48 protein-coding genes and 2 pseudogenes (1 of these 50 running past the window's edge) are annotated in these 57,671 nt (G+C 72.5%); 27 read left to right on the forward strand and 23 right to left on the reverse strand.

The window, feature by feature from the left end:
- The 4 genes from JL475_RS41210 to JL475_RS16880 form a co-directional block, all read left to right on the forward strand.
- Positions 1-717: cellulose binding domain-containing protein (locus tag JL475_RS41210; RefSeq protein WP_202278538.1), on the forward strand; the 717-nt coding region annotated here is incomplete at its 5' end.
- A 373-nt stretch (positions 718-1,090) separates the two neighbouring features.
- The gene (gene rsgA, locus JL475_RS16870) at positions 1,091-2,197 is read left to right on the forward strand and encodes a ribosome small subunit-dependent GTPase A (protein WP_237407383.1); all 1,107 of its coding nucleotides are present in this window, start codon (positions 1,091-1,093) and stop codon (positions 2,195-2,197) included.
- A gap of 87 nt (positions 2,198-2,284) precedes the next feature.
- On the forward strand, positions 2,285-3,691 hold the full coding sequence (locus JL475_RS16875; RefSeq protein WP_202278623.1) for a DNA-3-methyladenine glycosylase 2 family protein: 1,407 nt from the start codon (positions 2,285-2,287) through the stop codon (positions 3,689-3,691).
- A 65-nt stretch (positions 3,692-3,756) separates the two neighbouring features.
- Complete coding sequence (locus JL475_RS16880) at positions 3,757-4,287, forward strand: methylated-DNA--[protein]-cysteine S-methyltransferase (protein WP_307825077.1); 531 nt, start codon at positions 3,757-3,759, stop codon at positions 4,285-4,287.
- Between the two features lie 25 nt (positions 4,288-4,312).
- On the opposite strand, the gene JL475_RS16885 is transcribed toward JL475_RS16880, so the two are convergent.
- Positions 4,313-4,795, reverse strand: a complete 483-nt coding sequence (locus tag JL475_RS16885; protein WP_202278541.1) for a DUF456 domain-containing protein — start codon at positions 4,793-4,795, stop codon at positions 4,313-4,315.
- A gap of 178 nt (positions 4,796-4,973) precedes the next feature.
- On the opposite strand from JL475_RS16885, the gene JL475_RS16890 reads away from it, so the two are divergent.
- Together JL475_RS16890 and JL475_RS16895 are read left to right on the forward strand one after the other, a co-directional pair.
- Positions 4,974-6,194 (forward strand): protein phosphatase 2C domain-containing protein, encoded by a 1,221-nt coding sequence (locus JL475_RS16890; RefSeq protein WP_202278542.1) that lies wholly within the window; start codon positions 4,974-4,976, stop codon positions 6,192-6,194.
- Positions 6,195-6,287: 93 nt separating this feature from the next.
- Positions 6,288-8,030: a pyruvate dehydrogenase gene (locus JL475_RS16895; protein ID WP_202278543.1), complete on the forward strand. Its 1,743-nt coding sequence runs from the start codon at positions 6,288-6,290 to the stop codon at positions 8,028-8,030.
- A 6-nt stretch (positions 8,031-8,036) separates the two neighbouring features.
- Here the strand turns inward: JL475_RS16895 and JL475_RS16900 are convergent, their stop codons facing one another.
- Complete coding sequence (locus JL475_RS16900; RefSeq protein ID WP_307825067.1) at positions 8,037-9,437, reverse strand: helix-turn-helix transcriptional regulator; 1,401 nt, start codon at positions 9,435-9,437, stop codon at positions 8,037-8,039.
- A 236-nt stretch (positions 9,438-9,673) separates the two neighbouring features.
- On the opposite strand from JL475_RS16900, the gene JL475_RS16905 reads away from it, so the two are divergent.
- Complete coding sequence (locus tag JL475_RS16905; RefSeq protein WP_202278544.1) at positions 9,674-10,294, forward strand: hypothetical protein; 621 nt, start codon at positions 9,674-9,676, stop codon at positions 10,292-10,294.
- Between the two features lie 270 nt (positions 10,295-10,564).
- Positions 10,565-10,987, forward strand: a complete 423-nt coding sequence (locus JL475_RS16910) for an ATP-binding protein (protein ID WP_307825068.1) — start codon at positions 10,565-10,567, stop codon at positions 10,985-10,987.
- A gap of 11 nt (positions 10,988-10,998) precedes the next feature.
- Here the strand turns inward: JL475_RS16910 and JL475_RS16915 are convergent, their stop codons facing one another.
- Positions 10,999-12,042 carry a DUF2637 domain-containing protein gene (locus JL475_RS16915; RefSeq protein ID WP_202278546.1) on the reverse strand — a complete coding sequence of 348 codons (1,044 nt, stop codon included), beginning with the start codon at positions 12,040-12,042 and terminating at the stop codon, positions 10,999-11,001.
- A gap of 248 nt (positions 12,043-12,290) precedes the next feature.
- Positions 12,291-13,145: a (2Fe-2S)-binding protein gene (locus tag JL475_RS16920; RefSeq protein ID WP_202278547.1), complete on the reverse strand. Its 855-nt coding sequence runs from the start codon at positions 13,143-13,145 to the stop codon at positions 12,291-12,293.
- Between the two features lie 191 nt (positions 13,146-13,336).
- On the opposite strand from JL475_RS16920, the gene JL475_RS16925 reads away from it, so the two are divergent.
- On the forward strand, positions 13,337-14,194 hold the full coding sequence (locus JL475_RS16925; RefSeq protein ID WP_202278548.1) for a GntR family transcriptional regulator: 858 nt from the start codon (positions 13,337-13,339) through the stop codon (positions 14,192-14,194).
- A gap of 16 nt (positions 14,195-14,210) precedes the next feature.
- On the opposite strand, the gene JL475_RS16930 is transcribed toward JL475_RS16925, so the two are convergent.
- Both JL475_RS16930 and JL475_RS16935 read right to left on the reverse strand, forming a co-directional pair.
- Complete coding sequence (locus tag JL475_RS16930; protein WP_202278549.1) at positions 14,211-14,978, reverse strand: hypothetical protein; 768 nt, start codon at positions 14,976-14,978, stop codon at positions 14,211-14,213.
- 239 nt (positions 14,979-15,217) lie between these two features.
- Positions 15,218-16,942 (reverse strand): PucR family transcriptional regulator ligand-binding domain-containing protein, encoded by a 1,725-nt coding sequence (locus tag JL475_RS16935; RefSeq protein WP_202278550.1) that lies wholly within the window; start codon positions 16,940-16,942, stop codon positions 15,218-15,220.
- Between the two features lie 485 nt (positions 16,943-17,427).
- Between JL475_RS16935 and JL475_RS16940 the strand changes: the two genes are divergently transcribed.
- The 4 genes from JL475_RS16940 to JL475_RS16955 all read left to right on the forward strand — a co-directional run bounded on the left by JL475_RS16940 (position 17,428) and on the right by JL475_RS16955 (position 22,585).
- Entirely contained in the window at positions 17,428-18,318 is an 891-nt protein-coding gene (locus JL475_RS16940; RefSeq protein ID WP_202278551.1) for a xanthine dehydrogenase family protein subunit M, read from the forward strand.
- Positions 18,318-18,920, forward strand: coding sequence for a (2Fe-2S)-binding protein (locus JL475_RS16945; protein ID WP_202278552.1), 603 nt, complete (start codon positions 18,318-18,320; stop codon positions 18,918-18,920). Before JL475_RS16940 ends, JL475_RS16945 begins: the two co-directional genes overlap by 1 nt.
- A complete protein-coding gene (gene pucD / locus JL475_RS16950; RefSeq protein ID WP_202278553.1) occupies positions 18,917-21,340 on the forward strand; it encodes a xanthine dehydrogenase subunit D in 2,424 nt (807 codons plus the stop codon). Before JL475_RS16945 ends, pucD begins: the two co-directional genes overlap by 4 nt.
- Before the next feature lie 72 nt (positions 21,341-21,412).
- Positions 21,413-22,585 carry an XdhC family protein gene (locus JL475_RS16955; protein WP_202278554.1) on the forward strand — a complete coding sequence of 391 codons (1,173 nt, stop codon included), beginning with the start codon at positions 21,413-21,415 and terminating at the stop codon, positions 22,583-22,585.
- Between the two features lie 42 nt (positions 22,586-22,627).
- On the opposite strand, the gene JL475_RS16960 is transcribed toward JL475_RS16955, so the two are convergent.
- The 4 genes and pseudogenes from JL475_RS16960 to JL475_RS40035 form a co-directional block, all read right to left on the reverse strand.
- On the reverse strand, positions 22,628-23,068 hold the full coding sequence (locus tag JL475_RS16960; protein WP_109378924.1) for an Immediate-early protein 2: 441 nt from the start codon (positions 23,066-23,068) through the stop codon (positions 22,628-22,630).
- 628 nt (positions 23,069-23,696) lie between these two features.
- Entirely contained in the window at positions 23,697-24,488 is a 792-nt protein-coding gene (locus JL475_RS16965; protein ID WP_202278555.1) for a trypsin-like serine protease, read from the reverse strand.
- A gap of 204 nt (positions 24,489-24,692) precedes the next feature.
- Positions 24,693-27,569, reverse strand: coding sequence for a LuxR family transcriptional regulator (locus tag JL475_RS16970; protein WP_202278556.1), 2,877 nt, complete (start codon positions 27,567-27,569; stop codon positions 24,693-24,695).
- 172 nt (positions 27,570-27,741) lie between these two features.
- Positions 27,742-27,905: pseudogene (locus JL475_RS40035) on the reverse strand (helix-turn-helix transcriptional regulator); the annotation flags it as partial.
- Between the two features lie 198 nt (positions 27,906-28,103).
- On the opposite strand from JL475_RS40035, the gene JL475_RS16975 reads away from it, so the two are divergent.
- From JL475_RS16975 to JL475_RS41215, 5 genes are all read left to right on the forward strand, one after another.
- Complete coding sequence (locus JL475_RS16975) at positions 28,104-28,688, forward strand: IS607 family transposase (RefSeq protein ID WP_202278557.1); 585 nt, start codon at positions 28,104-28,106, stop codon at positions 28,686-28,688.
- Entirely contained in the window at positions 28,681-30,324 is a 1,644-nt protein-coding gene (locus JL475_RS16980; protein ID WP_202278558.1) for a transposase, read from the forward strand. Before JL475_RS16975 ends, JL475_RS16980 begins: the two co-directional genes overlap by 8 nt.
- A gap of 78 nt (positions 30,325-30,402) precedes the next feature.
- Positions 30,403-32,073, forward strand: a complete 1,671-nt coding sequence (locus JL475_RS16985) for an AMP-binding protein (RefSeq protein ID WP_202278559.1) — start codon at positions 30,403-30,405, stop codon at positions 32,071-32,073.
- A 592-nt stretch (positions 32,074-32,665) separates the two neighbouring features.
- Positions 32,666-33,199 carry a hypothetical protein gene (locus JL475_RS16990; RefSeq protein WP_202278560.1) on the forward strand — a complete coding sequence of 178 codons (534 nt, stop codon included), beginning with the start codon at positions 32,666-32,668 and terminating at the stop codon, positions 33,197-33,199.
- Positions 33,199-33,324, forward strand: a complete 126-nt coding sequence (locus tag JL475_RS41215; RefSeq protein ID WP_272932936.1) for a hypothetical protein — start codon at positions 33,199-33,201, stop codon at positions 33,322-33,324. Before JL475_RS16990 ends, JL475_RS41215 begins: the two co-directional genes overlap by 1 nt.
- A gap of 73 nt (positions 33,325-33,397) precedes the next feature.
- Here the strand turns inward: JL475_RS41215 and JL475_RS16995 are convergent, their stop codons facing one another.
- Positions 33,398-33,964: a GNAT family N-acetyltransferase gene (locus tag JL475_RS16995; RefSeq protein WP_202278561.1), complete on the reverse strand. Its 567-nt coding sequence runs from the start codon at positions 33,962-33,964 to the stop codon at positions 33,398-33,400.
- A 56-nt stretch (positions 33,965-34,020) separates the two neighbouring features.
- On the reverse strand, positions 34,021-34,767 hold the full coding sequence (locus tag JL475_RS17000; RefSeq protein WP_202278562.1) for a hypothetical protein: 747 nt from the start codon (positions 34,765-34,767) through the stop codon (positions 34,021-34,023).
- A 263-nt stretch (positions 34,768-35,030) separates the two neighbouring features.
- Between JL475_RS17000 and gcl the strand changes: the two genes are divergently transcribed.
- Positions 35,031-36,815, forward strand: coding sequence for a glyoxylate carboligase (gene gcl, locus JL475_RS17005; protein ID WP_202278563.1), 1,785 nt, complete (start codon positions 35,031-35,033; stop codon positions 36,813-36,815).
- A 207-nt stretch (positions 36,816-37,022) separates the two neighbouring features.
- Here gcl and JL475_RS17010 read toward each other — a convergent pair whose 3' ends face one another.
- From JL475_RS17010 to JL475_RS17030, 5 genes and pseudogenes are all read right to left on the reverse strand, one after another.
- Entirely contained in the window at positions 37,023-37,259 is a 237-nt protein-coding gene (locus JL475_RS17010; protein WP_109378915.1) for a hypothetical protein, read from the reverse strand.
- Positions 37,260-37,569: 310 nt separating this feature from the next.
- Positions 37,570-38,463: a 2-hydroxy-3-oxopropionate reductase gene (locus tag JL475_RS17015; protein ID WP_202278564.1), complete on the reverse strand. Its 894-nt coding sequence runs from the start codon at positions 38,461-38,463 to the stop codon at positions 37,570-37,572.
- Positions 38,464-38,510: 47 nt separating this feature from the next.
- On the reverse strand, positions 38,511-39,368 hold the full coding sequence (locus JL475_RS17020) for a TIM barrel protein (RefSeq protein ID WP_202278565.1): 858 nt from the start codon (positions 39,366-39,368) through the stop codon (positions 38,511-38,513).
- Positions 39,369-39,556: 188 nt separating this feature from the next.
- Positions 39,557-40,545, reverse strand: a pseudogene (locus JL475_RS17025) (NAD(P)-dependent alcohol dehydrogenase).
- Between the two features lie 203 nt (positions 40,546-40,748).
- Positions 40,749-41,450 (reverse strand): TetR/AcrR family transcriptional regulator C-terminal domain-containing protein, encoded by a 702-nt coding sequence (locus JL475_RS17030; protein WP_202278566.1) that lies wholly within the window; start codon positions 41,448-41,450, stop codon positions 40,749-40,751.
- A 203-nt stretch (positions 41,451-41,653) separates the two neighbouring features.
- Here JL475_RS17030 and ctaD point away from each other — a divergent pair, with 203 nt between their 5' ends.
- The 3 genes from ctaD (at position 41,654) to JL475_RS17045 (ending at position 44,368) form a co-directional block, all read left to right on the forward strand.
- Complete coding sequence (gene ctaD, locus JL475_RS17035; RefSeq protein ID WP_237407370.1) at positions 41,654-43,474, forward strand: cytochrome c oxidase subunit I; 1,821 nt, start codon at positions 41,654-41,656, stop codon at positions 43,472-43,474.
- A gap of 3 nt (positions 43,475-43,477) precedes the next feature.
- A complete protein-coding gene (locus JL475_RS40040) occupies positions 43,478-43,825 on the forward strand; it encodes a hypothetical protein (protein WP_307825069.1) in 348 nt (115 codons plus the stop codon).
- Between the two features lie 159 nt (positions 43,826-43,984).
- Positions 43,985-44,368: a DUF6269 family protein gene (locus JL475_RS17045; RefSeq protein WP_202278567.1), complete on the forward strand. Its 384-nt coding sequence runs from the start codon at positions 43,985-43,987 to the stop codon at positions 44,366-44,368.
- A 10-nt stretch (positions 44,369-44,378) separates the two neighbouring features.
- Here the strand turns inward: JL475_RS17045 and JL475_RS17050 are convergent, their stop codons facing one another.
- Complete coding sequence (locus tag JL475_RS17050) at positions 44,379-46,277, reverse strand: BTAD domain-containing putative transcriptional regulator (RefSeq protein WP_307825070.1); 1,899 nt, start codon at positions 46,275-46,277, stop codon at positions 44,379-44,381.
- Between the two features lie 147 nt (positions 46,278-46,424).
- On the reverse strand, positions 46,425-47,450 hold the full coding sequence (locus JL475_RS17055) for a polyprenyl synthetase family protein (protein WP_202278569.1): 1,026 nt from the start codon (positions 47,448-47,450) through the stop codon (positions 46,425-46,427).
- Positions 47,451-47,812: 362 nt separating this feature from the next.
- Here JL475_RS17055 and JL475_RS17060 point away from each other — a divergent pair, with 362 nt between their 5' ends.
- The 3 genes from JL475_RS17060 to JL475_RS40050 all read left to right on the forward strand — a co-directional run bounded on the left by JL475_RS17060 (position 47,813) and on the right by JL475_RS40050 (position 51,378).
- Positions 47,813-49,963, forward strand: a complete 2,151-nt coding sequence (locus JL475_RS17060) for an MMPL family transporter (protein ID WP_202278570.1) — start codon at positions 47,813-47,815, stop codon at positions 49,961-49,963.
- 64 nt (positions 49,964-50,027) lie between these two features.
- Positions 50,028-50,315 (forward strand): hypothetical protein, encoded by a 288-nt coding sequence (locus tag JL475_RS40045; protein WP_237407372.1) that lies wholly within the window; start codon positions 50,028-50,030, stop codon positions 50,313-50,315.
- A gap of 109 nt (positions 50,316-50,424) precedes the next feature.
- Positions 50,425-51,378, forward strand: coding sequence for an AarF/ABC1/UbiB kinase family protein (locus tag JL475_RS40050; RefSeq protein ID WP_237407374.1), 954 nt, complete (start codon positions 50,425-50,427; stop codon positions 51,376-51,378).
- Between the two features lie 287 nt (positions 51,379-51,665).
- Here the strand turns inward: JL475_RS40050 and JL475_RS17070 are convergent, their stop codons facing one another.
- The 4 genes from JL475_RS17070 to JL475_RS17085 all read right to left on the reverse strand — a co-directional run bounded on the left by JL475_RS17070 (position 51,666) and on the right by JL475_RS17085 (position 55,447).
- Positions 51,666-52,433: a thioesterase II family protein gene (locus JL475_RS17070; protein ID WP_202278626.1), complete on the reverse strand. Its 768-nt coding sequence runs from the start codon at positions 52,431-52,433 to the stop codon at positions 51,666-51,668.
- A gap of 49 nt (positions 52,434-52,482) precedes the next feature.
- The gene (locus tag JL475_RS17075; protein WP_202278571.1) at positions 52,483-53,418 is read right to left on the reverse strand and encodes an ACP S-malonyltransferase; all 936 of its coding nucleotides are present in this window, start codon (positions 53,416-53,418) and stop codon (positions 52,483-52,485) included.
- 264 nt (positions 53,419-53,682) lie between these two features.
- Positions 53,683-54,678 carry a response regulator transcription factor gene (locus JL475_RS17080; protein ID WP_237407377.1) on the reverse strand — a complete coding sequence of 332 codons (996 nt, stop codon included), beginning with the start codon at positions 54,676-54,678 and terminating at the stop codon, positions 53,683-53,685.
- Entirely contained in the window at positions 54,671-55,447 is a 777-nt protein-coding gene (locus JL475_RS17085; RefSeq protein ID WP_237407379.1) for a LuxR C-terminal-related transcriptional regulator, read from the reverse strand. The genes JL475_RS17080 and JL475_RS17085 overlap by 8 nt, the downstream gene beginning before the upstream one ends.
- Positions 55,448-56,426: 979 nt before the next feature.
- Between JL475_RS17085 and JL475_RS40055 the strand changes: the two genes are divergently transcribed.
- On the forward strand, positions 56,427-56,879 hold the full coding sequence (locus tag JL475_RS40055) for a 4'-phosphopantetheinyl transferase superfamily protein (RefSeq protein ID WP_307825072.1): 453 nt from the start codon (positions 56,427-56,429) through the stop codon (positions 56,877-56,879).
- A 756-nt stretch (positions 56,880-57,635) separates the two neighbouring features.
- Positions 57,636-57,671, forward strand: the start of a protein-coding gene (locus JL475_RS17095) for a hypothetical protein (protein ID WP_202278572.1). The gene runs 216 nt beyond the window's last position; the window shows 36 of its 252 coding nt (coding positions 1-36); its start codon is at positions 57,636-57,638; the stop codon falls past the right edge of the window.

Consider the following 57,671-nt stretch of genomic DNA (forward strand, 5'->3'; position numbering starts at 1 on the left):
CAGGCGCGGCTCGGCCCCGGCCGCCCCGACGGCCCCGACGCGGGCGGCGACCCGGCCGACGGAGCCGGCCGGGCACGCGCCACCCGCAACGGGCTGCTGGTCGCCGCCGTCCTGGTGTCCGGCCTCGCCCTCGCCGTCTCCCTGATGCCGTTCGGCGGCACGGACGCCGACAGCGCGATCCGCACCGGCGCCGAGCCCGGACCGGTGGCCGATCCGGGCCCGTACCCGCCCGCGGTCCCCGCCCCCACCGCCTCCGCCTCCGGCTCTGCCTCCCCCGGCACCCCGCAGCCGCCCTCCGAAGGCGCCCCGGGCCCGGCGAAACCCGACCCCGACCCCGAACCCCAGGGCAGCACCACCGCCACCGCCCCCACCGCGCCCAGGACCACCGCGCCCAGCAGGCCGGCCGTCTGCCACGCCGCGTACGACCTGGTCAACCAGTGGCCCGTCGGCTTCCAGGCCACCGTCACCGTCACCACGACGGAGCCCCTCGACTCCTGGCGCGTGGCCTTCACCTTCGAGGACGGTCAGCGCGTCACCCAGATGTGGGACGCCGAGGTCAGCCAGAACGGGCCCCGCGTCACCGCCACCGCCGCCGACTACAACAGGACCGCCCCCGCCGGCGGGAAGCTCGCCTTCGGCTTCATCGCCTCCTGGAACGGCACGAACTCCCCGCCCTCCGACATCACCCTCAACGGCCACTCCTGCACGACCATGTGACGCGGCCCGGCCCGAAACCCCCGGGCGTCCGGGGCGCCCGTCAAATCGGTGGCGCCCCGGGCCTGCGGTCTCCTACAGTGAGGGCCGCAGCACACGAGCGGCGCGCGCATGCGCCGTGGTCCGCTGCCGCCGGATCGAGTGAGGGACGGGAGGTGTGACCGATGGCTGTCTTTGCGATGGGCGCTGCCCGCATCCAGGAATCCATCCGTTTCATCTCCGTGGCCACCGGCTGACCTCACCTTTCCGTTCCGCGCGTCTTCGCGCGGCCGCCGGGGCCACCCTCGCGAAGGGTCACCCCTTGAGTTCCACCTCTTCTTTCCCCACCTCCGCCACCACCTCTCCCGTCTCCCTCCCCGCGTCGCGGTCCTCCGCGCTGGCCGCCTACGGCTGGGACGGGACGTGGGCCGACGCGTTCGCCCCGTACGAGGCCGAAGGGCTGCTGGCCGGGCGCGTGGTGCGGGTCGACCGCGGTCAGTGCGACGTGGTCACCGCAGACGGGACCGTACGGGCCGACACCGCGTTCGTCACCCCGCGCGACCCCCTGCGGGTCGTGTGCACCGGGGACTGGGTCGCCGTCGAACCGGAGGGCGGCACCCCGCGCTACGTACGGGCCTACCTGCCACGGCGTACCGCCTTCGTGCGCTCCGCCTCCTCCGAGCGGTCCGAGGGGCAGATCCTCGCCGCCAACGTCGACCACGCCGTCATCGCCGTCTCGCTCGCCGGCGAGCTGGACCTGGCGCGGATCGAACGGTTCCTCGCCCTCGCCTGGGAGTCCGGGGCGCAGCCGGTGGTCGTGCTCACCAAGGCCGACCTCGTGCCGGACGCGGTGACCCGGGCCCATCTGGTCCAGGACGTGGAGACCACCGCGCCCGGTGTCCCGGTGCTAGCCGTCAGCGCGCGGGACGCTGGGGGTACCTCCCTGCTCGAGCGAAGCCGAGAGCTTGGGGGAGGCCTGGACGTCCTCGCCGCGGTCGTCTCCGGCGGTACGTCGGTACTGATCGGCGTGTCGGGCGCGGGCAAGTCCACCCTCGCCAACGTGCTCCTCGGCGAGGACGTGATGGACGTCCAGGCGGCCCGGGAGGTCGACGGCAAGGGCCGCCACACCACCACCACCCGCAACCTGCTCGCCCTGCCCGGCGGGGGAGTCCTCATCGACACCCCGGGCCTGCGGGGCGTCGGGCTCTGGGACGCCGGCAGCGGCGTCAGCCAGGTGTTCTCCGAGATCGAGGAGCTCGCCGGGGGCTGCCGTTTCCACGACTGCGCGCACGAGAGCGAACCGGGGTGCGCGGTCCTCGAGGCCATCGAGGCGGGCGCCCTGCCGGAACGCCGCCTCGAGAGCTACCGCAAACTGCTGCGGGAGAACCAGCGCATCGTCGCCAAGACCGACGCGCGGCTGCGCGCGGAGATCCGCAAGGAGTGGAAGCGGAAGGGGGCGGTGGGCAAGGCGGCGATGGAGGCGAAGCGGGGCCGCCTGCGCTGACCCGTCGGCGCCCCCTCGCCCCCCGGCACCTCCCTGTCCGATTTCCGCCAGCCGGCCTCCCCCGGCCGGCGGAGACTGGACGGTGTGATGGACGAGGACAGCAGGTACGAGGCGGTGCGCAGCCGGGACGGCCGGTTCGACGGCGCGTTCTTCTTCGCCGTCGGGACGACCGGGATCTACTGCCGTCCCAGCTGCCCCGCCGTCACACCGAAACGACGCAACGTGCGGTTCTTCGCGACCGCCGCCGCCGCGCAGGGCGCCGGATTCCGGGCCTGCCGGCGGTGCCGTCCGGACGCCGTCCCCGGCTCCGCCGAGTGGAACGTGCGCGCCGACGTGGTGGGCCGGGCCATGCGGCTGATCGCCGACGGCGTGGTCGACCGCGAGGGCGTCGCGGGACTGGCCGCCCGGCTCGGCTACAGCGCCCGCCAGGTGCAGCGCCAGCTCACCGGCGAACTGGGCGCCGGGCCCGTCGCCCTCGCCCGCGCGCAGCGCGCGCACACCGCGCGCGTGCTGCTGCAGACCACCGGACTCCCGATCACCGAGATCGCCTTCGCCGCCGGGTTCGCCAGCGTGCGGCAGTTCAACGACACCGTCCGCTCCGTGTACGCCATGCCCCCCACCGCACTGCGCGCCGCCGCACCCGGCGGCGGCCGGGCCGCCACCCGCCGTACGGCCGCCCCCACGGCGGGCATCCCCGTGCGGCTCGCCCACCGCGGCCCGTACCAGCCCCGCCCCGTCTTCGACCTGCTGGAACGCGAGGCCGTCCCGGGCGTCGAGGAGATCACCGGAACCCCGGGCGCCCGCACCTACCGGCGCACCCTGCGCCTCCCGTACGGCATCGGCGTCACCGCCGTCGACGAACGTCCCGGGACCACGCGCCCCGGCTCCGCCGCCCGCCTTGGCGGCTGGCTCGACGCCCGTGTCCACCTGACCGACCTCCGGGACCTGACCACTGCCGTACAGCGGCTGCGCCGCCTCTTCGACCTGGACGCGGACCCGTACGCCGTGGACGAACGGCTCGGCGCCGACGCGCGGCTCGCCCCGCTGGTCGCCGCCCGGCCCGGACTGCGCTCGCCGGGCACCGCCGACCCGGAGGAACCCGCGGTACGGGCCCTGGTGGGCCGAGAGGAGGCCGCGCGGCTGGTCCAGCGGTACGGCAAGAGGCTCGACGCCCCCTGCGACGGCCTCACCCACCTCTTCCCCGAACCGGCCGTCCTCGCCGAGGCCGAACCCGGCGGCACCCTGGGTGCGCTCACCGCCGCCCTCGCGGACGGCACCGTACGCCTCGACCCCGGCGCCGACCGGGACGACACAGCGGACGCCCTGCGCGCCGTTCCCGGCCTGGACGCCCGTACCATCGCCGAGATCCGCACCCGTGCCCTCGGCGACCCGGACGTGGCCCCGCCCGGTCCGGATCTGCCCGACAGCTGGCGCCCCTGGCGCTCATACGCACTGAACCACCTGCGCGCGGCAGGGGAGTTGGAGTACCGATGACCGTGACGACCACGCCGACCACGCCGACCACGCCGAACACGACGACCACGCCGAACACGACGACCGTGACGAACACGACAGCCACGCCGACCACGACGACGAGCACCCCGCACCCGTACTGGACGAGCGTGCGGAGCCCGCTCGGGCCGTTGCTCCTCACCGCCGGACCGGACGGGGAGCTGACCTCGCTCTCCGTGCCCGGCCAGAAGGGCGGTCGCGATGTGCCGGAAGGCGGGCGGCAGGACCCGGGGCCGTTCCGCGCGGCGGAGGAACAGCTCGCCGCGTACTTCGCCGGTGAGCTGAGGGATTTCCGGCTGCCCCTGCACACCGCCGGCACCCCCTTCCGGGAGAAGGTCTGGGCCGCGCTCGACGACGTCCCCTACGGGACGACCGTGTCGTACGGCGAGATCGCCGCCCGGATCGGTGCCTCCCGGGCCGCCGTACGGGCCGTGGGCGGCGCGATCGGCGCCAACCCGTTGCTGATCGTGCGCCCCTGCCATCGGGTGATCGGCGCCGACGGGTCGCTGACCGGATACGCGGGCGGCCTGGACCGCAAGGTGCGACTGCTCACCCACGAAGGGGTCCTTCGCCCGTAGCCGGGGGCCGTTCTGTCCGGGGTTCTCAGCCCCAGATCACCGCGCCGAGCCAGGCCGCCATGATCAACTGGCAGGTGAACAGTTCGGTCAGCAGGCTCCAGCCGCCCGCGCGCATCGCCGTACGCGTCGCCGTGACCGCTTCGCCGTGGCCGCCCAGGCGGATCCGCTCGCCGGCGTAGATCCCGGCCACGAAGCCCGGGACGGAGCCCAGCACGGGCACCAGGACGAAGCCGAGGAACGACCCCGCGCCGGCGTACGCCGGCACCCGCCCCTCGATCCCGCCGGCCCGTAGCCGGCGGGGCGGCAGCGTCCAGCGGACCACCCGGGAGAGGAGCAGGGCGACGGTCGACCCGACGAGCACCCACCACGCCACGGGGCGCGGGTCCTTCAGGGCCCACCAGAGGATCCCGGCCCACACCAGCCACGACCCCGGCACCCCGGGCAGCAGTACTCCGCACAGGCCGAGCAGGATCACCAGTCCGGCCAGCAGGAGGTCCCACGCTCCCATCTGTCCAGAGTGCCGGAGGACGGCAAGGGGCGCAGACCAGGTGCGCCGGACCCGCACCGACCACTCCTGTGGAACGGTCGTTCCCTGCGGCGGGTGGCGTGCCGTCGCCGCCCGGCACCGGGGACGGATTTCCTGATGCCCCGTTTCCATCGGGCCCTCGCGGTGGAGAATTGAGGGTATGAGTGAGCAGGGGGGCGGGTCCGCCGGTCACCAGGACGACTGGTGGGGGCAGTTGTACGGCGCCGACGCCGACGACACGGGCTCCGCGTCCGCGGCCGACTCCCTCGACGACCGCTTCGACTCGGCGGCCGGCACGGTGAACGAGAGGCCGACCGCGCCCGCCGCCGAGGCCACGCCCACCCTCGCCGATGTCCCCGCCGACCCCCGTGCACAGCGTCCCGTCCGCCCCGCCCGCCCCGCCGAAGCGCCGCCGGTGCCGTGCGGCCATGTGGGCCCCCGGCCGCCCACCTACGCCGCCGAACCCATCGCACTGCCCGCCGCCGACCCCCACGAACTGGACGACCTGGTCCCGGACACCGTGCTGGACGGCGCCCGGTACGGGGCCTGCACCCTGCGGGCCGCGTCCGTACGGGGCGACTCCGCGCGCCACCGTGGCGAACCGCGGCGGGACGCCCTGCTGACCGCCCGGTTCGGCAGCGGGGACCGGGCACTGGTGCTGGTGGCGGTCGCGACCGGCGCACGCGCCACCCCCGGCGCACACCGCGCGGCCGCCGAGGCCTGCCGGTGGATGGGCAAGGCGGTGGGCCTCAGCCATTCCCGTCTCGCCGAGGACATCAGGGCCGCCCGGCGCGGCGAACTCAAGTCCGGACTGCACCGCCTCACCGACCGCACCCTCGGCAGGCTCCGCGCGGGCGCCGCCGAGCAGGGTCTCGAACCCGAGGCGTACGGGGCCACCCTGCGCTGCCTCCTGCTGCCCGCCGACCCCGCATGCCGTACCCGGGTGTTCTTCGGCGTCGGCCCCGGCGGCCTGTTCCGGCTGCGGGACGGCGCGTGGCAGGACATCGAACCGGAGGCCGCCGAGGCCAGGGGAGGGGCCGTGATGGGCTTCGGCTCGCCACCGTCCGAGACCCCCGAGGGCGACCGGCTCACCATGGACCTCGGCATCCCGACGCCCCCGAGCCCGTACGAGCCCGCCCCCGGACCCCCGCGCGAACCCTTCCGCTTCCGCACCTCTGTAGCCCGTGAGGGTGACACCCTCCTGCTGTGCAGTACGGGCCTGGCCGATCCGCTGCGCGGCGAGCGAGAACTCCGGGCCCACCTGGCCGAGCGGTGGTCCCGCCCCGAACCGCCGGGTCTCGCCGCGTTCCTCGCCGACGCCCAAATACGGGTCAAGGGGTACGCGGACGACCGTACGGCCGTCGCCGTCTGGGAGGCGTGAGCGCGAGGGGTGTGAATTCATGGAACCCGGAGGGAGACCCGGAAGCCCGCAAGCCCGAGGGATTCACGGACACCGAAGGGGCGCACGAGAGTCATGGCCAAACAGAACGTCGCGGAACAGTTCGTCGACATCCTGACCCGCGCGGGAGTCAAGCGCCTCTACGGCGTCGTCGGCGACAGCCTCAACCCCGTGGTCGACGCCGTGCGCCGCAACTCCGCCATCGACTGGGTCCACGTCCGGCACGAGGAGACCGCCGCCTTCGCCGCCGGCGCCGAGGCCCAGATCACCGGTCGGCTCACCGCCTGCGCCGGCTCCTGCGGGCCCGGCAACCTCCACCTCATCAACGGGCTGTACGACGCCCACCGGTCCATGGCCCCGGTCCTCGCCCTCGCCTCGCACATCCCGTCCAGCGAGATCGGCCTCGGCTACTTCCAGGAGACCCATCCAGACCAGCTGTTCCGCGAGTGCAGCCACTACAGCGAGATGATCTCCAGCCCCCAGCAGATGCCCCGGCTGCTGCACACCGCCATCCAGAACGCGGTGGGCCGCTCCGGGGTCAGCGTCGTCACCCTGCCCGGTGACATCGCCGACCACGCCGCCCCGGAGAAGGCCGCCGAGACCGCCCTGGTCACCTCCCGGCCCACGGTCCGGCCCGGCGACGCCGAGATCGACCGGCTCGTCGACATGATCGACGAGGCCGGGAAGGTCACCCTCTTCTGCGGCGCCGGCACGCAGGGCGCGCACGCCGAGGTCATGGAGTTCGCCCAGAAGATCAAGTCCCCGGTCGGGCACGCCCTGCGCGGCAAGGAGTGGATCCAGTACGACAACCCGTACGACGTCGGCATGAGCGGGCTGCTCGGATACGGCGCCGCCTACGAGGCCACCCACGAGTGTGACCTGCTGATCCTGCTCGGCACCGACTTCCCGTACAACGCCTTCCTCCCCGACGACGTGAGGATCGTCCAGGTCGATGTGCGGCCCGAGAACCTCGGCCGCCGCTCGAAACTGGACCTCGCGGTGTGGGGCGACGTACGGGAGACGCTGCGCTGTCTGACCCCGAGGGTCAAGGCCAAGGACGACCGCAGGTTCCTCGACCGGATGCTGAAGAAGCACGCGGACGCGCTGGAGGGGGTGGTGAAGGCGTACACGCGGAAGGTCGAGAAGCACGTGCCGATCCACCCCGAGTACGTGGCCTCCGTGCTGGACGAACTCGCCGACGACGACGCGGTGTTCACCGTGGACACCGGGATGTGCAACGTCTGGGCGGCCCGCTACGTCTCGCCCAACGGCCGTCGCCGGGTCATCGGTTCGTTCTCCCACGGCTCGATGGCGAACGCGCTGCCGATGGCGATCGGGGCACAGTTCGTCGACCGGGGCCGACAGGTCGTGTCGATGTCCGGGGACGGCGGATTCACCATGCTCATGGGCGACTTCCTCACCCTCGTCCAGTACGACCTGCCGGTGAAGGTCGTCCTCTTCAACAACTCCTCGCTCAGCATGGTCGAGTTGGAGATGCTGGTCGCCGGGCTGCCCTCGCACGGAACCGCCATGAAGAACCCGGACTTCGCCGCCGTCGCCCGCGCGTGCGGCGCGCACGGGGTGCGGGTGGAGAAGCCGAAGGACCTCGCCGGGGCCCTCAAGTCGGCGTTCGAGCACAAGGGTCCGGCCCTCGTCGACGTCGTCACCGATCCCAACGCGCTGTCCATCCCGCCGAAGATCAGCGCCGAGATGGTGAGCGGCTTCGCGCTGTCCGCGTCGAAGATGGTGCTGGACGGCGGGGTCGGCCGGATGCTCCAGATGGCGCGTTCCAACCTGCGCAACGTGCCCCGGCCGTAACGGGGTTCAGCCCGCCCGGGGCGCCCAGCGACGGGCTTCGGTGTCGTACTCGTAGTGGGGCAAACCCTCGATGCCGCTGGTGCGGAACGGACGGCCCCGGTCGTCGATCCGCACGGTGCCGGAGCGGCCGGCCGAGGACCAGTCCAGTTCCAGGTGCCAGTGGCAGTCGCAGGTCACGGTCCGGGCGGTGACCTGCAGCACCTCCGGGTCCGTCGCGGAGACCCGGTAGGGCATGCGGACCGCCGGGATCGGCGTACCGGCGTCGTTCCCGGCGACCGCGCGGGCGATGGGCCGGTCCTTGTCCAGGTCCACGTCGAAGTACCGCGGGGTGAGGGCGCCGCCGCAGCCCTGGTCCATGGCGTACGCGTTGCCCGGGGCGGGGTCGGTGCGGCCGGTCACCCGGACCCGCAGCGCCGTGAGGACGACGGCCGTGTCGGACGTCCCCTGCACGGACAGCTTCACGATCGTCTCGCCCCCGTGCACCGCCGTCTGCGTCGCCGCCCAGGTACCGGCGTCCTGGGGGACCGGGGGCGGCGGCACCTCGGCGGGTGGCTTGGCGATGACGTAGTCGTGGCCGCAGCCGAACGCCCAGGCCTGCGAGTCGACGGTCCAGGCGAGGGGGGTCCCGGCGGGGGAGGCGGACTTCTCGGGGGCGCTTCCGGTGCCCCCGAGAGCGGCCGGGCCGGACGGCTCGCCCCGCCCTCCGGGGGCACCGGGGGTGCGCCCCGAGCCGGAGGAACCGGAGGGACCGGAGGGACCTGACGCGGGCGGCGACGAGGCGGGGCGGTCCGCTGCCGTGGGTTCCGCGGAGGCGGTCGGTGCCGGGTTCGCGGTGGCGGCCCGGGTGCCGTCGTCGGGGGAGGAGCGGTGACCGTCGGGCAGCGCGGCCAGTGTTCCCACCGTGGCGAGTGACGCGCAGGCGACGGCGAGCGCACCCGCGACGCGCTTGCGCCGGTACCAGGGCCGGGGGCGGGCGGACGCGGGCCGAGGGCCGCTCACGATGCCGGCGTCCGGGGCAGGATGCTCGGTGTCGGTGTCGGTGTCGGTGCCGGTGCCGGTGTCGGTGTCGGCGGTGGCGGTGGTGACGTCACCGTCACCGTCGGGAGCGTCCGAACCCACTTCTGCCCGCGCCTCCGCCGCCCGGGGCCGTTGTCGTGCCGCGACCGCCAGGAGCCAGCGGCGGTGGAGTTCCAGGCGTTCCCCGCCCGACGCCCCGCACAGGGCGGCGAAGCGCTCCACGGGCGCGAAGTCGAGGGGGACCGCCTCTCCGGCGCAGTAGCGGTGCAGGGTCGAGGTGTTCATGCCGAGGCGGCGGGCCAGCGAGCCGTAGCTGCGGTCCGTACGCTCCTTCAGTTCCCGCAGCAGCGCCGCGAACCGCGCCACATCGTCCTGTGCCGACACCGTCACCTCGCACTCGTTCTCGTCGGGCCGAACCGGGCACGGAACGGCATCCCAGGCTCCCCATGTACCTGCACGTCAGACGGGCTGGGATGGTTCCATCCCCGGGGATCGGGCGCCGACGCTTGCGCCGGCCTCCCGGGACGGCCGATGCTCCGGGTGTCGTCCCGACGACCACCGGCCGGCCGACACGGCCGCAACACGCCGTACCGCATCCCACCACGCACTCCTCACGGGGGACACCCATGCCCACGCACACCCGCGCCGCCGCCCTCTCCGCACTCACCGTCGCCGCCGTCACCGCCGTCACGGCACTCGCCGGGCCGGCCGGGGCCCTGGAGAACAAGGCCGCCTCACCCAGGTTCCTCGCGGCTTCCGAGCTGCCTCCGCACGCATGGTCCGAGTGGACCGCGGGACCGGTCACCGACGGCTTCCCGATGGAGCTCGCCCACTGCCTGGGCGAAGGCGTGCCGGCCCACGACTACCGGCACCGGGTCTTCCACACCGAACTGGACACGGGCGCCGTGCAGGCCACCGTCGTGACCGGCTCGGCCGCCCAGGGCAAGGCACTGGCCGCGCTGCTGAACAAGAAGATCCGTTCCTGCGCGGACCGGATCGAGCGAACCGACCCGGAACTCGACGCCGAGGGCCGGTACTACGGCTCACTGCCGGTCGAGGAGGGCGCGCAGGTGCACGGTCTGCACACCAACGCCTCCTGGGGTGCCACCGACATCCACCTGCTGTCCGTGGGACGGGACGGCAGGACGGTGACCGTCGTGGGCTGGGGGCAGATGGGCGACTTCGACGACGCCCCGGTGGCCGCCTTCAAGAAGACGACGACCACGGCCGTCGACAAGCTGTACTGACGGCGCACACGACCACCGCGAAGAACCGGGGTCGTCCTCTCGCCACGGGGGTCGGGAGGACGGCCCCGTACACGTGTGTGGCCGTTGAAGTTCGGCCAATAACCGGCCTTGACCACGCCACATGACTTGGCGTGTGGGTGACGGGGCATGGATTTCCACGGACGTGTTCGAGCCGCAGGGGGAATCGACACCGGAACGCGGGCGGGGGCCATGAGAAGGCAGGCACGAGGGGGTGGCCCCGGCACGGCCGGGAGGACCCGGGGGGCGACCGTGGAGGAGACGGCCGACGGCGACGGGGGGCGGGCCCCGGCGGCACAGCTGAGACGTCGGCTGGGACACGCGGACCTGCGGGCGGTGCCCGAGTCCCGCCACGACCTGCGAGAACTGCTCAGGCACTGGGGAAGACCCGGACAGTCGGAGACGGCCGAGCTGCTCACCACCGAACTCGTCACCAACGCGCTGGTCCACACCGACCGGGCGGCGGTCCTCACCGCCACCGTCGGACCCCGTGGACTACGGGTCGAGGTGCGGGACTTCGCGAACCACGAGCCCCGGCCGCGGGTACCGGACGCAGGTGACGGTACGCACGGCCGGGGGCTGGCGCTGGTCGAGTCCCTCGCCGACGCGTGGGGGATCAGGGCGCACGCGGTGGGCAAGGCGGTCTGGTTCGAACTCGACGCGGACGCCGCCTGACGCGCCGCCCGTCAGCCGAACTGCTGCTCCAGGTCCTTGAGCTTGCGCTCCAGGGAGTCCAGGCGCGGCAGTGCCTGGGTGTCGTCCTCCGCGGTGAGGTCGACGGTCATCGGGTCGGAACCGCCGCGTACCGGCTGGAGGGAGGGACGCGCGCGCATCGGCAGGGCCTCCGGCGCCGGTATGACGGGCTCCGCGGGGGCCATGTCGTCGGCCCGCTCCACCGTCGGAGCCTCCACCGGGTGGCCGGCGCCCCGGCCCAGCACACCGCGGTGGCCGCGGCTGATCGCCTTCAGCCGCGCCCGCTCCACCCGCTCGTGCTCGCGCCTGCGCCGGCGCGTCTCGTCCTTCTGGCGCTGGTCCTCGCGCACCTCCTCGACCGCCTCGTCCAGGCTGCGCACGCCCTCCAGGAGCATCAGGGACCAGGCACGGTACGTCTCGCGGGGGGCCCGCAGCCAGCGGACGATACGGATCTGCGGCAACGGGCGCGGCACCAGGCCCTGTTCGCGCAGGGCGGCCCGGCGGGTCTGCTTCAGCGCGCGGTCGAACAGCACGGCCGCCGACAGGGACATACCGGCGAAGAAGTGCGGGGCGCCCGCGTGTCCGATGCCCCGAGGGGCGTGCACCCAGTTGAACCAGGCCGCGGCGAACGCGAACGTCCACACGAGTATGCGGGAGCCGAGCGCCGCGTCACCGTGGCTCGCCTCGCGCACGGCGAGCACCGAGCAGAACATCGCCGCGCCGTCCAGACCGAAGGGGACGAGGTACTGCCAGCCGCCGGACAGGCCGAGGTTCTGCTCACCGAAGCCGACCAGGCCGTGGAAGGAGAGCGCCGCCGCCACCGCCGCACAGCAGAACAGCAGGACGTAGGAGACGGTGCCGTAGACGGCCTCCTTGCGCCTGCGACGCTCCTCGCTGCGCTCCCACGAGTCGTCCGCACTCGTGTCCTTGACCGAGGAGCGCTTGCCGCGTGCGAGCACCGCCACCGCCGCCGACATGCCCAGGAGCAGCACGGCGCCCGGAAGCAGCCAATTCAGCGATATGTCGGTCAGTCTCATCTAGGGGTCCCTTGCATTGGGATAGGGCGTAACGCCCGCCATAGTGGCCCAATCCCACCGTCCCTCAGGGGATTTCGGAGCAAGTGGCGGCCATCGAGGCGCGAGGGAGCACCCAGGGCGTCGTTCTGCTCGAACAGACGCTTGAGTCAAGGGAGTTGGGTTCGAATGGGACTACCCGTACGAGTGGTTCCGTGGAGAGTTCCCGCGACAAGTGGGGAAATCGTGAATCGCCTGTGACCTTCGCGGCGTCAACTCGCCTTCGCCAGCTCCCTGGTGGCGGTCCTCGCGCCCCCGCAGGTGCGCGGGCAGGTGGCGCAGATGTCCTCGGGACGCAGGGTGTAGAACATGCAGCAGCTGATCCGGTCCCGGGTGTGCGTCGGTTCGCCCTCCGGCCCGCTCACCCGGCGGAACCCGGCCGCGCCGACGTACGGCTTGGTCGCGCCGGGCAGTAGGAGTTCCAGCTCCCGCAGGGCCCGCTCCTCCTCGCCGAGCAGGTGGCCGATGTACCGCAGGCTCTCCACGACCTCGTCGGTCGCCATGCCCCACAGGGCGCGGCCGCGCCGCCGCATCCGCGGGCCGAAGCCCGTCAGGACGGGTCCGAGGTGCTCGGCGACGGCGGTCCGCACCTCGGCCCGCAGCGCCTCCTCGTGCGGAACCACGCGGGCGCCGGGCAGCGCGGCCGCAGGGTCGCCGGGGAGGCAGGCGAAGGTGTCCGGCCGTACGGCCATGCGGCCCACGGCGAGTCCGGCGGCGGTGCGGTCGAAGGAGACGTGCGTCACGGGATAGCGCGGCACGCGGCGGTGCAGGAACCACGGCACGGTGATCAGCAGGCAGGCGGGCCAGGCGTAGCGGTGCAGGCCGAAACTGGCGACCACGTCCGGGCGGGCCCGCTGCTCGTAGTCCCGCAGTATCTGGCTCTCGTCCCAGGCCAGGAAGGCGTCTAGCGCACTCCCGCCGTCCCCTTCGGCGAGGGCGTCGGCGGCGACCCAGGCGCCGCCCCGGGGAGTCTCCTCGCCGGCGGCGAGTTCGGTGACGGCGAGTGCCGGGAAGACCTCCGCCAAGCGGGCGTACGCGTCCGCGACGGCCGAACCGGGCACTGCCATGGGACCACCCCTCCACGTCTCGTCGAGCCGGACGGACGCCCGCCCGACACCGGGTCAATAAAGGTAAGCCTCACCTTACCCAAGATCGCCTGGATGTGAACCGGGGGGCCCGGTGCCCTTAAGGTGCTTGACGAGCGAGTGACAAGCCGCCGTAATGACCCCAAGTACCGATACATCCGGAGGAGGACCCGGTGAAGCAGGGCACGAAGGGCTTTGTCGGGGTGGACGAGACAGGGACCGGACAGGGCGCCACGGGCAGGGCCGGGCTGCCCGCCCGGCCCGGCGCGGAGGACGTGGACCGGCGACGGAACCGATCGCGGGGCGAGGGGGCCGGCGCCGCCGCACCCGGCAGGACCGGAGCCGACGGCGTACGCGGTGAGCACACGCACGGCGAACCGGCCCTTCCTCTGCCCCGACGGCCCGTCCAGCGGTCCTCCGTGCGCGGGCAGATCCTCGCCGCGCTGCGCACCGCCCTGGTGACGGGTGATCTGCGGCCCGGCGCGGTGTACTCCGCGCCGGTGCTGGCCGAGCGGTTCGGGGTCTCCGCGACACCGGTCCGCGAGGCCATGCAGCAACTCACCCTGGAGGGCGCGGTCGAGGTGGTGCCGAACCGGGGGTTCCGGGTCGTGGAGCGGGGCGACCGGGAACTGGCCGAACTGGCCGAGGTCCGGGCGCTGATCGAGATTCCGGTGGTGCTGCGGCTGTCCCGTACGGTGCCCGCCGAACGCTGGGCCGAACTGCGCCCCCTCGCCGAGGCCACGATCCGCGCCGCCTCCTCCGGCTGCCGCGCCACGTACGCCGAGTCCGACCGCGCCTTCCACCGTGCGGTGCTCGCCCTGGCCGGCAACGAGCAGTTGCTCCGGGTCGCCGAGGACCTGCACCGCCGCGCCCAGTGGTCCCTGATCGGCTCCGCCCCCGGCGCCCGGGGCGGGGCGGCGCGACTGGTGGCCGACGCCCACGAACACACCGCTCTGCTGGACGCGTTGATCGCGGGTGACCCGGACGCGGTGCGGTCACTGGTGGAGGGCCACTTCACCGGGGTGGTCTGAGGACGCCGGGACGCCACTACACCGAGGCCGCTCCCGGTGCCGGCGGGGCCAGTTGGCGGGCCAGCCAGGTGGGGACCCCGCCGAGCAGGCGCAACAGGCGGCGGGCCTCCTCCCGCAGGCGGGACGCCTCCGGGTCGGTCTCCGTGTCGGCGAGGGAGACCAGGGCCGGGGCCGTGCCGACCAGATAGCCCAGCTCCTCGCGGATCCGCAGTGATTCGGCGAAGCCGTGCCGGGCCTCCGCCAACTCGCCCTCTCTCAGGGCGAGTCCGGCGAGGTGACGCCAGGTGCCGGAGAGCAGCAGCGGATCGGCGTGCGCGGTGGCGCCCGCGTGGGCGCGGTGGTACGCGGCGCGCGCCGACTGCGGGGACCGGGTCAGGTTCTCGGCGATCAGTCCGCGCCGGAAGTCCAGCAGTGCCCGCGCCGCGGCCCCCGGCGGGATCAGTGCCGCCGCCCGTCCGAGCGCGGCCCGTGCCTCGTCGGCGCGGTCCCGCACGCCGAACAGGGTGGCGGCGTAGGCCAAGTACCCGCGTTCACAAGCGGCGGCGCCCCGCTCGTCGTCGCTGTCGGCCAGCGCCTCGGCCGTGCGCAGCGCGTCCTCGGCCTCCTCCCACCCCGCCTCGGTGTACAGGCACCGCTCCACCAGGAGCGACGCCCGCTGCAGCGCGGTGGCCGGGGCGACCGGCGTGAGCAGGGCGGCGGCGTCGACCCAACAGGCGCGTGAGCGCAGCCGCCATACCGCGGTCTGGAGAGGATCGTCACCAGCGGTCGTTCCGTTACCAGACATGGCGGTATGCGCCACGTTGCCCTCCCCGAGCACGCCTTCGAGCTGTTGAGTGGTGGCCGCATCTCAGCACGAACAACGGGGCCGGGCCAAGAGGGTGGGTGAAGGATTTCACAAAGTCATGGATCAACAGGCACGAACGGCCGACTCCCTGACGGCGCCCGCGAGTTCCCACCGGCGCACGACTCCACCGCACGCCACCCCCGCCCCGGTCGGTCCCGGCTCCCGCCGGTGGCCCGCCGTCAGCTCATGCGGAGGGCCAGGAAGAAGTCCAGCTTGTCCTCCAGGCGGGACAGGTCACGGCCCGTCAGCTGCTCGATGCGGCCCACCCGGTACCGCAGGGTGTTGACGTGCAGATGCAGCCGGGAGGCGCAGCGGGTCCAGGAGCCGTCGCAGTCCAGGAAGGCTTCCAGGGTGGGGATCAACTCGGCGCGGTGACGCCGGTCGTACTCCCGCAGCGGGTCCAGGAGACGGGCGGTGAAGGCCCGTCGCACGTCGTCGGGGACGAAGGGGAGCAGCAGGACGTGCGAGGCCAGCTCGTGGTGGCCGGCCGCGCAGACCCGGCCCGGACGGGCCGCGGCCACGCGCCGCGCGTGCCGTGCCTCCTCCAGGGCCCCGCGCAGCCCCTCCGCCGAGTGCACGGCCGCGCTGACCCCGAGCGTGAGCCGCCCGTCGCCGTCCAGACCGGCCGCCAGCGGGTCCCGTACGGACTCCAGCAGGGTCTCCGCGAGGATCCCGCTCTCGTCGGAGCCCTCGTGCTCGCCCGCCACCGCCGGCAGCGGGACGAGCGCGATCGCCTCCTCCCCGGTGTGTGCCACCGCGAGCCGGTCGGACTGCTCGGGCCCCGTCGACGCCGGGTCGACCAGGATCTCCTCGAGCAGCGCCTGCGCGGCCGGGCCGCCCTCGACCCCGCCGCCGTCCCAGTCCACGCGGGCCACGACCACCTGCCAGTGCGGCGCGGCCCCGAGTCCGGGCAGCAGCACCGGCGCCGCCACCCGCAGCCGGGCCGCGACCTCGGCCGGCGCGGCTCCCGCCTGCACCAGCTCCAGCACCTCGTGCGCGAGCCGGCGGCGCACCGTGCGCGCCGCGTCCCGGCGGTCCCGTTCGACCGCGATCAGCTGGGTGACGCCGTGCAGCAGGTCCAGCCGTTCCTCGGCCCAGTCCCCGGCGTCCGCCTCGACCGCCAGCAGCCAGTCCGACAGCACCGTCCCCCGGCCGTCCGGGCCGCCCTGGGCCCCGGCGGCGTCCCGCCCGTCCCGCGGGGGCCGCGCGGTCTGCGGGGAGTGCCCGCCGCCGCGCACCGGGAAGAGGCTGTACGTGGTCCGGTCGTCCAGCGTCACCCGGTGCGGTCCGGGCCGGCCGGAGCGCGCGGCCGCCAGCTGCTCCGCCGCGAGCCGTGCGCCCACGTCCGCGGGCAGCCCCGGCCCCGCCGCCTTCGAGCCGGCGATCAGCCGCCCGGTGGGCGAGAGCACCCACGCCCGCAGGTCCAGGTCGGTGCCGAGCAGATCGAGCACCACGTCCGGACCGCCGCCCGCAGGGCCCGACGTCATCATCCGCCGGTGCCGGTCCACCACGGCCGCGAGGTCCCCGGCCCGCTCGCCGGACACCTTCCGCACGACGTGCTCGGTGACGGTCGCGAAGGCCACCGACTCGTGCACCGCGAACAGTGGCAGCCGGTGCCGCGCACAGGCCGCGATCAGGTCGTCCGGGATGTCGCCCAGCTCGGCCTCACCGGCCGCCAGGGCGGCGATCCCCGCCCGCACCATGCGCCGTACGAACGGTTCCGAGTCGGCGGGGTCCCGGCGCCAGGCCAGGCCCGTGAGCACCAGTTCCCCGCCCGAGAGATAGCGGCTGGGGTCCTTGAGGTCGGTGGTCATCACCCCGTGCACGGTGCGGTCCAGCTCGTCCTCGCCGCCGAGCAGCCTGAGGCCCAGCGCGTCGGTCTCCAGCAGTGCGCGCAGCCGCATTCTCGTCGCCGCCGTTCCCTTTGTGTCGATGTGTGCGTGGATATGTAAGTTATGTGCGTTATGTGCGTTGACGTGTGCGTCGATGCCTACGATGGGACGTGGAGAGGGTTCCGCGGTTTCGGTGCGGCGTTCGGCGGGCGGCTGATCGGTTGTGGTCGGCCGCCTACCAGAAGAGTGCTCTCCGTGTCCTCCGCATCCGCTGTTTCTGGAGGAAGGCATGGAGATGGATGAGATCGCCTCAGTCGCTGAGGCCGCTGAACCCCTCCGTTCATATGAATCTACAAGATGACCGCACTGGCCAGCCAACTCCTTCATGGCTTCCGTGACTGACCCGGGTGGAGCAACGGACGGTGTACTGAGGCGCACTCCGAGTGAATCCCCCATGAACGAGCCGGTCCCGTCGGACGCGGGTCGGCTCGATCCCGTACGACTCACGGGAGGAACAACTCGACGCGCACGACACGAGACGAAGAAGAGAGTCGGTCATGGACTTCCTTCGCCCAGCCAGCTGGGAGGAGGCGCTCGCCGCGAAGGCCGAGCACCCCACCGCCGTACCGATCGCGGGCGGCACCGATGTGATGGTCGAGATCAACTTCGACCACCGCAGACCCGAGTACCTCATGGACCTCAACCGCATCGGCGACCTCGCCGAGTGGGAGGTCGGCGAGGACACCGTGCGGCTCGGCGCCTCCGTCCCGTACTCGAGGATCATGGAGCACCTGCGGGCCGAGCTGCCGGGTCTCGCCCTCGCCTCCCACACGGTCGCCTCCCCGCAGATCCGCAACCGCGGCGGGGTCGGCGGCAACCTCGGCACCGCCTCCCCGGCGGGCGACGCCCACCCGGCGCTGCTCGCCGCCGGTGCCGAGGTCGAGGCCGAGTCGGTGCGCGGGTCCCGCCGCATCCCGATCGACGCCTTCTACACCGGAGTGAAGCGCAACGCGCTGGCGCCGGACGAGCTGATCCGCGCCGTGCACATCAAGAAGGCCGACGGCCCCCAGCAGTTCTCCAAGGTCGGCACCCGCAACGCGATGGTCATCGCCGTGTGCGCGTTCGGCCTGGCCCTGCACCCCGGGACCCGTACGGTCCGCACCGGCATCGGCTCCGCGGCACCCACGCCCGTACGCGCCACGGCCGCCGAGGAGTTCCTGAACGCGGCGCTCGACGAGGGCGGCTTCTGGGACAACGGGAAGATCGTCACACCGTCCGTGGCCAAGCAGTTCGCGGACCTGTGTGCCGCCGCCTGCAACCCGATCGACGACGTCCGGGGCACCGCGGGTTACCGCCGGCACGCCGTCGGCGTCATGGCCCGCCGCACGCTGACCTGGACCTGGGAGTCGTACCGCGGCGCCCGCCGCAGCACCGAGGGAGCCGCGTGATGCGTATCGAATTCACCGTCAACGGACGGCCCCAGCAGGCCGACGACGTGTGGGAGGGCGAGTCCCTGCTGTACGTGCTGCGCGAGCGGCTCGGCCTGCCCGGCTCCAAGAACGCCTGCGAACAGGGCGAGTGCGGCTCCTGCACGGTGCGCCTGGACGGCGTCCCGGTGTGCTCCTGCCTCGTCGCGGCCGGCCAGGTCGAGGGCCGTGACGTCGTCACGGTCGAGGGGCTGGCGGACTTCGCCCGGCAGCGTTCCCGCGGCGCCGGCGCCGGACACCGCGCCGCTCCCGCGGAAAGCGGCACACCCCTGAACGAGGCCCGCCGGCAGGCGGCCCCGGGCGCCGGCTCGCAGACCGGCGAGGGTGCCGAACTCGCCCCGATCCAGCAGGCGTTCATCGACGCCGGCGCCGTCCAGTGCGGCTTCTGCACCCCGGGCCTGCTGGTCGCCGCCGACGAGATGCTGGAGCGCAACCCCAGCCCGAGCGACGCGGACATCCGCGAGGCGCTGTCGGGCAACCTGTGCCGCTGCACGGGCTACGAGAAGATCATGGACGCGGTCCGCCTCGCGGCCGCCCGCCAGTCCGAGGGGGCCCGCGCATGACCACCCACGAGCCCTCCACGGCGTCCGGACCGGCCGGCACCCCCCTCGGCGTGCCCGCCACCCTCACCCAGGGCGCGCGGACCAGGGGCGGCATCGGGGAGTCCACCCTCCGCCCCGACGGCACCCTCAAGGTCACCGGCGAGTTCGCGTACTCCTCCGACATGTGGCACGAGGACATGCTCTGGGGCCAGATCCTGCGCTCCACGGTCGCGCACGCCGAGATCGTGTCGATCGACACCTCCGAGGCCCTCGCGCTGCCGGGCGTGTACGCCGTCATGACCCACGACGACCTGCCGACCGAGGTGAAGAACTACGGCCTGGAGATCCAGGACACCCCCGTCCTCGCCCACGGCAAGGTCCGGCACCACGGCGAGCCCGTCGCCATGGTCGCCGCCGACCATCCGGAGACCGCGCGCCGCGCCGCCGCCAGGATCAGGGTCGAGTACCGCGAACTCCCGGTCGTCACCGACGAGGCCTCCGCGCTCGCCCCCGACGCGCCCCTCGTCCACGAGAACCGGGAAGACCACCACGCCGGCCACGTCCCCCACCCCAACATCGTCCACCGCCAGCCGATCGTGCGCGGCGACGTGGCACGGGCCCGCGAGCGGGCGGACGTCGTGGTCGAGGGCGAGTACACCTTCGGCATGCAGGACCAGGCGTTCCTCGGCCCCGAGTCGGGACTCGCCGTCCCCGAGGAGGACGGGGGCGTCCACCTCTACATCGCCACCCAGTGGCTCCACTCCGACCTGCGCCAGATCGCGCCCGTCCTCGGCCTGCCCGAGGACAAGGTGCGGATGACCCTGGCCGGCGTCGGCGGCGCGTTCGGTGGCCGCGAGGACCTGTCCATGCAGATCCACGCCTGCCTGCTCGCCCTGCGCACCGGCAAGCCCGTCAAGATCGTCTACAACCGCTTCGAGTCCTTCTTCGGCCACGTCCACCGCCACCCGGCCAAGCTCTTCTACGAGCACGGCGCCACCCGCGACGGCAGACTGACCCATGTGAAGTGCCGCATCGTGCTCGACGGCGGCGCGTACGCCTCCGCCTCCCCGGCCGTGGTCGGCAACGCCACCTCCCTCGGCATCGGCCCCTACCGGGTCGACGACGTCGAGATCGAGGGCCTCGCCCTCTACACCAACAACCCGCCCTGCGGCGCCATGCGCGGCTTCGGCGCGGTCCAGGCGTGCTTCGCCTACGAGGCGCAGATGGACAAGCTGGCGCGGGAACTCGGCATGGACCCGGTGGAGTTCAGACAGCTCAACGCCATGGAGCAGGGCACGGTCATGCCCACCGGGCAGCGGGTCGACTCCCCGGCGCCGGTCGCCGAACTCCTGCGCCGCGTCAAGGCGATGCCGATGCCGCCCGAGCGGCAGTGGGAGAGCAGCGAGGGCGCCGACGTACGCCAGTTGCCGGGCGGCCTGTCCAACACCACCCACGGCGAGGGCGTCGTCCGCGGCGTCGGCTACGCGGTCGGCATCAAGAACGTCGGCTTCTCCGAGGGCTTCGACGACTACTCCACCGCGCGCGTGCGGATGGAGGTGGTCGGCGGGCAGCCCGTGGCCACCGTGCACACCGCGATGGCGGAGGTCGGGCAGGGCGGTGTCACCGTCCACGCCCAGATCGCCCGCACCGAACTCGGGGTCGCCCAGGTGACCATCCACCCGGCCGACACCCGGGTGGGCTCGGCCGGTTCGACCTCCGCCTCCCGGCAGACCTATGTCACCGGAGGCGCCGTGCGCCACGCCTGCGAACTCGTCCGCGAGCGGGTGCTCGAACTCGGCCGGCGCCGGCTCGGCTCGTACCACCCGGCGTGGGCGACGGCCGAACTCCTGCTGGAGGGCGGCAAGGTCGTCACCGACGGCGGCGAAGTCCTCGCCGACCTGGTGGACGTCCTCGGCGACGAGACCGTCGAGGTGGAGGAGGAATGGCGGCACCGGCCGACCGAACCCTTCGACCTGCGCACCGGCCAGGGCAACGGGCACGTCCAGTACACGTTCGCCGCGCACCGCGCCGTCGTCGAGGTCGACACCGAACTCGGCCTGGTCAAGGTGATCGAACTGGCCTGCGCGCAGGACGTCGGCAAGGCGCTCAACCCGCTGTCCGTCATCGGCCAGATCCAGGGCGGCACCACCCAGGGCCTGGGCGTGGCGGTCATGGAGGAGATCCTCGTCGACCCGAAGACCGCGAAGGTCCGCAACCCCTCCTTCACCGACTACCTCATCCCCACCATCCTCGACACGCCGACCATCCCCGTCGACGTGCTCGAACTCGCCGACCACCACGCGCCGTACGGGCTGCGCGGCGTCGGCGAGGCCCCCACCCTGTCGTCCACCCCGGCGGTCCTCGCGGCCGTCCGGAACGCGACCGGGCTGGAGCTGAACCGTACGCCGGTACGACCGGAGCACCTGACCGGCACCGCATGACAGACCCTCCGGGCGGCGCACGAACGGCCACGGCGCGCGCCGCCCGGAGCACCCGGCTCAGGAGGCCGAGAGATGCTGGACATCGCCGAGGAACTGCACCGGTGGGCCGAGCAGGGCCGCGACTTCGCGGTCGCCACCGTGGTGGCGGTCGCCGGCAGCGGGCCCCGCGGGCCCGGCGCCGCGCTGGCGGTGGACACCGACGGCACGGCGATCGGCTCGGTCTCCGGCGGCTGCGTGGAGGGCGCGGTGTACGCGCTGTGCGAGCAGGCGCTCCGGGACGGCGAAACCGTCCTGGAACGCTTCGGCTACAGCGACGAGGACGCCTTCGCCTCCGGTCTGACCTGCGGCGGCGTCATCGACATCCTGATCACACCGGTACGGGCCGCGGACCCCGTCCGCCCGGCGCTCACCACCGCGCTCGCCGCCGCCGCGCGGGGCGAGGCGGCGGCCGTGGCACGGATCGTGAGCGGTCCCGCCGACCTGATGGGCCGCGCGCTCACGGTGCGCCCCGACGGCTCGTACGAGGGGGGCTTCGGCGACCGTCCGGGTCTCGACCGCACCGTGGCGGGGGAGGCGGGCGCCTTCCTGGACGCGGGCCGCACCGGCACCCTGGAGATCGGTGCGGAGGGTTCACGCTGCGGCGCCCCGGTGACCCTGCTGGTCGAGTCGGCGGTCCCGCCGCCCCGGATGATCGTCTTCGGCGCGATCGACTTCGCCTCGGCACTGGTCCGGGCCGGCGCGTTCCTCGGCTACCGGGTCACGGTGTGCGACGCGCGCACCGTGTTCGCCACCCGGGCACGTTTCCCGGACGCCGCCGAGATCGTCGTCGACTGGCCGCACCGGTACCTGGAACGCACCGACGTCGACGCCCGTACGGTCCTGTGCGTCCTCACCCACGACGCGAAGTTCGACGTCCCCCTGCTCCGGCTCGCCCTGCGCCTCCCGGTCGCCTACGTCGGGGCGATGGGCTCCCGCCGCACCCACCTGGACCGCGAGGCCCGCCTGCGCGAGGCCGGCGTCACCGACCCGGAACTGGCCCGCCTGCGCTCCCCGATCGGCCTCGACCTCGGTGCCCGCACCCCGGAGGAGACGGCTCTGTCCATCGCCGCCGAGATCGTCGCCACCCGTCGGGGCGGCACCGGTGTCCCCCTCACCGGCGCCCACACCCCGATCCACCGCGACGTCGCACCCACGCCGCCCGCCGTCGCACCCGCACCCGCGGGCAGGACCGGCTCGAGGGCGTGACGGTGGTGCCGCCGAGGCGGTGATCACCCGCCGCTCCGGCCGTCAGGGCTGCCGCAGCAGGGTGTTCACCGCCCGCCCGAACACCTGGCGGGAGACCGACCGCAGCGCGGGGTCGCAGAAGGCGGGGAGGAAGCGGACCCGCAGGTCCTCGCGCCACAGGACGCGGGTGCGGCCGCCCGGCCCCGGACGGACCTCGATCTCCGCCCAGCCCCGGACCACCCGGCCCCGCTTCTCCAGGCGGCACAGGCCCGGGGAACCGGGGCCCGGGGGCCGCCACACCGTCACCTCCATCGGGTCGTCGAAGGAGAGCGGGCCGAGACCCGAGCGGGCGACGACGACCGTGCCCTCGCCGGTGGGCGGGGGAGGGGTCACGGTGATCCGGGTGAGGGGGACCGCCGCTCCGTGGCGGTGCCACTCCGTGAGCCGACGCCAGGTCTCGTCGATCGGGAGGGGCGCCGTGCGCTGGAGCTGGAAGGTGGCCACGGAAGGATCCTAGGGAATCCCGTCCGCCCGGTGGCCCGGGCGGGGAGGGCTCACCCGCCCGGCCCAACCGGTGCGCGACATCACCGGGGGGCCGGCGCCGGCCGGGTACGGGGCCGGAAGGCCGGCACCTGACGCAGCTCGAACTCCGTGCGTTCGGCCACCTCGCGGGCCTCCGCCACGACGTCACCCCGTTCGCGCACCAGGCCCTCGTAGACCGGGAGACCTTCGGTCCCTCCGAAGCTGCCGGCGTTGGTTCGGGGAACCTTCGGGCTCTGGGCGCTCTGGGCGCTCTGGTGGTCCTGAGGGGTCTGCGCTGTCTGTGCGGTTCCACCGTTCTCGGTGGGGTGGGGATTCACTGGGGGGCGGCCCTTCGTTGTGGGGTTGTTCCGGGGTGGTGCCCGACTGCATGAAAAAGGGCCGCTTCTCGCGTCCCGTACGGATCAGCGTCCGGCGGCCGCCACGGTGTTACACGTCTCGAGGAAATGTCCTGAATGATCCTTGATGGGGAGGATCCTCCCTCGGGCATGGAAAGGGGGCGTTGCGGGCTGCTCGTGGAAGCTCGCAACGCCCCCTGGCAATCACCTGAGGGGTACTCAGGAACTCTGGTGCCGCACACCGATCCGTGGGACTACGAGTTGATCTGGGCCGTGACCTCCCCGGAGAAGGTGGTCAACCGGGTGTACACGCCCGGGGACCCGGCCGCCGCGCAGCCGTCGCCCCAGGAGGTGATGCCCGCGAGCCGGCCGCCTATGAGCAGCGGTCCGCCGCTGTCGCCCTGGCAGCTGTCCACGCCGCCGGAGGAGTGGCCGGCGCACACCATGTCGCTCCGGACGAACCGGGAACCGTACGAACTGCCGCAGCTCGCGTCGGACACCGTCGGGACGGTCGCGGTGCGCAACTGGTCGGAGGAGCTGCCGCCCGAGGAGGTGGTGCCCCAGCCCAGGATGCGGGCGGTGGTGCCGGCCGCGTACACCGAGGTGTCGGAGGAGGAGACGTAGCCCGCCGCGGAGTACGGCATCGACGTCGACAGGGTCAGCACCGCGACGTCGTCGCCGCGGGTGACGCTCCGGTAGTCCGGGCTGATCCAGATCCTGCTGACGCGCGCCACCGTACCGTTGGTGCCGTTCAGGTAGGTGCGCCCGCCGACCACGCGCACACTGCCGGTGGTCTCGCCGACCATGCAGTGGGCGGCCGTGACCACCTTCGTGGGCGTGACCAGGGTGCCGCCGCAGAACTGGTTCTGCGACGCGTCGGTGATCTGCATGACGAACGGGTACGCGGACGTCGTGGTCGTGGTGCCGCCGACGATCGGCTGGGGAGCGGCGGCGGCGGAGGGGGCGGTGAGCAGTGCGGTCGCGGCGGCGGCTGCGGTCGCCGCGACGAGCGCGGCGGCCTTCCTGGCGCGGATGAGCCCGGACATCGGTCTCCTCGTCGGTTGCCGGTGGGGGGTCGCACGGGGTGGGGGTTCAGCACGGGGACCGGGCCACCGGTCTCCGTGTGCCCGGCGAGCGGCACGGATTACGCTACGAGCCGGAGCGCGAGCCCCCAATGAGGGAAGCCCCTACGGGAGCCGGACAGGGAAAACCCTCGGTCGCCGGCGCCCCGAACTCCCCGTCCGACCCGGTCACTTCGTACGGCGGCCCGCCGCCAGCCGGACGATGTCCACCCGCGACCGGATGCCCAGTTTCCGGTACACCCGGGTGAGGGTCGCCTCGACGGTCTTCACGCTGATGAACAGCCGGCCGGCGATCTCCCGGTTGGTGGCCCCCTCCATCACCAGTGAGGCGACCTGCCGTTCCATCGAGGCGAGACCGTCCAGCGCGGCCGGGGTCGCCGGGGCGGCGGGCGCGGTCTCCGGTGCCACCGGACCGGCGGCCACGGCCGCCTCCACCCGGCGCAGCCAGGGCAGCGCGCGGCAGCGCCGGAACAGCCGTGCGGCCTCGTCGTACGGGGCCGGACCCGGGCCCCGGGCACGCAGCCGGGCCAGCGCGAACGCGGCCCGCGCCTCCTCCAGGCCGAAGCCCAGCGCGGCGAGCCGACCCTGCGCCGACGTCAACTGCACCCGGGCGGCCTCGTGTTCGCCACGCGTCGCGCGTACCAGCGCTTCGGCGCGGTCGAGTACGGCCAGCACGCTCAAGCGGTTCAGACGCCGCGCGTGCACCCGTGTGACGTTGATGAGTTCCTGCGCCTCGCCGGGTTCACCGATCCGCACCAGCGCCTCGGCGAGATCACCGTGCCAGCGGCCCCGCGCCGGATCGTTGATGCCCATGCCGTGCTCCAACTCCCGCACCCGGCGCAGCGAACGGACCGCGGCCGCGGCATCCCCGGCGACCAACCGGGCGTAGCCCAGGGCGGCCAGGGCGAGGGAGAGGTACAACTGGTCGCCGTCCACCTCGGCGTGGTCCGCGGCCTCCCGGGCCAGTGCGAGCGCCCGGTCCACGTCCCCGCCGGAGGCCTCCGCGAGGGCGGCGAGCATGGCCGAGGCGCTCTCGCCGATCCCGGAGTCCCGGGCCAGCCGCAGGCTCTCGCGGGTCAGGTCCAGGGCCCGGCCGCAGTGCCCGGAACGCAGTTCGGTGTCGGCGAGCAGCCGCAGGAAGTGCACCTCGCTCTCGACCATGCCGCGCCGCCGGGCCTCCCGCAGCAGCCCGGTGATGCTCCTGCGGGCCTCGGGCAGCTGGTCGCTCATCAGCAGCCAGCGGAACCTGGCCGACGCGGCGCCGTTGTGGTGGCAGGCCACATCGGGGTCCTGGGGTTCCTGCAGGGCCCGCTCGATGGTGGCGGGCGCGTCCGGATGGCCCATCAGGGTCTCGGTGGAGGACTGGAAGGCGAGCGCCATCAGCTCCGTACGCCGGTCCCCGCCGCGTGCGGCCAGTTCCGCGGCGTGCGCGGTCTCCAGCCTGGCCTTGGCGAAGTCGCCGTCCACCACCACCTCCCGCCAGGCCAGCTGGTAGTGGACCAGGGCGAGCAGCCGCGGGTCGTCGCCGGCGTCCGCCAGCACCTGCGGGTAGACCGCGTCGACCTCACCGAGCGCCTGCCCGGCCGCCTCGATGACCACCATCCACGCCCGCACCCGCTCCGCGGGCACCGTGGCCCGGGTCAGCACCTCGCGCGCGATGTCCCGGGCGAGATCCACCTCACCGGCGGTGATGGCGTCCTCGGCGGCCTGCAGCCGCCGCTCGTCGGGACTCGGCACGCCGCGGCCCGGCTCGCCGCCGGCCGGCGCCGTGTCCACCCGCGTGCCGCCGACCGGCGGGTCCGCCGGGGTGTGACGGGCCGCCAGCAGCCGCAGCGAGGCCGCGACCGAGGGCGCCCCCCGGTCCCGGGCCAGCGCGGCGGCCTCGGCGAGCCGGGCCGCCACCTCCGGATCTGTGCCGGTCGTGGCCAGGGCCAGATGCCGGGCCCGCTCGATGGGGTCGGAGGCCGCCGTGGACAGCGCGGCGTGCGCGGCCCGCCGCTCGTGCGCCGGGGCCTCCGCGTACAGCGCGGCCGAGATCAGCGGATGCGCGAAGCGCAGGGCCGGCTCCTCCGGGTCCGTCGCCAGCAGCCCCAGCGCGGCGGCCTGGGCCGTCTCCTCCTCGGCGTGGTGCCGGCCGGCCGCGTGCAGCAGCGCCAGGGTGGGGCGGGCGCCGACGCTGGCCACCAGCAGGGTGCGGCGCGCCTCGTCCGACAGCATCTCCAGCCGGCTGAGCACCAGGGCCCGCAGCGAGGTCGGCACCGGCAGCGGCTCACCGGGGCGGGGACGGGTCGGGCTCTCGGCCAGGGCGCGGCCCAGTTCGAGCGCGAAGAGCGGGTTGCCGCCGCTGGTGCGGTGGATGTCACGGACGGTGGTACGGGACAGGCCCGTGTAGCCGCGGTGGTCGAGCAGCGTGGACACCTGGACACGGGAGAACGGGCCCAGCCGCACCACGCGCGTGTCCGGCGGGCAGGCCCGCAGATGACGGTCGTACTCCTCCAGGCCCTCCGTACGCACCGCGCACAGCATCTGCACGGGGGTGTCGCCGAGGCGCCGCGCGGCGAACCCGAGGAGTTCCGTGCTGGCCGGGTCCAGCCACTGCAGATCGTCGGCGACGACCAGGACGGGCCCCTCGGCGGCGAGCGCCCGCAGGGTGGACAGCACCGCCAGGCGCAGCGCGAGACCGTCCCGCTGGAGGGTCGACTCGCCGCGGCCGGTGAGCGCCGACTCCAGGGCGGTGCGCTGCGCGGCGGGCAGCGCACCGGAGACCCGGTCCAGGACCAGACCGAACAGATCGGCCAGCGCCAGGAACGGGAGATGGGATTCGGACTCGGTGGCCGAGCAGCGCAACACCGTGGGCGCCGCGCCAGCGTTTTCCGCCGCAAGTGCCCGCAGCACGGTCGACTTTCCTATTCCGGCGGGCCCGTGGAGCAGCACACTGCCCCCTCGGGCGAGCTGACCGCGCGCCTCGGCGAACGGTTCCTCCCGGCCGATGACCAGGTCGGGGCGGCACCCGGCAGGCTCCTTGAAGTCCCCTCGCACGGTCACCGCTCCCCTCCTGTGTCGTGTCCTGGCCAATATTAGGCAACAGGCCCTTTCATTTCGGAGAGACGGCGTGGTGAGGGAAATAACAGCGTGCCGCGCGGATGAAATCCAAAGCCCCGGGACACCGGTAATGGCGGCCGTACGAGACCCCGGCACACCTACGGCGACCACCCCGCCCGGCGGGCCGGCGCGCCACCGCCTCCCCATGGGGCCGCGCCCCCGGACGCCGGACCGCCGAACGCAGACACCCCTTGACGGTCTCGGCCGTCACCCCCAGCCGGTCCGCCGCCACGGCGTTGGTCGCCCCGCCGCCCACGCCGGCACATCCACCTCCCGGGGGCCGGCCGCACCGCGCCGCCGCCCGGCGTGCCGCCGAGCCCGACCGCGTTGAGTGCTCCCGTCGGGCCGGCTGTCACCCATTCGCCCCTTCCTCGCGGCCCCGTGTACCCACCTCTCCGTTCGGGGGTTCTCAACTGCTGCTCCATAAGGTCGGGTGAGTGAGCGTAACCCTGCGCGGGTGAGTGTCGTTGTCCGATTGTGAATCTGACGGAGTGGGCCAAGACGCAGGGGGTACACCCGCAGACGGCGTACCGATGGTTCCGTGAGGGGACGTTGCCGGTGCCTGCCCGGCGGGTGGGTCCGCGCACGATCCTGGTGAACATCGACGCCTTTGCTGTGCCTGCGACCGTGGGCGGGCTGGGTTTGTATGCCCGGGTGTCGTCGCATGATCAGAAGGCGGATCTGGAGCGTCAGGTGGCCCGTCTGTCGGGGTGGGCGGCGAGGGCCGGTCATCGGGTGGTGCGTGTCGAGCCGGAGGTCGGCTCGGGCATGGACGGCCGCCGGTCGAGGGCCAGGCGCCTGCTCGCCGACCCCGAGGTGACCACGGTCGTGGTCGAGCACCGGGACCGGCTGGGCCGGATGAACACCGAACTGGTCGAGGCCGCCCTGTCCGCGACGGGCCGCCGTCTGGTCGTACTGGAGGACGGCGAGGCCGAGGATGATGAGGATGATCTGGTGCGGGACATGACGGAGGCCCTGACGACGTTCTGTGCCCGCCTGTACGGGCGCAGGTCGGCGAGGAACCGTGCCCGGGCCGCGCTGGAAGCCGCCGGGCATGGCTGAGCCGAAGAAGAAGCCGCTCCGGTCCATCGCCCGCCCGTTCGTCGCCGACGGACCCACCGGTGTCAGCATCCGTACCCGCCTCAAGGACCTCACGCCCGAGGACAAGGAGGTGCTGCGGCTGGTCGGTGAGCACCTGGGCCGCCTGGCCGGGCGGGATCTGGCCCGGCGCTGCCGGGACGGCCTGGAGCACTCCACCGGCACCTGGGCCGACCGCAAGCGGGACCTGACCGCCGAGTCCTCCTCCCGCTGGGCAGGGTCCGTCACAGCGAACACCCACGACCAGTGGGCCCTGTCGCGCCGGGCCCAGCATGCTCACCTGCAATCCCTGGACGCCGGAATCCGCATGCTCCGTCACCGGCTGTCCCTGCCCCTCGGGGAGAAAGGCAGCCGGGGCAAGCCCGGCGGATACCGCAGCAAACACCAGTGGTTCCAGAAGTCCCGCCGCCTGGCGATCCTGGAGCACCGGTTCGAGGAGGTCCGCACCGAGCGGCAAGCCGGGAAAGTCTCCGTGGTGCGGGGCGGGCGACGCCTGCTCCACCAGCGCCACCACCTCACCGACGCGGACAGGACCGAAGACCAGTGGCGTCGGGAATGGGAGGCGGCACGCTGCTTTTTGACCGCCGACGGTGAATCCGGCAAGCGGCACGGCAACGAGACGATCCGCGTCACCCCTAACGGCGAGGTCGGCATCAAGCTGCCCAAACGCCTGGAACATCTCGCCAACGCGCCCCGGGGCCGGTACGTCCTCACCGGCACCGCCACCTTCCGCCACCGGGGCCAGGAGTGGGCCGACCGCGTCGAGGCGAACCGGGCCGTCGCCTACCGCATCCGCCACGACGTATCCCGTGACCGCTGGTACCTGGACGCGTCCTGGACCCGCAAAGATCTCCCCGTCACGCCCCTGAACACCCTGCGCACCGGCGGCCTGGTCGGCGTCGACATGAACACCGACCACCTCGCCGCCTACCGTCTCGACAAGCACGGCAACCCGGTCGGCGAACCACGGCAGTTCTTCTACGACCTGTCCGGCAACGCCGACCACCGTGACGCCCAGGTACGGCATGCCCTCACCCGCCTCATGCACTGGGCCAGGCAGACCGGCGTGCGGGCCGTCGCGATCGAGGACCTGGACTTCTCCGAGGGGAAGAGCAGGGAGAAGCACGGCCGCAAGAAGCGGTTCAGGCAGCTCGTCTGCGGCATCCCGACGGGAAAACTCCGCGCACGCCTTGTCTCCATGTGCGCCGAAGCCGGACTCGGCGTGATCGCCGTCGACCCCGCCTACACCAGCAGGTGGGGCGCCCAGCACTGGCAAAAGCCCCTCACGACCAGCAAGCGCAAGACCACTCGCCACCAGGCAGCAGCCATGGCGATCGGACGACGCGCCCTGGGGCACCCGATCCGGCGACGGACGGCACCGCCCCCGCACGACCGGAGCGATCGTGCGGGGCATCGGACCGTTCAGGCCCGATGGGGCATCCCGGGGCGTGAGGAAACCCGCCCCCGTGTACCCGGACCACGGACACGATCCGCGCCGCCGGACACGGAGCGAAAGCGGGCGACCAGGACACCCAGCACCGTTCGGGGTGTCCGCAGTGAGCGGGAATGGGTCCAGGACTCACTCCTGCTCACTGACTAGGAACGGTAGTGGGACCTGCGTCACGGATTGCACGACGGGGGAGAGCCGCCCGGCAAGGACCGGCACCTAGGAGGACAGATGACGACGGCGACGGAAGAGTTCCGCAGGGCCCGGGACTTCCTGCTGGAACACCGCGACGACTACGCCACCGCCTACGAGGGGTTCCGCTGGCCGCGCCCCGAGCGGTTCAACTGGGCGCTCGACTGGTTCGACGTGATCGCGGACGGCAACGACCGCACCGCGCTGCACCTCGTCGAGGAGGACGGCGAGCAGACCGGGCTGTCCTTCGCCGAACTGGCCCGCCGCTCCGACCAGGCCGCGAACTGGCTGCGCCAGCAGGGCGTACGCGCCGAGGACCGGGTGCTGGTCATGCTCGGCAACCAGGCCGAACTCTGGGAGACCGCGCTGGCCGCGATGAAACTGCGCGCCGTGGTCATCCCCGCCACCCCGCTGCTCGGCCCCGCCGACCTGCGCGACCGCGTCGACCGGGGCCGCGTCCGGCACGTGATCGCCCGCGCCGCCGACACGGCGAAGTTCGACGAGGTGCCCGGCGACTACACCCGGGTCGCGGTCGGCGCGGGAGCGGGCGACGCCTGGCTGCCGTACGAGGACGCCTACGGCGCCGCCGAGCACTTCGCACCCGACGGGCCCACCCTCGCCGACGACCCGCTGATGCTGTACTTCACCTCGGGCACCACCGCCCGGCCCAAGCTCGTCGAGCACACCCACACCACGTACCCCATCGGGCACCTGGCCACCATGTACTGGATCGGGCTGAAACCCGGCGACGTGCACCTGAACATCTCCTCACCCGGCTGGGCCAAGCACGCCTGGTCCAACCTCTTCGCCCCGTGGAACGCCGAGGCGACCGTCTTCCTGCACAACTACGCACGTTTCGACGCCGTCCGGCTGATGGCCGAGATGGACCGCGCCGGCGTCACCACCTTCTGCGCGCCGCCGACCGTGTGGCGCATGCTCATCCAGGCCGACCTCACCCGGCTGCGCACCCCGCCGCGCGAGGTCGTCGCCGCCGGTGAGCCGCTCAACCCCGAGGTCATCGAGCAGATCCGGCGCGCCTGGAACGTGACGATCCGCGACGGCTTCGGCCAGACCGAGACCGCCGTCCAGGTCTCCAACAGCCCGGGCCAGCCCCTCAAGACGGGCTCCATGGGCCGTCCCAGCCCCGGCTACCGCGTCGCGCTCCTCGACCCGGTCTCCGGCGCGCCCGCCGCCGAGGGCGAGATCGCGCTCGACCTGTCCGACCGTCCGGTGGGCCTGATGACCGGCTACCACGGCGACCCCGACCGCACCGCGGAGGCCATGGCCGGCGGCTACTACCGGACGGGCGACATCGGCGCGCGGGACGAAGAGGGATACATCACGTATGTCGGGCGCGCGGACGACGTCTTCAAGGCGAGCGACTACAAGATCAGTCCGTTCGAGCTGGAGAGCGCCCTGCTGGAGCACGAGGCGGTCGCCGAGGCGGCCGTCGTGCCCGCTCCGGACGAGCTGCGCCTGGCCGTGCCCAAGGCGTACATCGTGCTCGCGGAGGACAGGCGGCCCGGCCCGGACACCGCGAAGGAGCTCTTCGAGCACTCCCGCAAGGTGCTCGCCCCCTACAAGCGGATCCGCAGGCTGGAGTTCGGCGAGCTGCCCAAGACCGTCTCCGGCAAGATCCGCCGCATCGAGCTGCGCGAGGCCACGGCGGCGGGTTCCGAGGCCGAGTACCGCGAGGAGGACTTCCGGTGACCTCTTCCCCCGCACCCCCGGGCCGCGGAGCGCATCCGTCGTTCCGCCGTGAGGGAGGAGGCGAGGCCGGGTCCCCCGGGCCAGGGCCACGGAGAGGGCGGTGGCGTCACCGCTGAACTGCGTACCGCGTCATCCGGGGGCGACCCCGGCGGTCAGGGAGACCGGCGTCGGCCGGATGCGAGAAGGCCTCCCACCCTGGACGGCAGGGTGGGAGGCCTTCTTCGTCGAGCGCCGGGCAGGCCTTGCACCTGCATCTCCCCGCAGGAAGCGGGGCGTCTTTCCTTGGACAACCGACGCATCACCCACCACCGGCGAAGCCGGCGGCGTGTACAAGATCGACTCTACCGCATTCGGAGTGGGTGGCGCACATCGCGTACGGTTCCCGCCGGCTCGCCGGGCAGGAGGAGGGCCGTTCGCGATGGCGCGCCCGGCGTCACTCGGGTCGGGCAAAGGGGGCGGGGGCCCGGAGGCGTTGTTCCTCCGTGACGCGGAAGTCGAGTCGGAGCCGCGACTCACGTACACGACCCGGCACGGATCTCCCGATTCGTGACACATCGCCATGCCCCGTACCATTTCAGCGGAGAGTGCAGCGATGTACCACCGTGCCCACCGTTTCCCCCAGTCGGCTGCCCCGCAGCGGGCGCCGGGCCGGAGCCCGTCGGAAACAACGCTGTTCAGCGGCGTCTACGGGCTCGTTCTGGCCAGTGCGCTGGCGGCCGCTCTCGACTCTCCCGGTGAGGTGTCCGACCCCGGGTCGGACGCGCTGTGGGTCCTGCTCACCGCCCTCGCCTCCGCGGCCGCCCACGGCTATGCCCACGTCATCGCGCATCGGATGTCGGCGGACCGCGGCGGTGCCGGGGTCGGGCTGCGCGCGATGCTCGCCGAGTGGCCGGTCGTCGCGGCGGCTGTCCCCACCGTCGTGCTGCTGCTGACCGCGGTGCCCTCTTGGTGGGCGGAGGCCGAGGCGGTGAACACCGCACTGGTGCTCAACACCTTGCTGCTCGCCGGGTGGGGAGTGCGGACCGCGCGCAGCGTGGGCCGTGGATGGGCGGCTTCGCTCCGGGCCGGAACCGTCGACATGCTGATCGGCCTGGTGATCATCGTGGCCAACGCCCTGATCAAGTAGTGGCTACGGCCGCCGACGCCCAGGTCGTCACCGCGGCGGCCGCGGTCCACGGTGCCGTCATGGAGCCGGAGGCCGTACGGCAGTACGGAGCGATCGAAGACGCGGTCTTCGGCAACGTCCGGTGAGGTGCGCGAGACGGAGCCGCGGGAGCGGTGCGCCACCGGCCGGGGGTGGGGCGGTGAGGCGCGGCCGATCCGGTCAGCGCTCCGCTCGTGGTTCGGGCAGGCCGCGGGGCGCCCCTCCCGGCCGGCGGAGCGTGCGGACGCTTCCGCGCATGCACAGGCGCGGCCACCGGTCGAGGCCGTGCTCGCTCTCCTCGGCGCGGATCCGGCGCAGACCGGGCGTGAGCTCGGCCTCGGTCAGCGTACGGAAGCCGAGGCGGGTGTAGTACGGGGCGTTCCACGGGACGTCGGCGAACGTGGTCAGCGTCAGGGCGGTCAGGCCCTCCGCGCCGGCCCGTCGCGCGGCGTGGACGATCAGGGACCGGCCCACGCCGCGGCGTGCGGCGCGTGGGTGGACGGAGACCTGCTCGACATGGAGCGCGGCGTCCACCGGCTCGGCGATCAGGTACGCGGCGGGCCGGTCCCGTGCGTCGGCCGCCACCCAGCAGTACCCCGCCCGACGGTGGTGCTCGAGGGTGTCCAGGGCGGGCGGTTCGTCGTCGGCGATCTCCGTCATGCCCAGAGCGCGGAAGGGGGCGCCGGCGGCCCGTTCGACGTCCTGGAGGGCGGGGAGCTCGTCGGGGGCGGCGGGGCGGATGCGCATGTGCCGAGTATCGGACGGTGGCGGCGGGCGCGCCGCCGGTTTTCCGGGGCCGGTGTTCAGGTCCGGGTGGCGTCCAGGGCGTCGGCCGCGTCGTTCACCGGCTGCGGGGTGTCGGTGAGGTCGAGCAGGAACAGCGGGACGCCGAGGCGGTCGGCGCGGCCCTGGGCGTCCGGGGTGTACCCGGCGAGGGAGGAGCACAGGCACTGGGCGGACTCCGTCATGGCGGTCAGCCACAGGCACTCCACGTCCCGCGGGGTCGCCCGACGCGCGGAGGGGTCGAGGAGGACGACGACACCCCGGCCGGCCAGCCCGATGCCGGACGGGGGGCGCCGGTCGGCGCGGCGGATGTCCTCGTGGCCGAGCTTCCGCAGGTACAGCACGGTGGCGGTGACCGCGTCGCGGGCGCTGTGGATCGGCACGGAACGGAAGGCGGGGCGCGCGGCGGCGCCGGTCTTCCGGGGGCCGGGTGCGGGCGTGGCGCCCGGTCGGGGCGTGTGGTCCGGCGCGGGTGCGGCGTCGGGGACGGGCGGAGTGTCCGGGTCGGCCAGCGGGATTCGCAGGACCGTCCCGCACGGGCAGCCGAGTTCCGGCCGCGGCCACTCGCCGGGCCGTCCGCAGTCCCCGCAGCGCAGGGTGACCCAGTCGTCCTGCCAGACGCGGTGGACGACCGGTGTGGGCGCCGCGTTCCCGTCCAGCGGCAGGGCGACGGGCGCGCCGCACACGCAGGGGTACGACGGCGCCGTATAGCGGTGCGCGCCGCGGCAGGCCGGACAGCGCACGGACACGGACACGCTCTCGGGCATGGCCCCACCACTTCCGTTCCCGGACGACTCGACCTCGGACCGGCGTCCCCATCGTCCTCCCGTGCGCCCGTCCTGTCCGGCGGTTGCCGCTCCCGGACGGCCCTTGTGCCCCCCATGACGCCGTGGTGCCGCTCTCTTGACGGCCTTCGCCCACCCTGCCTACATTCATTCCAGATAGCAGAAAGTATTTTCCGTAATACGGAATGAACGCACCGCAGGGCGCGACGGGAGTGCGAATCCGACAGCCGAAGCAGGAGTACTCCATGGCTCGAATGACCGCTGCCCGCGCGGCAGTCGAAATCCTCAAGCGCGAGGGCGTCACCGACGCGTTCGGTGTCCCCGGCGCGGCGATCAACCCCTTCTACGCGGCGCTCAAGGCATCCGGCGGCATCACCCACACCCTCGCCCGCCATGTCGAGGGCGCCTCGCACATGGCCGAGGGCTACACCCGCGCCCGACCGGGCAACATCGGGGTCTGCGTCGGGACCTCCGGTCCGGCCGGCACCGACATGATCACCGGCCTGTACTCCGCGACCGGCGACTCCATTCCGATCCTGTGCGTCACCGGCCAGGCCCCGACCGCGGTGCTCCACAAGGAGGACTTCCAGGCCGTCGACATCGCCGCCATCGCGAGGCCGGTCACCAAGATGGCGGTGACCGTCCTGGAGGCCGCGCAGGTCCCCGGCGTCTTCCAGCAGGCCTTCCACCTCATGCGCTCCGGCCGGCCGGGCCCGGTCCTCGTCGACCTGCCGATCGACGTGCAGCGGACGGAGATCGAGTTCGACCCCGGGACGTACGAGCCGCTCCCCGTCCACAAGCCCGCCGCGAGCCGCGCCCAGATCGAGAAGGCGCTCGGCATGCTGAACGCCGCCGAGCGCCCCCTGATCGTCGCGGGCGGCGGCGTCCTCAATGCCGACGCAGCCGAACTCCTCGTCCAGTTCGCCGAGTTGACCGGCACACCGGTCGTGCCGACCCTGATGGGCTGGGGCGTCCTGCCCGACGACCACGAACTGAACGCCGGCATGGTCGGCCTGCAGACCTCGCACCGCTACGGCAACGCGACCTTCCTGGAGTCCGACTTCGTCCTCGGCGTCGGCAACCGCTGGGCCAACCGCCACACCGGCAGGCTCGACGTCTACACGGCCGGCCGGACCTTCGTCCACGTCGACATCGACCCCACCCAGATCGGCCGGATCTTCGCCCCCGACTACGGCATCGCCTCCGACGCGCGTGCCGCGCTGGAGCTGTTCGTCGAGGTCGCGAGGGAGCTCAGGGGCGAGGGAGGGCTGCCCGACCGTTCCGCCTGGGCGGCCGCGGCGCAGGAGAAGCGGGCCACGCTCCAGCGCCGTACGCACTTCGACGACGTCCCGATCAAGCCGCAGCGCGTCTACGAGGAGATGAACAGGGCCTTCGGCCCGGAGACGCGGTACGTCTCGACGATCGGCCTCTCGCAGATCGCCGGTGCCCAGATGCTGCACGTCCACCGGCCCCGGCACTGGATCAACTGCGGTCAGGCCGGTCCTCTCGGCTGGACCGTCCCGGCGGCACTGGGCGTGGCCAAGGCCGACCCCGGCGCGCAGGTGGTCGCCCTGTCCGGCGACTACGACTTCCAGTTCATGCTCGAAGAGCTGGCCGTCGGGGCGCAGCACAAGATCCCCTACGTCCATGTCCTGCTCAACAACTCCTACTTGGGCCTCATCCGTCAGGCGCAGCGGGCGTTCGACATCGACTTCCAGGTCAACCTGGAGTTCGAGAACATCAACGCGCCCGAACTGGGCGTCTACGGCGTCGACCACGTACGGGTCGCCGAGGGCCTCGGCTGCAAGGCGATCCGGGTGACCGAACCCGACGGACTGGGACCGGCACTGGAGGAGGCCAAGAAGCTCGCCGCGGAGTTCAGGGTCCCGGTGGTCGTCGAGGCGATCCTGGAGCGCGTCACCGACATCTCCATGTCGACCACCAACGACATAAGCGACGTCGTCGAGTTCGAGGAGATCGCGACGGAGCCGTGGCACGCCCCCACCTCGATCAGGACGCTGAAGGCCTGACGAACGGCTCCTCCTGGGCACGGTGCCCGCCGCCCCCGTGCCGGCGGGCCCCGTGTGCTGGGTGTGTACCCGTCGGCGGGGGTGCTCGAAGCCTTCCGGGTCCGGTTCAGAGCTTGATCTGAGGGTGCCGTGGTCGGTCTACGGCCGCTGTCGTAGAACCGGTGGACGGTACGGTCGTCCGTCCTCGTCGGCGGAGGCGGCACGCGTTCAGGCCTCGTGGTGTTCCGACAGGCCCGGCCAGTCGTCGGGGCCGCCGCCCTGCCACTCGATGAGGTCGGCCTCCTCGACGTCGGTGACATAGAGGTCGGCCAGCCGCAGGATCTCGCCGACGTCGTCGACGTGCGAGGCGACGCCCAGCGTCTCGTCGCCCGAGGTGACCCGCCGCGAGCCGTCCAGGGCCGGGGCATGGACCACGATGTGCGGTTGCTCGGTGGGAGGTGCCATGCCCCCAGACTCCTGCCCGTCGTGCGGATCCGCACCCCGGACGCCGGGGGCGTGACCGTCCGGCGGCGCGAGGCCGGGCGCGACGGTGTGTTCGCGCCGCCGGACGGGGTCGGTGGGCCGGGCTCGGGACCGCGGCGGGTGCGACGGCGCCGGGTGCCCCTCCGCTCAGGTCGAAGGAGGTGCCCCGGCGGCCTTCACCACCGCACTGGCGTGCACGCCGCCGCGGCGCCCTCGCCCGCCCGCGGGAAAGACCCCGCGGGCCGCGCGTACGGCCTCGCCCCCCGTCGGCGGCCGTACGCGGGTCGGACGGTCAGACCCGGGCGCCGGACAGCCGCTCCACCGCGCGCAGCAGCGCGGAGTGGTCCAGGCCGCCGTCGCCCTGCGCGCGCAGGCTCGCGACCAGTTGGGCGACCACCGCGCCGACGGGCAGGGCCGCCCCGACGGTGCGGGCGGCGTCGGTGACGATGCCCATGTCCTTGTGGTGCAGGTCGACGCGGAAGCCGGGCGTGAAGTCACGGGTGAGGAAGTTGTCCTTCTTGCGGGTCAGTACGGTGGAGCCCGCGAGACCGCCGTTCAGGACGTCCAGCGCGGCCGTCAGGTCCACGCCGGACTTCTCCAGGAAGACCACGGCCTCGGCGCACGCCTGGATGTTGACGGCGACGATCAGCTGGTTGGCGGCCTTCACGGTCTGACCGGAGCCGTGCGGTCCGCACCGCACGACCGTCCTGCCGAGTACGTCGAAGAGCGGCTTCGCCCGGTCGAAGTCGGCCTGTTCCCCGCCGACCATGATGGACAGCACCGCCTCGACGGCGCCCGCCTCGCCGCCGGACACCGGGGCGTCGAGCACCCGGATGCCCTTGTCCCCCGCGGCGGCGGCCAGGTCGACCGAGGTCTGCGGGGTGATCGAGGACATGTCGATCAGCAGGGCACCGGGCCGGGCGTTCTCCAGGATGCCGTCGGGTCCGTAGGCGACCGCCTTCACCTGGGGGGACGCGGGCACCATGGTGATGATCACGTCCGCGTCGCGGACCGCCTCGGCGACGGAGGACGCGGCGGTGCCGCCCGCGGCGGCCAACCGGTCCAGCTTCTCCTGCTCCAGGGTGTAGCCGGTGACGTCGTAGCCCGCCTTGACCAGGTTCTCGGACATGGGGGAGCCCATGATGCCGAGGCCGATCCAGGAGACCTTGGGAAGGCCGGTGCTCATGCGGGGTGCCTCTCTTTCGCTCTGCGGTGTCTGAGGGCGTCCACTGCTCAGCGGGGGGCGCGGGCCTCGGCCGGCAGCCAGTCGAAGGCCTCGGCGCTCGGCCGGTCGCCGGGTTTGTACTCCAGGCCGACCCAGCCCGCGTAGCCCGCCTTCCGCAGCCGTCCGAGGAGGTCCGTCAGCGGGAGCGAGCCGGTGCCGGGGGCACCGCGGCCGGGGTCGTCGGCGATCTGCACATGGCCGGTCCGCGCGGCGTACCGCTCGATCACCGCCGGCAGGTCCTCACCGTTCCTGGACAGGTGGTACAGGTCCATCAGGAACCGGGCGTTGCCCAGCCCGGTGGCCGCGTTCACCGCGTCGACGACCCGCACCGCCGCCGTCGCCGACACCAGCGGGTACCGCGGCGACTCGGGCCGGTTCAACGCCTCGACCAACAGGATCGCGCCGATCCGGTGGGCCGCGCGGGCGGCGAGGGCGAGGTTCTCCAGGGCGAGCGCGTCCTGCTCGGCGGGGTCCACGCCGTCGACGCGGTTGCCGTACAGCGCGTTGAGGGCGGTGCAGCCGAGGGACTCGGCGAAGCCCGCGGCGACCTCGACGTTGGCACGGAACCGCTCCGACTCCTCGCCCGGGATCGACAGGGCGCCGCGGTCCGGGCCGGGGAGCTGCCCGGCGTAGAGGTTCAGGCCCGTGAGCCGGACGCCCGCGTCCTCGATCGCCTTCCGCAGACCGTCCAGTTCGGACCGCTCGGGGGTGGGCGAGTCGGCCCAGGGCCACCACAGCTCGACCGCGGTGAAACCGGCCGCGGCGGCGGCCGCGGGGCGCTCCAGGAGCGGGAGTTCGGTGAAGAGGATCGACAGGTTGACGTCGAAGCGCTGCTCTGCGGCGGTACTCCACTCGGCACCTGGCATCGGGCCGTGCTCCCTTCCCTTCGACTTTCATTCCGCATTACGGAATCTTTTTTCTGCTTAATGGAAGATTGCCCGTGGAGCTCGGGGCTGTCAAGAGGGGCCGCGCGCGAGGGTGCGCACCGGCGTCAGGCGTGTCGGCCCGGGGAGCGGGCGATGAACGTCATGGCGGTGGCGCGTGACAAGTGCGGTCACTCCACGGTGACCACGGCTTTGCCGCGGGCGTGGCCCTGCTCCACATGGCGTATGCCCTCGGCCGTGTCGGCCAGGGGTAGGTCCGGTCGACCACGGGGGTGAGCTTGCCGGCCTCGATGAGCGCGGTGACGGTGAGCAGATCCTCCCGGGTCGGCCCGGCCGGGGTGGCCGGGATGATCACGCGGAGCTGCTGCCGGACGAACGCGTCGGCCGCGGTCAGGCGCAGCATGGAGCCCACCGCCCCGAACACGTGGCCGGGCGAGCCGCCGCCGTTGCCCACCAAGGTCCCCGTCGGGGTGAGCGACCGGCGCAGTCGACGCAGCGGGTGGTTGCCCACGTTGTCCAGGATCACGTCGTAGCGCGCACGTCCGTCGGTGAAGTCCTCCCGGGTGTGGTCGACGACGTGCGTGGCACCCAGTGAGCGCACCAGTTCGACGTTGCGGGTGCCGCACACCCCGGTGACCTCCGCGCCCTGGGCCGCGGCGATCCGCACGGCGAACGTGCCCACACCGCCGGCGGCCCCGTTGATCAGCACCCGCTGCCCGGCCTGCACCGAGCCCACGGTCCTGATGCCCCGCAGAGCGGTCACCGCCCCCATCGGCACGGCCGCGGCCTGCTCGAAGGTCAGGCTCGCGGGCTTGGGCACCAGCAGGTCCGGAGTGGTGCGGGCGTACTCGGCGAAGGCGCCCGGACAGAAGCCCAGTACCTCGTCGCCGGGCCGGAGCCCGTGCACGCCGGCGCCGACCGCCTCCACCCGGCCGGACGCGTCGATCCCTGCCACCCGGCACTTCGGCCGGGTCAGCCCCACGGCTCCCATCAGCCGCGACACGAACGGGTCGCCGCGCAGCATGTGCCAGTCGTAGGGGTTGATCGCGGCGGCATGCACCCGCACCAGTACCTCGTCGGCCCCGATCGCGGGCCGGTCGACGTCCGCCAGTCGCAGAATGTCCGGCGGGCCGAACTGCTCTTGCACGATCGCCTTCATCGGCTCTCCCCGTTCTCTCGTGCTCGGCTGCTGCCCGGAGAGGGGGGTGTACGCCGTACACCCCCCTGGGTCAGGATGCTAGGTGTACGGCGTACACCGGTCAATGGACAGAACCAGCCAGAACCAGGGGGAGGGAACAGGCGGGTTCCGGGCGACGCGGTCAAGAGGGCTCAGGCAGGGACAGTCGAGTCCTCACCCGCGGTTCAGGAGACGCCCCGGAGCCGCTCGAGGCCGTCCAGCGTCAGGTCCAGGGCGAACTCGAACTCGAACTGGTCGTCGCAGCCCGGGCCGACGACGGACTCCTCGTCGTGGGCGACCGCCATGGCCAGTTCGGTGAGGTGGGGGTAGCGCGCGGCCATCTCCTCCGGCGGCATCGCGTCCGGATCCGGCTCGCTTCCGGCGGCCTCCTGGAACAGCTCCTGGGAGAAGCCCAGCAGACGGCTTCCCATCACATGCATCGCGTGATGGACCAGGTCGATCGAGAACCCTCCGGCCCGGAAGATCCCGATCATCGAGTCCAGGTACTCCATCACCGCAGGCGTCGGAGCGGTCCGCGCCTTCATGCGCGATTCGATGACCCCGGCCGCCCACGGGTGGCGCAACAGCATGCGGCGGGCCGACAGCACCCGCAGGCGGATGACGGCCTTCCAGTCGGGGCCGGCGGCCGGTGGGTCGATCTCGCCGACGAGGACGTCGACCATGCCGTCCAGCAACTCGTTCTTGTTGGCCACGTGCTTGTACAGCGCCATGGGCACGACTCCGAGCGCCTGTGCGATCTTGCGCATGCTGAGCGCGTCGACCCCGCCCTCGTCGGCCAGGGCGATGGCGGCGCCCAGAACCCGCTCCCTGCTCAGAGGGGCACGGGCCCGCGCGGCGGTGTCGGCCTGCGTGGCCATCTCCACCATCCCCTCTCGTGCGGCAAGCCCCGGAGCCCGCCCCCGTCCCCGACAGGTGCCGGAAACCGGGGAGGGCGGTGCGCGCGCCATGGTAGCTCCCGGCCTCCACGACGAACCCCGGCCGCTGACCCGCATCAGGGCCGTTGGGCCCTCCCCCCGGGCCCCGGTATGGACTGTTCGGCCCTGACCGACCCCGGTACCCGGAAAGGATCATGTGGCAGCGGCCGGGAAGTGCCGCGTCCGCTCCGGTTCGACCCGGCCTCTCCCGGCTCGTCGACGACGTGTACGGACATGAGCGGAAGGGCAGGGCGCCGGCGGTGGACGAGGAGCAGATACGAGAGGTGCAAGAGGTGGAGGCCGCGGAGGGGCACGACGTGGCTTCCGGCGCGGGGGCGCCCGGACATCCCCGGGAGATCGCGCCCGGGACCGCGCGCCCGTCGTGGGTGGAGTGGCTGACGACCACCGACCACAAGAAGATCGGGACGCTCTACCTGGTCTCCGCGTTCGTGTTCTTCGTCGTCGGCGGTGTGATGGCGCTGCTGATGCGGGCGGAGCTGGCCCGGCCCGGACTGCAGATCATGTCGAACGAGCAGTTCAACCAGGCGTTCACGATGCACGGTTCGATCATGCTGCTGATGTTCGCGATGCCGTTGTTCACCGGGTTCGCGAACTGGATCATGCCGTTGCAGATCGGCGCACCGGACGTGGCCTTCCCCCGGCTGAACATGCTCGCCTTCTGGCTGTTCCTCTTCGGTTCGTCGATCGCGGCGAGCGGCTTCCTCACTCCTGACGGCGCCGCCGACTTCGGCTGGTTCCTGTATGCCCCGCTCTCCGACACCGTCTACTCGCCGGGCGTGGGAGCCGACCTGTGGATCATGGGCGTGGCGTTGTCCGGCTTCGGCTCGATCCTGGGCGCGGTCAACTTCATCACCACGATCATCTGCATGCGCGCGCCGGGCATGACCATGTTCCGCCTGCCGATCTTCACCTGGAACGTGCTCCTCACCAGCGTGCTGGTCCTCATGGTGTTCCCGGTCCTGGCGGCGGCGCTGTTCGCCCTGGAGTACGACCGCAGGTTCGGCGGCCACATCTTCGACGCGGCGAACGGCGGGGCGCTGCTGTGGCAGCACCTGTTCTGGTTCTTCGGCCACCCCGAGGTCTACATCCTGGCCCTGCCGTTCTTCGGCATCGTCTCCGAGGTGATCCCGGTCTTCTCCCGCAAGCCGATGTTCGGCTACATGGGGCTGATCGGCGCGACGATCGCCATCGCCGGTCTGTCGTTGACCGTCTGGGCGCACCACATGTACACCACGGGCGGAGTGCTGCTGCCGTTCTTCTCCTTCATGACCTTCCTGATCGCCATCCCCACCGGCGTGAAGTTCTTCAACTGGATCGGCACGATGTGGAAGGGCAGTCTGTCGTTCGAGACGCCCATGCTCTGGACCGCGGGCTTCCTCGTCACGTTCCTCTTCGGCGGACTGACCGGAGTCATCCTGGCCTCGCCGCCGCTGGACTTCCACCTCACCGACTCGTACTTCGTCGTCGCGCACTTCCACTACACGGTCTTCGGCACCGTCGTGTACGCGATGTTCGCCGGATTCCACTTCTGGTGGCCGAAGTTCACCGGCAAGATGCTCGACGAACGGCTCGGGAAGATCACCTTCTGGACGCTCACGGCGGGTTTCCACCTCACCTTCCTGGTCCAGCACTGGCTGGGTGCCGAGGGCATGCCCCGCCGCTACGTGGACTACCTGGCGGCCGACGGCTTCACCGCCCTCAACACCCTGTCGTCGATCGGGTCGTTCCTGCTGGGCATCTCGATCCTGCCCTTCTTCTACAACGTGTGGCGGACGGTCAAGTACGGCGAGAAGGTCGAGGCCGACGACCCCTGGGGCTACGGTCGCTCCCTGGAGTGGGCCACGTCCTGCCCGCCCCCGCGCCACAACTTCACCTCCCTGCCACGCATCCGGTCCGAGTCCCCCGCCTTCGACGTGCACCATCCGGAGATCGCCGCCATGGAGACGGTGGGCTGAGCCGTGTCCCATCCAGTCCTGGCCCTCGGCGCCGCGGCGGTGACCACGGCCGGCTCCGTCTGGTACGTGCCGGCCCTCGTGGATCTGCGCGCGGGGGCCGACCGGCCCGCGTCCCGTCGTGCCGAGGCGGTGGCCTGCCTCAGCGGCTGGAGCACGACAGCCGTCGTCGCCGTACTCCTGCTCGTCACCGGGGGCTGGTGGCTGCCCTGTGCCGCGGCCCTGACGGGTTCGACCGTCACGACCGGCCTCTGGGCCCGTGCCGTCGTCCACCGCCGGCGCGGCGCACGGGAAGCGGCCCGCCTCTGGACACAGGTGCGCCGTCCCGGCCCCGCCCGCACGCCGGAGGGGTGAACGACAGGACCTCCCGAGGCGATGACCTCGCGTCCACCTCACGAGCCACGGTGGGTTCAGGAAGTTCGGGCAGGAGCTTTCCATAGGTGATTCATAGACGCTTCCCGGATGCTGTTCCGGTACTGATCGATCGGATCCGTGTCGACGAGGGAGGCGGTTATGAGCGAGGGAACGCCCCATGAGGGGGACGGCCGCGACAGCGACCAACTGCTGGCGGAACTGGAGGAGGAGATCACCTCCTGGTCGGAACAGGGAGGGGTGAATCTGATGGCGGTCCTGAACGACCAGAGCGTGTCCGACGAGGCGACCGCCAGGAACACGATCTGGGATCTCGTGCAGCAGGACGGCTTCGGGGGAACCGAGCCTGTCGGCCCGTCCTCGGAACTGCTCGACCGGCGGGACCTCGACTCCGGCATCCGGTGGAGCAATCTGGTGGCCACCTACATCGACTCCCTGAGCTGTTCGCTGCTCCCGCACAGCAGTGAGGAGAGCTCCCTGATGTCGTTCCGCCTCGACGAGGGGCACGCGGGAGGTTGCGGCTGACCGTGCTCCGTCAGCAGACGACCGGTCGCCGCCCGCCGTCCGGCGTGCCGGGTGAAGCCGCTCCCCCGCGGCTCTGCTCGCGGGCGAAGAGGCGGACCAGCGGCGTGAGGCGGTAGCGGTGCGGGACCGGACCGGACACCTCCAGCAGGCGGGCGGCGGCCAGCATCTCCAGAGCGTCCTCGGCGTCCTCCTCCAGGCAGCCGAGGACGTTCGCCGCCTCCTGTGAGTCGAAGACGTCGGGGCAGCCGGACGCCAGGACACCCAGGGCCGTGCGCACTGGTCCGGTCACCCGCCGGTGGCCGGAGGACAGCGCCGCCCGGACGTCCAGGTCGCCCTCCCGCAGTTCGTCGAGCCTGTGTTCCTCCGGTTCGAGCCGGGCCGCCGCCGCCGCGAGTCGTTGGCGCGGGTGCGCAGCCAGCCGGGCCGCCACGATCCGCAGGGCGAGCGGCAGCCGGTCGCACAGGTCGACGATGCGGGCGGCCGCGTCGGGCTCGTTCCTGGTCCGTTCGGGCCCCACGATCGCGCTCAGCATCCGGCGGCCCTCCCCGGCGCTCATCGGGCCGAGGGGGACCGGACGCACCCCCGGCAGGGTGGTGAAGGAGTCCCGGCCGGTGATCAGCGTGCGGCAGCCGCCCGTGCCGGGCAGCAGCGGGCGGACCTGGCGGTCGTCCACGGCGTTGTCCAGGAGCACCAGCATCCGGCGGTCGGCGAGCAGACTGCGGTAGAGCTGGCCGCGCTCCTCCGCAGAAGCCGGAAGTTCGTGCTCCGCGACGCCCATGGCCCGCAGGAACCAGCCGAGCACCTCGCCGGGGGAGCTGGGGCGTCCGGACTCTCCGGACAGGTCGGCGTGAAGCTGCCCGTCCGGGAAGCTCTGCCGTGCCCGGTGCGCGGCGTGCACGGCCAGGGCTGATGTGCCGGTACCCGCGGCGCCCGTCACCACGACGGGGGAGGGCCCTGCTCGGCGCAGCTCGGCCATGATGCCGGCCAGCTCCCGGCGGCGACCGGAGAAGTCCGCGACATCGGCGGGCAGCATCGCGGGCACGACACCGCTCCAGGCGCCACGGTCGCGCACCCGCGCCACCGCGGAGCGGCGGGGCCCACCGTCCGGCAGGGCGAGCGCCGCGCCGGAGATTTCCGCTTCCCCGCGCGCGACGGACCGCGCGAGCGTGCCCGTCAGCACGGCCTGCCGGATGTCACGCAGGGCCTGGCCCGGGTCCACCCCCAGCTCGTCACGGAGCATCCGTCGGCCGCGCTCGTACACCGCGAGGGCCTCCGCCTGCCGACCGCACCGGTGCAGAGCGGTCATGAGCTGGCCGAGCAGCCGCTCGCGCAGGGGGTTCTCCATCACGAGCCGCATCAGCTGCGGAACCGCCGTGTCGTGGAGTCCCAGGGCCAGTTCGGCTTCGATCCGGTCTTCCCGCGCGGAGAGGAGGGCCTCGTCCAGCAAGGGCCGTTGGCGTTCCCTGAGGTAGACGGTGACATCGGAGAGAACCGGCCCGCGCCGTAGCGCGAGCGCCTGCCCGAGACGGTCGGCGGCCGCGGTGTAGCGGCCCGCCGTCAGGTCCGCGCGACCGCGGTCCACCAGGCTCTCGAAAGCCGTCCAGTCGAGGAAGGCGCCCCGTGTGTCCAGTCGGTAGGCGTGGGCGTGCCGCTCCAGGTGGACGCCGGTACCCAGGCACTTCCTGAGCTGGGAGATGTAGGTGTAGAGCTGGGCCGTCGCCGTGGCGGGCGGTTCGCACCCCCACAGCAGGGCCTTGAGCCGGTCGTCGGAGAGCGGACGGCCCCCGGCGAGCAGCATCGCCGCGAGGACCGTGCGCTGCTTCGCTCCGCCGAGGGTGACCGTCCGTCCGCCGGTCTCGGCCTCGACCGACCCGAGTACGCGGAACACGGACGGCTCGAAGCCGTTCACACCCGCCGGTCTTTGTCCTCGCGGCCCGGCGGCCGGGCGCGGTTGCGTGGCGGGTGGCCGGACGCGGCCGGTTCCCGCGGATCCGGGTCGGACGAAGTCGCGCACGGTGTCGCTGTACCCCGGCATGTTCGGTCTCCAGAAGGTGGTTCAGCCCATGCGGTGGGCCACGAAGTCGCAGAGCGAGCCGAGGACCCTGCGCGCCGGGGTCGGCGGCAGGGCTGCGAGGGCGGTACGGGCCAGGGCCAGGCGATCGTCCATCATGGCCCCGGCCGTGGCGAGCGTGGGGGAGTCCCGCAGGAGTTCCAACGCCCGGCGGTGCGGGTGCGTCCCGGCGGCCGGCCCGGCGGCGAGCAGGGCACGCAGCTCACCGTCGCCCGGTTCGTCGCCGAACAGGGCGAGCAGCACAGGGAGACTGAGCACCCCGGCTTCCACGTCCCTTCCCGGTTCCTTGCCCGATGAGGAGGCGGACGCACCGATGTCGAGGAGGTCGTCGGATATCTGGAAGGCGAGGCCCAGTTGCTCGCCGTACTCGACGAGAACGTCGACGTACGCGTCGGACGCGCCCGCCTGCAGGGCACCGAGCCGCAGCGACAGGGCGATCAGGGACGCGGACTTGCCGGCCGTCACCTGGAAGTAGTGGTCCAGGGGAGCGGTCCCGGAATCCGGACCGAGCAGCTCCAGCATCTGGCCCTGCACCAGCCGGTCGGCGGTCACCGAGTTCATCCGCACCGCGTGCGGCCCGAGTTCGCAGGCCAGCTGGGCGGCCTGGGCGAGGAGCCAGTCCCCGGCGAACACCGCGCGGCGGTTCCCCCAGCGGGCGTTGGCGCTGGGGGAACCGTGCCGTGTGTCGGCGTTGTCGATGACGTCGTCGTGGTAGAGGGAGGAGACGTGGACCAGTTCGGCCAGGACGGCCGCGTCGACGACCCCCTCGCTCTCCGCGTTCCCGAACTCTGCACCCAGCAGGACCAGAAGGGGCCGAAGCCGCTTTCCGCCGGTGGCCACGAGATGCCCGACGAGCGGGGTGACACGGGGGTCGGCGCTACGGGCGATGCGCTCCTGAAGGCGCTGTTCGACGCTCTGTAGACGCTCGGCCAGCCGGTCCCGCAGTGCCGGTTCGTCGGCGGCGAGCCCGGACACGAGAGAACTGCGCTCCGGGGCGCTCAACATGTTCATCCGGGCTCCTGAAGGTATGAGGCACGGAATCTTCCGGCCGGACACTACGGACGGCCGCCGCGAGAGGCCGGCTCCGGGCAGCCGGATGCCCTTCCGCCGCCGCGGCAGGGTCGGACGGCCGGGCGGTGGACGGCGTCCGCGGCGGGTCGCGCTGCGGACGCCAGGACTGTCGCACCGGGTAGCGCTGCGGACGCCAGGACTGTCGCACCGGGCCCGGAGCGCGGGCAACGGTCCTGGCAGGTTCTTGCCGCATTGGCGGCTCGTCGTGGTCCATGGCGGAACCCGCGGCCAGACTGCGGGAGAACCGGCGACCCCATGCTTCGGCCCCGGTACCCCCAGCCCCGGAAGCACCAAGGAGCACCATGTTCGGACGGATAGGGCGGTTCGCCGTCAACCGGCCTTGGCTGACGATCATCGCCTGGCTCATCGCGACCGTCGCCGCGGTCGCGCTCGCGCCGCAGCTGAAGAGCACCAACGACCAGGCGGATTTCCTGCCGTCCCACTACGAGTCGGTACGTGTCACGAAGCTGCAGCAGCGCGCGTTCCCGACAGCGGAGCAGCCCTCCGCCATCGCGGTGTTCCAGCGCGCCGACCGGGGCAAGCTCTCGGCGGACGACCTGGCGGAGGTGACCCGGATCGCCGGGGCGCTGCAGGCCGAGGGCTACGACAAGGTGAAGTCGGTCCTGGCAAGCCCCGAGACGGTCTCGCCCAACGGCAAGGTGGCGCTGGCGAGCGTCTTCGCCACGACGAAGAACTACTACGACCAGGAGCTCCTCGAGTCGGTGAAGCAGCTCCGGGCGGACGCCAAGCCGCTGCTCGCGGACACCGGCCTGAGCATGGGGGTGACCGGGCCGACCGCCAGCGGGCTGGACACCCTCGAGTCCTCCGGCGACACCGACGCGATGATCATGATGGCGACCCTGGTGCTGATCGTGTCGCTGCTGCTGTTGATCTTCCGTAGTCCGCTCATCGCCCTGCTGCCGGTCCTGCTGATCCTCCTGGTGTTCGTGGTGGCCACCGGGCTGATCGCCACCGCCGCCGAACTCGGCGGGCTCCAGGCCGACAGCTCGGTCTCCGCCATCCTCATCGTGGTGCTGTTCGGCGTCGGTACCGACTACATCCTGTTCCTGCTCTTCCGGTACCGCGAGCAGCTGCGGGAGGGGCAGGCGCCCAAGCAGGCCATGATCGACGCGGTGGCCCGGGTCGGCGAGACCATCGCCTCCGCGGCCGCCGCGGTCATCGTCGCCTTCCTCGCTCTGGTGCTCTCCACCATGGGCATGCTGCGCGCCATGGGCCCGTCGCTGGCCATCGCCGTGGCCGTCACCCTACTGGCCTCCCTCACCCTCGTACCCGCCGTTTTCTCGCTGCTGGGCGCCAAGGCGTTCTGGCCCTCCAAGGCGTGGAAGAAGCAGCCCAGGAACGCCCTCACCGGCCGGCTCGGCACCCTCGTCTCCCGGCGGCCCCGCCTCCTCGCGGGACTCTCCGGCGGCCTGCTGGCCGTCATGAGCGTGGCCGCCTTCGGCTTCAGCGCCGAGTTCGACAGCGAGAGCTCGCTGCCGCAGAACCTGGAGTCCGTACAGGCGTCCGAGGACCTCAGACTCGGCTTCTCCGCCGGACAGACCGATCCCTCCCTGGTGCTCGTCGCCTCCAAGGACGGCTCCCGGATCGACCCGGCCGGCCTGGAGAAGTTCCGTGAAAAGCTCTCCGGGGTCGAGGGCGTCGGCGACATCTCGCCGGCCATGCTCGGCACCGCGGGGGACGTGGCGCAGTTCAGTGTCGTCCTGGACTTCCGCCCCGCCGAGGAGGCGGCCATCGACCTGGTCTCCGGAGACCTGCGCGACACCGCGCACCGGGTGGCGCCCGAGGGCACCGAGGCGCTCGTCGGCGGCACCAGCGCGGTCCTCGCGGACATCCGCACCGCCGTCAACCACGACTACTCGCTGGTCTTCCCGATCGCCGGCATCGCCATCATGGTGATCCTCGGACTCCTGCTGCGCAGCGCCGTCGCGCCCTGGTACCTGATCGTGGCCGTGGGCCTCGGGTTCGGTGCCACCCTCGGCTCGACCGTCCTGGTCTTCCAGCAGATCAAGGGCGAGAGCGGGCTTATGTTCGCGCTGCCCGTGTTCGTCTACCTCTTCGTGGTGGCGATCGGTACCGACTACAACATCCTCATGGTGGCCCGCCTCCGCGAGGAGATCGCCCGGGGCAGGACCCAGCAGGAGGCCGTCCGGCTCGCCGTGACCCACTCGGCGCCCACCATCGGGGCCGCCGCCGTCATCCTGGCCGGCACCTTCGGCGTCCTGATGCTGGCCGCCGACAGCATGCTCCAGCAGCTGGGCTTCGCGGTGTCGTTCGGCATCCTGATCGCCGCCTTCGCGATGGCGCTCGTCCTGGTACCTGCGGTCACCTCGCTGTTCGGTGAACGGGCCTGGTGGCCGGGGCGCGACCGTCAGGGGCCGGCGGAAAGCGACGACGTCGTGCCGGTGTCGGTGCCCGAGCCGGCCACGAGGTGAGCTCCTCACGTCGACCGCGTTCGTCATCGTCCTGACTGCTGCGGGCACCATCGCCCTCGGTCTGGTGATACTCGGTTTCGGGGCGCGCGGACTGCTCGGTCTGCGGATCGGCGTGCCGCGTTCCCCGCTCACCGGATGCACCGGGCTGCTCACCATCGGACTGGTGAGTTCCGCGATGGGGCCCGCCGCGGCGGGCACCGTGCTGGTGACCGTCCAGGTGAGCAGCGCCCTGCCGGTCGCCATGATGTTCCTGGCCCTGTCCGAGGCGGTGGTGCCCAGTGGGTCGGCCGGCGGCATCGTCCGCCGGCCCCGCTCAGTGAAGCGCCGGGTGGCGCACCCGGCGCTTCACTGAGCTCAGCAGGATCGCCCTCCGGCACGGGCTGGGCCGCCTCCCGCAGCTGTCCGGCCTGACCCGCCCGGCGACGGGCGCCACCCGGACGGAGCACGCCCGCGCCCTGCGGATGGCCCTGGAGGAGGCGGGCACCACCTTCGTCAAACTCGGCCAGGTGCTCTCCACCCGCTACGACCTGCTGCCCGTCGAGTTCATCGAAGAACTGAGCCTGCTCCAGTGCGCGGCGGCCGCCGCGCACTGGGACGACATCGAACAGGCGCTCACCGAGGACCTCGGAGCCCCACCGGGCGAGGTGTTCGCCGAGTTCGACACCGTGCCGCCGGCGGCCGGTTCCGTCGCCCAGGTGCACCGGGCACGGCTGCGGGACGGTCGGGCGGTCGCCGCCAAGGTGCAGCGCCCCCGGGCTCGCCAGGTGGTGGAACGCGACCTGGACATCCTCCTGCGGATCGCCCGGAGGACCGGCGAACGCACCGTGTGGGGCCACTCCGTCGGAGTCACCGGACTGGTCCGGGGCTTCGCCGCCTCCCTCCGGGAGGAACTCGACTTCCGCACCGAGGCCCGCAACACCCGGGAGGTCGCCGCCGCGCGGGAGGCCGGGACCGGCCGGCACCCGTCGGAAGATCCGGACCCATGCCCAGCAGTGAAGATCCCCGCCGTCCACGGCGGTCTGACCACCGCCCGTGTGCTGGTGGTGGAGTGGCTGGACGGGGTGACGCTCGACAAGGCCGCCGAGTCCGCCGACGCACGCGGGATCGACCGGACGGCACTCGCCGGAGCCCTGCTGGACTGTGTCCTCGCACAGATCATGACCGACGGCGTCTTCCACGCCGATCCGCACCTGGGCAACCTCATGCTGCTGGACGACGGACGACGGACGACGGACGACTGGGACTGCTGGACTTCGGATGTGCCGGCCGTCTCGACCGGGTGCTGCGTTCGACGTTGCGCGACCTGCTGGTCGCGATCCACCGCAACGGCCGGCAGGCCCTCTGCGACGCGCTGCTGGAACTGGTGGAGCACCGGCCGGAACCGGTCGACGAGAACCGGCTGGCCCGTGACCTGAGCCGGTTCATGGCCCGGCACCTGGTTCCGGGGACCCGGCCGGACCGGGACATGTTCGCCGCGCTGTTCCTGCTGATGACCAGGTACGGGCTCGTCGTGCCCGGCGAGATCGCCGCAGTGTTCCGTTCCCTGTCGACACTGGAGGTGTCCCTGGACCAACTGGTGCCCGGCTACGACATCATCGCCGAGGCCCGCCGGTTCGCGGCCTTCGAGGTCCGGCGGAAGCCGGCCCCGGGGAGCCTCGGACGGACGGGTTTCGGCAGGGCCCGGCTGCGGCCGGGGCCGGTGTCAGCGCAGACGGGACGCCAGGTCGGCGACGAGCTCGTCCCTGCGTGGCGCCAGGTAGAAGTGGTCGCCTTCCAGCACCTTGAGCTCGAAGCCCTTCGGGGCGACGTCGGCCCAGGCGGCCACCTCTTCCACGGTGACGTTGGGATCGCGGTTTCCTGTGTAACCGATGACCGGGCAGCGCACGGGCACGGCGGGCCGGGGGCCCTTCTCCGCATACCGCCCGACGACGGTGAAGTCGGCCAGGAGCGCCGGCAACACGAGTTCCCGCAGGTCGAGGTCCTCCAGCAGCGCGGCGTCGGTACCGCCCAGCTTGCGGACCTCGGCGAGGACGGACTCGGCGCCGCCCAGGTGCGCGGTGCGCGGCCGCTGCCCGTGAGGGGGCTGCTGGCCGGAGACGAGGAGAATGCTCGGGCAGAAGCCGTGCCTGCGCTCCAGGCGGACCGCCACCTCGTAGGCGAGCGAGGCTCCCATGCTGTGGCCGAAGAGTGCCAGCGGCTTGTCAAGGAGGGGCAGAACGGCGGCGGTCACCCCGTCGGCCAGCTCCTCCATGCTCTCGAGGCAGGGCTCGGCGATCCGCTCCTGGCGCCCCGGGTAACGGGTCGCCAGCACCTCGACGTCGTCGCCGAAGGCGTTTCCCCAGGAGTGGTAGGAACTCGCCGAACCGCCGGCGTGCGGCAGGCAGAGCAGTCGCATACGGGTCGAGGAGAACGGGGGGTAGCGCCGGAACCACGTCGCGTCGCTCCGGGGGGTGTGCTTCAGGGTGTTCATGGCATCGGGCTTCTCGTATCGGGGAGTTCGGTCCGGGGCGGCGGGGATGTCATACGGCGGCGAGGCTCTCCAGGGCGCCGGGGTTGTCCACGGTGACCACCTCGACGTCGGGGTCGATCCGGTGGATCAGATTCGTCAGTACCCGCCCCGGGCCCAGCTCGACGATCCGTCGGCAGCCGAGCTGTCCGGTCAGGGTCCGCACGCTCTCCTCCCAGCGCACCGGGGAGACCAGCTGGCGCACGGCCAGCTCCGGCCAGTTGCCGTCGCCTGTGTACGGCTGCGCGTCCACGTTGGCGACCACGGGGAGGTGCCCCGGGGCGAACCGCACGTCCCGCAGGGTCCGGGCCAGCCGCTCGGCCGCAGGCGCCATGAAGGGGCTGTGGAAGGCGCCGCCCACGGAGAGGCGGATGAGTTTGGCCCCGACGCCCGGAGCCAGTTCCGCCGCCCTCCCGACGCCGTCCGCGGAGCCGGAGAGTCCTGTCTGGCCGGGGGCGTTGACATTGGCCACCCATACGTCGAGCCCCTCGGCCCGCACCTCGGCGGCCAGTACCTCGGCTTCCGGGAGTCCGGTCCCGACGAGCACACCCATGGTGCCCGGACGGAGTCGCTCGACGTCCCGCATGGCCTGCCCCCGGTCCGTCACCAGGGCGACGGCGTCCGGCAGCGTGAGCACTCCGGCCGCCGTCAGCGCCGCGTACTCTCCCAAGCTGTGCCCGGCGCACGCCACGGCGCCGTCCAGTGCCCCGCACCGTGCCGCCTCCGCGTGGGCCATCAGGGCCACCGTGAAGACCGAGAGCTGAGCCAGGTCGGTGCGGCGCAGCACGTCGGTCGGGGTCCGCAACAGCAGTTCCTCGACGTCCTCGCCGCAGTGCCGGGAAACCTCACCGGCCAGGCTCCAGGCGGGGGTGTCCCGCCAGGGTTCACCCATGCCTTGACGTTGCGTCCCCTGTCCGGGAAACACCAGACCGATCGGCGTCGGGGTCAACTTTCCACACCTTTCAGGCGGCACATGGACAGAGACGGGGCCTGCATCCGGCCGTTGGTCTCGGATGACGGGCCCCGCCCCCGGTTTGCCGCGGACCGAGGAGTGAGGGTCCCCGGGGCCCGCGGCGCACCGGATCGCCGGCGGCACAGGAAACGCGCATGCCGCCGGAGTTCTCGGGTCAGGGGTGTCCGACCGTCCGCTCGGGGCGGACGCCGTTCGTGTCGTCCCTGTCTAACCGGCTCCGTCGGACGGGTGCAACGACGGCTACAGGAAGTTGCCAGTGCCGGACCGGTCCTCGCGCGGAGGCGTGTTGTCCGTGTCGCGTACGTCCCGCGCCGTTCCCCGGGCCGGCACGTCCTGCCGTGGTGCACCCCGCCGGGCCGACGGCCCGGACGCACCCGGGGCCGGTCCGGCCGACGGGCGACCGGAGCTCTTCCGGCCCTTGGGCAGAAGCCCCAGCTCGGCCGCCCGGACCCCTGCCTGGAAGCGCGAACTCGCTCCGAGGAGCGCCATGATCTCCGCGACGTAGCGGCGATAGGTGCGCACCGAGATGGAGAGTTCGCGTGCGGCGACCTCGTCGGTGATGCCGACCTGAAGGAGGTTCAGGATCTGCCGGGCCACGTCGGCACGGTTGAGGTTGCCGAAGTCGATCTGCTTCTCGACCGGGACCGCGTGGCGCCAGAGCCCATCGAAGAGGGTGCCCAGCGTGCCGATCACGGTGGTGGCGCGGATCACCGAGGCCTGTCGCCCGATGACCGCTTGCGAGGTCACCAGGGCGGCCGTCCCGTCGACGATCATCACCTGGAGCATGGGCACCCTGCCCACCCGCACCTCGTACCGAAGGCTCTCCAGCATGGGGAGCTGGACCACTCCGCTGTCGAGCATCGCCTGGGTGCACAGGAGCCGCAGTCCGATGTTCTTCCGGCGGGTCTCCAACTCCCGGTACACGGAGTTGATCGCCTCGACGTGCTCCGAGTCGGCCAGCACGATGTCGATGGTCCGTTCGCCCTCGGCGACGAGCCCGAGGGCGGCTGCCGCCACCTCACTGCCACAGGGGGTGACGTTGGTGATCAGCGAGTCCCGCACGACACGGTCGCGGTGCTTGGCGACGGTGGCCTCGATCAGTCGACGGACCTCCATGAGCGTCTGCTCCATGTCGTCCGCGGGCTGTACGTCGTGTTGCCCGGTGTACCCGGTGTGGCCGTGGGGGACCTTCGCGGTGGTGTACCCCGGCCGTTCGACAGGATGGGGATCAGCCATGGCGTCGTGACTCCCGGTCGGGAGTGTCGGTGCGCTGCGGCAGCAGGGCCATCTCCACGGCCCTGGCCCCGGCCTGGAAGCGGGAGTTGGCCCCCAGCTCCTGCATGATCTCCGCGACGTGACGACGGTACGTGCGCAGGGACACCTGGAGTTCGCGCGCCGCCACCTCGTCGGTTCGGCCCTCGCACAGTTGTTCCAGGATGCGTCGTACCGACTCCGTGCGCATGCGCGCACTCGTGCGCTGGTGCTCGGCGAGCGACCGGGCGTTGGCCCACGATCCGGCGAACATCAGATCCAGGGCGCGGGCCGACGCCGTGTCCTTGATGATCGCGGCGTCGTGCCCCTTGCCGGGAGGATCCGGCATGAGGGCGACTTGACTGTCGACGATCAGCATGCCGCGCAACTCTCCTTCGTCGACCCGGATTTCGCACCGGGTGTCCCGGAAGTGTTCGGCGCTCGGCCTGCAACTGTTCACCGCCTGCGGCGTGCACAGCAGTCGGATGACCGGACCGCTGGCCCCGCCGCCCGCCGACCGCCCCTTGGAGGGGGACGCGTGGGCGGCGAGCGCGTCGAACACGGCAGACGCGCTCTCGCCTGCGGACAACGAAACGGAGACCGAGTGACGTGCCAGTCCGACGAGCCGGGTGACTGTGCCACCGATGTCGGCATCGTCCATGCGCAGTACGAGGGATTCGCGTACCGGCCTGGTCCGGTGCAGCGACACCGTCGATTCGATCAGCGCACGTGCCTGGAGCAGCGCGCTTTCCATCCTGCTGACGTCTTCGGCCGTATCGAGGGCGCCGTCGGCCGGGCCCGGGGCCGACCTGCCCGGTGAAGGGTTCCTGATCACGAGAGACATCAGGTCTTCACCGTGGTTTTTCAATGTGGAATGCTTCATTGCACTGATCGTTCCCCGTGATGCTCAGCGACAAAATCCTCGCCCTGGCGGAGGCGGAGGATGAAGTTGGCGAATTCGATGTCAGGAATTGTATTCCTGTCGAAAAATGCGCAGGGACTCCTGAGTGTTAACTTTGCCTGAACAGTCACCCATTCACCGTGAATTTACCTATGGAGGGAAAGTGATTCACGATGCGGTGGGTGGGGCTCAGGGTCGGCCGAGCCTGCTCGACTTCGAAGCTCAGACATTATGGGCTGGCTGCGGGCCAGTCAACGTCGGGTCGCGGGAATAGTCCAGGTAAAGCCCTACTCTCTGGCGGACCTCGCGGGCCGTCGCACCCAAAGTCTCCGGCCGGGTTGTCAGCAAGTTGCAGCGCTTTTGGTGGGAGTCGGAGGGCCGGCCCCGGGATGGACACGGATCACATCCGGGAGGTGACAGCCAGTCATTGTCACGGCGTGTCCCTGTCCGCTTGCTGTCATCTTTCGTCAGCCTGCCGAGTGGTGGACCTGGCGTCTCGGTGCATGACGGCACCCCAGATCAGTGCCGAATCAGCCAGTGGACATCCGGGTGCCCGGGGCGCACCGGCCGGGGTGACCGTGTGGTGGTGGCGGGGTGCGACGACGGTCCTGGCCGCGGACCTCGCCCTCCTGGACGACTCCGAGAGGCGACGCCTGGAGCGCATGCGCGCCCCGGGCCGGAGCCGCGGAGTTCGCCGGCAACCGGGCCGGCGGTGCGCCGCGTCCTGGCCGGTCTGCTGGACGCGGCGCCGGAGCCGGATCCGCCTGGGCCGTAGGCCGTAGGCCGTAGGCCGTGCCCGGGCTGCGGGGACGGGGAGCATGGGCCGCCGACGGTGCTGGAACCGCAGGCCGAGTGCTGGATCAGCATCTCCCACACCTCGGGCTGCGGCATGCTCGCCGTGGCCGCGGTGCCCGTCGGGGTGGACGTCGAACAGGTCCGGAACGTCCGTGTCAGGGATCTCGCACCCACCGTCCTCACCCCCTCCGAGGCGCGGTGGCTGGATGACTCCCTCGCCGGGGACGCGCTGCGCCGGGCGTTCCTGCGCTGCTGGACCCGCAAGGAGGCCGTGCTCAAGGCGGTCGGTGTCGGCGTCACGGTTCCCCTGAACCTGGTGGAGACGTATCCGGCCATCGCCGGCACGGTCACGGTCGCCGCCGGGGCGCCCGGCACGCCCGACACGTGGTCTGTCACCGACCTGCCAGTACCGGCGGCCTGGACGGCCTCCGTGGCTCTCCCCGCAGGGACGGGCGGGTCCGTCCGGCTGCGCCCGCACGTGGGGAACTGAGTCTGTCCCGGTGGAGTGACCTTCGGCACGCGGGAGGAAAGGAGTCCGTCGGCTGAGTTCGCCCTTCGACTGAGTTCGCCCTTCGGATCTCCCCGGCGCGTTTTCCGTTGAAATTTGAATCATTGTGCGGAGTTCCGTCGTGTGAACTCACGAGTGGCATTTCCGTCCTCCCCGTGGTCCGGTCCGGGGCCTCCCCCGAGCCCCTCCCGGCGATTGCGCTTCGCACCCTCGGAACGTCGTGGTGCTGTCATCGCCCGACGTGGGCGAGAGGTGCCGACCGGGTCCTTTCCCGCTTCGGGCCGGGGAACGTGGCGAAGGGGGGCGGCCGCCTTTCACGGTGCCGGCGGGATTCGGTGGGGACCGCGGCGGAGTGTGCGCAAGGGCACCGAATTTTCACCAAGTGCACCAAATTTTCACGTGGTTCATGGTGGCCGGTTGAACGGATCCGCGTGGGCCGGCCGGCACGGAGCCGGCGCCGCGGCCGGGCGCGGCGGACCGTGACCGCTTTCCCCGCTGGGCCACGGCCCGGTCAGCGGACTTCGTCGGCCTGTCCGGTGACCTGATGCTCCTGGGTCGGGGAGCTCGGCGCGGCTTCCTGCTGATCGCCGCGGGGGAGTCCGTTAAGGTCGTGTCGGAGCGACCGGGGCAGGGGGGGCCGGGAGTTCGGCGCCCTGACGGGAGGAAGTGCCCCGCACGGGCCCTCCCGGTCGGAGGCTGGGAGGGCGCGCTCGTCGGAGCCGATGTCATGGGGGCGCAGTGCGATTGAGAGTGGAGTTCACGACCGAGCCCTTC

It is taken from the genome of Streptomyces sp. M2CJ-2 (genome assembly GCF_016757295.1).
Lineage (GTDB): Bacteria > Actinomycetota > Actinomycetes > Streptomycetales > Streptomycetaceae > Streptomyces.

Coding starts and splice junctions, on each gene's coding strand:
- JL475_RS16875 (WP_202278623.1), top strand. CDS start 2,285: ATGGACGAGGACAGCAGGTACGAGGCGGTGCGCAGCCGGGACGGCCGG.
- JL475_RS16940 (WP_202278551.1), top strand. CDS start 17,428: ATGGACTTCCTTCGCCCAGCCAGCTGGGAGGAGGCGCTCGCCGCGAAG.
- JL475_RS16885 (WP_202278541.1), bottom strand. CDS start 4,795: ATGGGAGCGTGGGACCTCCTGCTGGCCGGACTGGTGATCCTGCTCGGC.
- JL475_RS17085 (WP_237407379.1), bottom strand. CDS start 55,447: ATGGAAAGCGCGCTGCTCCAGGCACGTGCGCTGATCGAATCGACGGTG.
- JL475_RS16995 (WP_202278561.1), bottom strand. CDS start 33,964: ATGCGCATCCGCCCCGCCGCCCCCGACGAGCTCCCCGCCCTCCAGGAC.
- pucD (WP_202278553.1), top strand. CDS start 18,917: ATGACCACCCACGAGCCCTCCACGGCGTCCGGACCGGCCGGCACCCCC.
- JL475_RS16965 (WP_202278555.1), bottom strand. CDS start 24,488: ATGTCCGGGCTCATCCGCGCCAGGAAGGCCGCCGCGCTCGTCGCGGCG.
- JL475_RS17045 (WP_202278567.1), top strand. CDS start 43,985: ATGAGCGAGGGAACGCCCCATGAGGGGGACGGCCGCGACAGCGACCAA.
- ctaD (WP_237407370.1), top strand. CDS start 41,654: ATGTGGCAGCGGCCGGGAAGTGCCGCGTCCGCTCCGGTTCGACCCGGC.
- JL475_RS16920 (WP_202278547.1), bottom strand. CDS start 13,145: ATGGCAGTGCCCGGTTCGGCCGTCGCGGACGCGTACGCCCGCTTGGCG.
- JL475_RS16890 (WP_202278542.1), top strand. CDS start 4,974: ATGAGTGAGCAGGGGGGCGGGTCCGCCGGTCACCAGGACGACTGGTGG.
- JL475_RS17060 (WP_202278570.1), top strand. CDS start 47,813: ATGTTCGGACGGATAGGGCGGTTCGCCGTCAACCGGCCTTGGCTGACG.
- JL475_RS17080 (WP_237407377.1), bottom strand. CDS start 54,678: ATGGCTGATCCCCATCCTGTCGAACGGCCGGGGTACACCACCGCGAAG.
- JL475_RS17055 (WP_202278569.1), bottom strand. CDS start 47,450: ATGAACATGTTGAGCGCCCCGGAGCGCAGTTCTCTCGTGTCCGGGCTC.
- JL475_RS16915 (WP_202278546.1), bottom strand. CDS start 12,042: ATGAGACTGACCGACATATCGCTGAATTGGCTGCTTCCGGGCGCCGTG.
- JL475_RS16935 (WP_202278550.1), bottom strand. CDS start 16,942: ATGCGGCTGCGCGCACTGCTGGAGACCGACGCGCTGGGCCTCAGGCTG.
- JL475_RS17030 (WP_202278566.1), bottom strand. CDS start 41,450: ATGGTGGAGATGGCCACGCAGGCCGACACCGCCGCGCGGGCCCGTGCC.
- JL475_RS16930 (WP_202278549.1), bottom strand. CDS start 14,978: ATGTCTGGTAACGGAACGACCGCTGGTGACGATCCTCTCCAGACCGCG.
- JL475_RS17010 (WP_109378915.1), bottom strand. CDS start 37,259: ATGGCACCTCCCACCGAGCAACCGCACATCGTGGTCCATGCCCCGGCC.
- JL475_RS16905 (WP_202278544.1), top strand. CDS start 9,674: ATGCCCACGCACACCCGCGCCGCCGCCCTCTCCGCACTCACCGTCGCC.
- JL475_RS16990 (WP_202278560.1), top strand. CDS start 32,666: ATGTACCACCGTGCCCACCGTTTCCCCCAGTCGGCTGCCCCGCAGCGG.
- JL475_RS17000 (WP_202278562.1), bottom strand. CDS start 34,767: ATGCCCGAGAGCGTGTCCGTGTCCGTGCGCTGTCCGGCCTGCCGCGGC.
- JL475_RS16895 (WP_202278543.1), top strand. CDS start 6,288: ATGGCCAAACAGAACGTCGCGGAACAGTTCGTCGACATCCTGACCCGC.
- JL475_RS17020 (WP_202278565.1), bottom strand. CDS start 39,368: ATGCCAGGTGCCGAGTGGAGTACCGCCGCAGAGCAGCGCTTCGACGTC.
- JL475_RS16985 (WP_202278559.1), top strand. CDS start 30,403: ATGACGACGGCGACGGAAGAGTTCCGCAGGGCCCGGGACTTCCTGCTG.
- JL475_RS16955 (WP_202278554.1), top strand. CDS start 21,413: ATGCTGGACATCGCCGAGGAACTGCACCGGTGGGCCGAGCAGGGCCGC.
- JL475_RS40050 (WP_237407374.1), top strand. CDS start 50,425: ATGGCCCTGGAGGAGGCGGGCACCACCTTCGTCAAACTCGGCCAGGTG.
- gcl (WP_202278563.1), top strand. CDS start 35,031: ATGGCTCGAATGACCGCTGCCCGCGCGGCAGTCGAAATCCTCAAGCGC.
- JL475_RS16980 (WP_202278558.1), top strand. CDS start 28,681: ATGGCTGAGCCGAAGAAGAAGCCGCTCCGGTCCATCGCCCGCCCGTTC.
- JL475_RS17070 (WP_202278626.1), bottom strand. CDS start 52,433: ATGAACACCCTGAAGCACACCCCCCGGAGCGACGCGACGTGGTTCCGG.
- JL475_RS16945 (WP_202278552.1), top strand. CDS start 18,318: ATGCGTATCGAATTCACCGTCAACGGACGGCCCCAGCAGGCCGACGAC.
- JL475_RS17015 (WP_202278564.1), bottom strand. CDS start 38,463: ATGAGCACCGGCCTTCCCAAGGTCTCCTGGATCGGCCTCGGCATCATG.